The 57,671-nt window shown below is 45.8% G+C and carries 50 protein-coding genes (1 of these 50 running past the window's edge); 29 read left to right on the forward strand and 21 right to left on the reverse strand.

All coding sequences use genetic code 11. From position 1 onward, the window contains the following. Positions 1-661: 661 nt before the first annotated feature. Positions 662-1,663 carry a branched-chain amino acid aminotransferase gene (locus NO989_RS14530; protein WP_371342784.1) on the forward strand — a complete coding sequence of 334 codons (1,002 nt, stop codon included), beginning with the start codon at positions 662-664 and terminating at the stop codon, positions 1,661-1,663. A gap of 121 nt (positions 1,664-1,784) precedes the next feature. On the opposite strand, the gene gpmA is transcribed toward NO989_RS14530, so the two are convergent. Beyond that, positions 1,785-2,531, reverse strand: a complete 747-nt coding sequence (gpmA, locus tag NO989_RS14535) for a 2,3-diphosphoglycerate-dependent phosphoglycerate mutase (RefSeq protein WP_014947970.1) — start codon at positions 2,529-2,531, stop codon at positions 1,785-1,787. Between the two features lie 177 nt (positions 2,532-2,708). Beyond that, entirely contained in the window at positions 2,709-3,170 is a 462-nt protein-coding gene (locus NO989_RS14540; protein WP_061094023.1) for a cupin domain-containing protein, read from the reverse strand. Positions 3,171-3,658: 488 nt separating this feature from the next. On the opposite strand from NO989_RS14540, the gene acnA reads away from it, so the two are divergent. Next, complete coding sequence (acnA, locus tag NO989_RS14545) at positions 3,659-6,376, forward strand: aconitate hydratase AcnA (RefSeq protein ID WP_371342785.1); 2,718 nt, start codon at positions 3,659-3,661, stop codon at positions 6,374-6,376. 61 nt (positions 6,377-6,437) lie between these two features. On the opposite strand, the gene NO989_RS14550 is transcribed toward acnA, so the two are convergent. Together NO989_RS14550 and NO989_RS14555 are read right to left on the reverse strand one after the other, a co-directional pair. Continuing rightward, positions 6,438-6,932 (reverse strand): sel1 repeat family protein, encoded by a 495-nt coding sequence (locus NO989_RS14550; RefSeq protein WP_014947973.1) that lies wholly within the window; start codon positions 6,930-6,932, stop codon positions 6,438-6,440. Positions 6,933-7,041: 109 nt separating this feature from the next. Next, a complete protein-coding gene (locus tag NO989_RS14555; RefSeq protein WP_371342786.1) occupies positions 7,042-9,300 on the reverse strand; it encodes a GspE/PulE family protein in 2,259 nt (752 codons plus the stop codon). Positions 9,301-9,688: 388 nt separating this feature from the next. Between NO989_RS14555 and rpsJ the strand changes: the two genes are divergently transcribed. Genes rpsJ through rpsQ form a run of 11 tightly spaced genes read left to right on the forward strand, consistent with a single transcriptional unit; the run spans position 9,689 to position 14,626 of the window. After that, positions 9,689-10,000: a 30S ribosomal protein S10 gene (gene rpsJ / locus NO989_RS14560; protein WP_010179497.1), complete on the forward strand. Its 312-nt coding sequence runs from the start codon at positions 9,689-9,691 to the stop codon at positions 9,998-10,000. A gap of 18 nt (positions 10,001-10,018) precedes the next feature. Next, positions 10,019-10,657, forward strand: a complete 639-nt coding sequence (rplC, locus tag NO989_RS14565; protein WP_014947975.1) for a 50S ribosomal protein L3 — start codon at positions 10,019-10,021, stop codon at positions 10,655-10,657. A gap of 18 nt (positions 10,658-10,675) precedes the next feature. After that, positions 10,676-11,281 carry a 50S ribosomal protein L4 gene (gene rplD, locus NO989_RS14570; RefSeq protein ID WP_012516958.1) on the forward strand — a complete coding sequence of 202 codons (606 nt, stop codon included), beginning with the start codon at positions 10,676-10,678 and terminating at the stop codon, positions 11,279-11,281. After that, entirely contained in the window at positions 11,278-11,577 is a 300-nt protein-coding gene (gene rplW / locus NO989_RS14575; RefSeq protein WP_012516959.1) for a 50S ribosomal protein L23, read from the forward strand. The genes rplD and rplW overlap by 4 nt, the downstream gene beginning before the upstream one ends. A gap of 14 nt (positions 11,578-11,591) precedes the next feature. Next, a complete protein-coding gene (gene rplB / locus NO989_RS14580) occupies positions 11,592-12,416 on the forward strand; it encodes a 50S ribosomal protein L2 (RefSeq protein ID WP_014947976.1) in 825 nt (274 codons plus the stop codon). Between the two features lie 15 nt (positions 12,417-12,431). Further along, complete coding sequence (gene rpsS, locus NO989_RS14585; protein ID WP_012516961.1) at positions 12,432-12,707, forward strand: 30S ribosomal protein S19; 276 nt, start codon at positions 12,432-12,434, stop codon at positions 12,705-12,707. Positions 12,708-12,718: 11 nt separating this feature from the next. Beyond that, positions 12,719-13,051, forward strand: coding sequence for a 50S ribosomal protein L22 (gene rplV, locus NO989_RS14590; protein WP_014947977.1), 333 nt, complete (start codon positions 12,719-12,721; stop codon positions 13,049-13,051). A gap of 9 nt (positions 13,052-13,060) precedes the next feature. Further along, a complete protein-coding gene (gene rpsC, locus NO989_RS14595; protein WP_014947978.1) occupies positions 13,061-13,765 on the forward strand; it encodes a 30S ribosomal protein S3 in 705 nt (234 codons plus the stop codon). 2 nt (positions 13,766-13,767) lie between these two features. Continuing rightward, the gene (gene rplP, locus NO989_RS14600) at positions 13,768-14,178 is read left to right on the forward strand and encodes a 50S ribosomal protein L16 (RefSeq protein WP_014997065.1); all 411 of its coding nucleotides are present in this window, start codon (positions 13,768-13,770) and stop codon (positions 14,176-14,178) included. Next, a complete protein-coding gene (rpmC, locus tag NO989_RS14605; RefSeq protein WP_014947980.1) occupies positions 14,178-14,369 on the forward strand; it encodes a 50S ribosomal protein L29 in 192 nt (63 codons plus the stop codon). Before rplP ends, rpmC begins: the two co-directional genes overlap by 1 nt. Further along, a complete protein-coding gene (rpsQ, locus tag NO989_RS14610; protein WP_014975444.1) occupies positions 14,369-14,626 on the forward strand; it encodes a 30S ribosomal protein S17 in 258 nt (85 codons plus the stop codon). Before rpmC ends, rpsQ begins: the two co-directional genes overlap by 1 nt. 81 nt (positions 14,627-14,707) lie before the next feature. Here rpsQ and NO989_RS14615 read toward each other — a convergent pair whose 3' ends face one another. Then, positions 14,708-15,298, reverse strand: coding sequence for a glycosyltransferase (locus NO989_RS14615; RefSeq protein WP_371342802.1), 591 nt, complete (start codon positions 15,296-15,298; stop codon positions 14,708-14,710). A gap of 342 nt (positions 15,299-15,640) precedes the next feature. On the opposite strand from NO989_RS14615, the gene NO989_RS14620 reads away from it, so the two are divergent. Further along, positions 15,641-16,951 (forward strand): 3-deoxy-D-manno-octulosonic acid transferase, encoded by a 1,311-nt coding sequence (locus NO989_RS14620; RefSeq protein ID WP_239239519.1) that lies wholly within the window; start codon positions 15,641-15,643, stop codon positions 16,949-16,951. Positions 16,952-17,245: 294 nt separating this feature from the next. Here the strand turns inward: NO989_RS14620 and NO989_RS14625 are convergent, their stop codons facing one another. Continuing rightward, positions 17,246-19,063 (reverse strand): sodium:proton antiporter, encoded by a 1,818-nt coding sequence (locus NO989_RS14625; protein ID WP_283632645.1) that lies wholly within the window; start codon positions 19,061-19,063, stop codon positions 17,246-17,248. A gap of 209 nt (positions 19,064-19,272) precedes the next feature. On the opposite strand from NO989_RS14625, the gene NO989_RS14630 reads away from it, so the two are divergent. Together NO989_RS14630 and NO989_RS14635 are read left to right on the forward strand one after the other, a co-directional pair. Beyond that, positions 19,273-20,124 carry a hypothetical protein gene (locus NO989_RS14630; protein ID WP_075177786.1) on the forward strand — a complete coding sequence of 284 codons (852 nt, stop codon included), beginning with the start codon at positions 19,273-19,275 and terminating at the stop codon, positions 20,122-20,124. Positions 20,125-20,395: 271 nt separating this feature from the next. Beyond that, complete coding sequence (locus NO989_RS14635; protein WP_371342787.1) at positions 20,396-20,983, forward strand: hypothetical protein; 588 nt, start codon at positions 20,396-20,398, stop codon at positions 20,981-20,983. A 68-nt stretch (positions 20,984-21,051) separates the two neighbouring features. Here the strand turns inward: NO989_RS14635 and NO989_RS14640 are convergent, their stop codons facing one another. The 3 genes from NO989_RS14640 to NO989_RS14650 form a co-directional block, all read right to left on the reverse strand. Continuing rightward, positions 21,052-22,962, reverse strand: a complete 1,911-nt coding sequence (locus NO989_RS14640; RefSeq protein ID WP_371342788.1) for a methyl-accepting chemotaxis protein — start codon at positions 22,960-22,962, stop codon at positions 21,052-21,054. A 365-nt stretch (positions 22,963-23,327) separates the two neighbouring features. Further along, positions 23,328-25,517 (reverse strand): M3 family metallopeptidase, encoded by a 2,190-nt coding sequence (locus tag NO989_RS14645; RefSeq protein WP_371342789.1) that lies wholly within the window; start codon positions 25,515-25,517, stop codon positions 23,328-23,330. A 69-nt stretch (positions 25,518-25,586) separates the two neighbouring features. After that, a complete protein-coding gene (locus NO989_RS14650) occupies positions 25,587-25,772 on the reverse strand; it encodes a hypothetical protein (RefSeq protein ID WP_371342790.1) in 186 nt (61 codons plus the stop codon). Here NO989_RS14650 and NO989_RS14655 point away from each other — a divergent pair. Together NO989_RS14655 and NO989_RS14660 are read left to right on the forward strand one after the other, a co-directional pair. Continuing rightward, complete coding sequence (locus NO989_RS14655) at positions 25,771-26,289, forward strand: YgjV family protein (RefSeq protein WP_014947990.1); 519 nt, start codon at positions 25,771-25,773, stop codon at positions 26,287-26,289. The two genes, NO989_RS14650 and NO989_RS14655, sit on opposite strands and share 2 nt — an antisense overlap. Positions 26,290-26,437: 148 nt before the next feature. Then, positions 26,438-26,878, forward strand: a complete 441-nt coding sequence (locus tag NO989_RS14660) for a hypothetical protein (protein ID WP_283616057.1) — start codon at positions 26,438-26,440, stop codon at positions 26,876-26,878. A gap of 111 nt (positions 26,879-26,989) precedes the next feature. Here the strand turns inward: NO989_RS14660 and purU are convergent, their stop codons facing one another. Both purU and thpR read right to left on the reverse strand, forming a co-directional pair. Next, on the reverse strand, positions 26,990-27,844 hold the full coding sequence (gene purU, locus NO989_RS14665; RefSeq protein ID WP_014975454.1) for a formyltetrahydrofolate deformylase: 855 nt from the start codon (positions 27,842-27,844) through the stop codon (positions 26,990-26,992). A 185-nt stretch (positions 27,845-28,029) separates the two neighbouring features. After that, complete coding sequence (thpR, locus tag NO989_RS14670; protein WP_371342791.1) at positions 28,030-28,683, reverse strand: RNA 2',3'-cyclic phosphodiesterase; 654 nt, start codon at positions 28,681-28,683, stop codon at positions 28,030-28,032. Positions 28,684-28,839: 156 nt separating this feature from the next. On the opposite strand from thpR, the gene hrpB reads away from it, so the two are divergent. Both hrpB and NO989_RS14680 read left to right on the forward strand, forming a co-directional pair. Then, positions 28,840-31,536: an ATP-dependent helicase HrpB gene (gene hrpB, locus NO989_RS14675; RefSeq protein WP_371342792.1), complete on the forward strand. Its 2,697-nt coding sequence runs from the start codon at positions 28,840-28,842 to the stop codon at positions 31,534-31,536. A 194-nt stretch (positions 31,537-31,730) separates the two neighbouring features. Next, positions 31,731-32,543: a DUF4198 domain-containing protein gene (locus tag NO989_RS14680; protein ID WP_371342793.1), complete on the forward strand. Its 813-nt coding sequence runs from the start codon at positions 31,731-31,733 to the stop codon at positions 32,541-32,543. 88 nt (positions 32,544-32,631) lie between these two features. Here the strand turns inward: NO989_RS14680 and NO989_RS14685 are convergent, their stop codons facing one another. After that, positions 32,632-33,915, reverse strand: a complete 1,284-nt coding sequence (locus tag NO989_RS14685; RefSeq protein ID WP_371342794.1) for a lytic murein transglycosylase — start codon at positions 33,913-33,915, stop codon at positions 32,632-32,634. Positions 33,916-34,182: 267 nt separating this feature from the next. On the opposite strand from NO989_RS14685, the gene mrcB reads away from it, so the two are divergent. Further along, positions 34,183-36,534, forward strand: a complete 2,352-nt coding sequence (mrcB, locus tag NO989_RS14690; RefSeq protein WP_371342795.1) for a penicillin-binding protein 1B — start codon at positions 34,183-34,185, stop codon at positions 36,532-36,534. 267 nt (positions 36,535-36,801) lie between these two features. Here mrcB and NO989_RS14695 read toward each other — a convergent pair whose 3' ends face one another. From NO989_RS14695 to NO989_RS14705, 3 genes are all read right to left on the reverse strand, one after another. Then, complete coding sequence (locus NO989_RS14695; protein ID WP_014975460.1) at positions 36,802-37,086, reverse strand: hypothetical protein; 285 nt, start codon at positions 37,084-37,086, stop codon at positions 36,802-36,804. A gap of 372 nt (positions 37,087-37,458) precedes the next feature. Further along, entirely contained in the window at positions 37,459-38,382 is a 924-nt protein-coding gene (locus NO989_RS14700; RefSeq protein WP_039225115.1) for a DUF808 domain-containing protein, read from the reverse strand. Between the two features lie 212 nt (positions 38,383-38,594). Then, positions 38,595-40,238: an endonuclease gene (locus NO989_RS14705; RefSeq protein WP_371342796.1), complete on the reverse strand. Its 1,644-nt coding sequence runs from the start codon at positions 40,236-40,238 to the stop codon at positions 38,595-38,597. 228 nt (positions 40,239-40,466) lie between these two features. Here NO989_RS14705 and NO989_RS14710 point away from each other — a divergent pair, with 228 nt between their 5' ends. Further along, positions 40,467-41,186 (forward strand): helix-turn-helix domain-containing protein, encoded by a 720-nt coding sequence (locus NO989_RS14710; RefSeq protein ID WP_371342797.1) that lies wholly within the window; start codon positions 40,467-40,469, stop codon positions 41,184-41,186. A 49-nt stretch (positions 41,187-41,235) separates the two neighbouring features. On the opposite strand, the gene NO989_RS14715 is transcribed toward NO989_RS14710, so the two are convergent. Then, entirely contained in the window at positions 41,236-42,090 is an 855-nt protein-coding gene (locus tag NO989_RS14715; RefSeq protein WP_014975464.1) for a hypothetical protein, read from the reverse strand. Positions 42,091-42,332: 242 nt separating this feature from the next. On the opposite strand from NO989_RS14715, the gene glnK reads away from it, so the two are divergent. From glnK to NO989_RS14735, 4 genes are all read left to right on the forward strand, one after another. Next, positions 42,333-42,671, forward strand: coding sequence for a P-II family nitrogen regulator (gene glnK, locus NO989_RS14720; RefSeq protein WP_012516988.1), 339 nt, complete (start codon positions 42,333-42,335; stop codon positions 42,669-42,671). A gap of 32 nt (positions 42,672-42,703) precedes the next feature. Continuing rightward, the gene (locus NO989_RS14725; RefSeq protein ID WP_014997086.1) at positions 42,704-43,951 is read left to right on the forward strand and encodes an ammonium transporter; all 1,248 of its coding nucleotides are present in this window, start codon (positions 42,704-42,706) and stop codon (positions 43,949-43,951) included. Between the two features lie 221 nt (positions 43,952-44,172). After that, entirely contained in the window at positions 44,173-45,864 is a 1,692-nt protein-coding gene (gene ggt, locus NO989_RS14730; protein WP_371342798.1) for a gamma-glutamyltransferase, read from the forward strand. A gap of 184 nt (positions 45,865-46,048) precedes the next feature. Further along, complete coding sequence (locus NO989_RS14735) at positions 46,049-46,975, forward strand: Dyp-type peroxidase (protein ID WP_371342799.1); 927 nt, start codon at positions 46,049-46,051, stop codon at positions 46,973-46,975. 28 nt (positions 46,976-47,003) lie between these two features. On the opposite strand, the gene NO989_RS14740 is transcribed toward NO989_RS14735, so the two are convergent. The 4 genes from NO989_RS14740 to NO989_RS14755 form a co-directional block, all read right to left on the reverse strand. Next, complete coding sequence (locus NO989_RS14740; RefSeq protein WP_371342800.1) at positions 47,004-48,077, reverse strand: adenylate/guanylate cyclase domain-containing protein; 1,074 nt, start codon at positions 48,075-48,077, stop codon at positions 47,004-47,006. Positions 48,078-48,231: 154 nt separating this feature from the next. Next, on the reverse strand, positions 48,232-49,512 hold the full coding sequence (gene hemL / locus NO989_RS14745) for a glutamate-1-semialdehyde 2,1-aminomutase (protein WP_014948008.1): 1,281 nt from the start codon (positions 49,510-49,512) through the stop codon (positions 48,232-48,234). 4 nt (positions 49,513-49,516) lie between these two features. Then, a complete protein-coding gene (locus NO989_RS14750; RefSeq protein ID WP_014948009.1) occupies positions 49,517-50,530 on the reverse strand; it encodes an aspartate carbamoyltransferase in 1,014 nt (337 codons plus the stop codon). Positions 50,531-50,693: 163 nt separating this feature from the next. Beyond that, a complete protein-coding gene (locus tag NO989_RS14755) occupies positions 50,694-51,341 on the reverse strand; it encodes a TetR/AcrR family transcriptional regulator (RefSeq protein ID WP_014975467.1) in 648 nt (215 codons plus the stop codon). Positions 51,342-51,470: 129 nt separating this feature from the next. Between NO989_RS14755 and NO989_RS14760 the strand changes: the two genes are divergently transcribed. From NO989_RS14760 to NO989_RS14770, 3 genes are all read left to right on the forward strand, one after another. Beyond that, a complete protein-coding gene (locus NO989_RS14760) occupies positions 51,471-52,610 on the forward strand; it encodes an efflux RND transporter periplasmic adaptor subunit (protein WP_014975468.1) in 1,140 nt (379 codons plus the stop codon). Next, positions 52,610-55,756: an efflux RND transporter permease subunit gene (locus tag NO989_RS14765; RefSeq protein ID WP_371342801.1), complete on the forward strand. Its 3,147-nt coding sequence runs from the start codon at positions 52,610-52,612 to the stop codon at positions 55,754-55,756. Before NO989_RS14760 ends, NO989_RS14765 begins: the two co-directional genes overlap by 1 nt. A 165-nt stretch (positions 55,757-55,921) precedes the next feature. Next, the gene (locus NO989_RS14770; RefSeq protein ID WP_075177774.1) at positions 55,922-56,617 is read left to right on the forward strand and encodes a DUF2982 domain-containing protein; all 696 of its coding nucleotides are present in this window, start codon (positions 55,922-55,924) and stop codon (positions 56,615-56,617) included. Between the two features lie 29 nt (positions 56,618-56,646). On the opposite strand, the gene NO989_RS14775 is transcribed toward NO989_RS14770, so the two are convergent. Next, a protein-coding gene (locus tag NO989_RS14775) for a hybrid sensor histidine kinase/response regulator (RefSeq protein ID WP_014975470.1) crosses the window boundary here: on the reverse strand, positions 56,647-57,671 show its final stretch. The gene runs 2,104 nt beyond the window's last position; the window shows 1,025 of its 3,129 coding nt (coding positions 2,105-3,129); its start codon lies off the right edge, out of view; it ends in the stop codon at positions 56,647-56,649.

Genomic DNA, 57,671 nt, shown 5'->3' on the forward strand with positions numbered 1-57,671 from the left:
ACTCAAATGGTACAGCTCCATAGTAGACAGTGCATGGGCCGGAAGCACATGGAATTAAATTCGTGGGGATCCCTCAGGGTCAGAGTACATTAATCCCCATTCCCTCAGCAAAACCCCAATATTAAGATTTCAACGATCTCCGTAGTTCTCTTTCTCAGCTTTTTTAGTGTGACGTTTGAATTCACAGACGGTACAACACATCGATTCAAAATAAAGGGGTCAGAGTACTTTATTACGCTAAATACCGGAGCGTAGTCATACATTTTTCGTCCAGTACTGATAAATCAAAAAAATGTACTCTGACCCCATTTTTCTGGGATATAGAGATCGCTCGTTTCTTTATGCCAGTAGTGTGTGTAATTACGAGTTTGAAGGTGAGCTAAAATTCTATAGTTCGCCAGCTTAGGCAAAGGTATTAAAGATGTAAAACAAGGGCGGTGTAATTAAAGTCTTAACTTCTTATGAGCTTGAAAAGTACTCTGACCCCATTTGTTAGATAAGTAAAAATGTACTCTGACCCCATTATTTTTGTGTTGTCAGTATTTGTAGACATTCTTATTCGATAAAAGCCTTAATAGATCTGACTTACTTTTAGCAAAGTGAGCGTTTTTTGGTAAACTCTGTCGAGTATTTTTCTAGTCGAAGTAAATAGGACAAACTAATGGCCGTATTCGGTACAGTATTCATGCCACAAATGGCACTTGCTACCTTTGTCAACGATAAGTGGACTGACACCGAATTTGTCAGTGCAGATAGTATTCAGCTGCACCCTGGTGCACACGTGCTTCATTACTCAAGTACATGCTTTGAAGGATTGAAAGCATTTAAGCACGAAGATGGCAGCATCAACATTTTCAGAATGGATAAGAATATTGAGCGCTTTGCTCAAAGTAGCCGTCTACTTAACTTGCCTGAAATAGACAAAGCGCAAGTCGAAAAGATGATCATCGATATTGTTGCAAAATACGCCTCCGAGGTTCCAGAGCCTCCAGGTTCTATGTATATCCGCCCTACGCATATCGGCACAGAAGCGTCTATCGGTAAAGCGGCAGCACCATCAGCAAGTTCAATGCTATACGTTCTATTATCGCCGGTTGGCGATTACTTTGCCGGCGGTTTGAAGCCACTTCGCTTGTTGCTTGACGAAACAGGCATGCGCTGTGCACCGCACATGGGAATGGTAAAAAGCGGTGGTAACTACGCCAGTGCGTTGCCTCCTATTCTTAAAGCGCGTGCAGAAGTTCAGGCTGATCAAATTCTGTTTTGCCCTAATGGCGATGTACAAGAAACCGGAGCTGCTAACTTCCTGCTTATCGATGGTGATGAAATCATTACTAAAGGGTTAGATTCTAGCTTCTTACACGGTGTAACCCGAGCAACGATTCTTCAAATTGCCAAAGACCACGGCATGAAGGTGAGCGAGCGTGATATTACTGTAGACGAGCTACTAGAGCGTTCAGCTAAACCGAATACTGAAGCTGCACTGTCTGGTACAGCGGCTGTACTTACGCCGGTAGGTACTTTTATTCACAATGATAAAGAGTATCAGGTGGGTAACGGAGAAGCTGGCCCTGTTACGATGAAACTAAGACAAGCGTTAAATGATATCCAATGGGGTAAAGCCGAAGACACCCACAACTGGTTAGTGAAAGTGCAAAACTAGTTGATACCAGTGCGCTTAGCGCTTTCTGAGTAAGTAATGATCTATGCGGATTGTTATTAAACAGATACCCATTAAAAAAGCCTGCTACTGCAGGCTTTTTCGAATCTAATAAGGCACTCGATTACTTCGCTTTGCCCTGCTTTGCGACTGCATCCATCATTGCTTTGATAGCGTCAGCATCGCCAAGGTACTCTTTAGAGATTGGCTTAAGGTTTTCATCTAACTCGTATACTAGTGGTACACCTGTAGGAATGTTTAGACCCAACACTTCTTCGTCTGACATACCATCAAGGTACTTAACAAGAGCACGAAGACTGTTGCCGTGTGCAGCAATAATTACGCGTTTGCCTGCTTGGATGTCTGGACGAATAACGTCGTGCCAGTATGGTAGTACACGTTCGATAGTTAGTTTTAGACTTTCACCACGTGGCAGGATATCAGCATCTACATTGTTGTAACGCGGATCGTGACCCGGGAAGTGCTCGCTATCATCTTCAACGGCCGGAGGTGGGATGTCGAAGCTACGACGCCAGATTTTAACCTGTTCTTCACCATGCTTAGCGGCAGTCTCTGCTTTATCTAGACCTGTTAACGCACCGTAGTGACGCTCGTTCAGACGCCAGTGACGCTCAACGGGAAGATAGTGCTGACCCATCTCTTCAAGTGCAATATTAAGTGTTTTAATTGCGCGAAGAAGTACAGACGTATAAGCCTGATCAAATGTAAATCCAGCATCTTTAAGAAGCTGACCTGCGGTCTTTGCTTGTGCTACACCAGTGTCGGTCAAGTCAACGTCGTGCCAGCCTGTGAAACGGTTTTCCAAGTTCCACTGACTTTCTCCATGACGAATAAGTACCAATTTATACATAGTTGGGTTACCTGCGGCGTTAGAGTGAAATAGTCTGAGATAATTCCAGAAATTGGACGTTCAGACGTATATTTAAAAATCTGCTGTTATCATCCTTGATTGGCGCTTAAAAATCCAGTTTATGCTGATACAAAATCGCAGGTAAGACGTGTGTTTATCACTATAACTTGGGAATTATTATATAAAACGGGTAAGGTCTGGATGAGCAACTTTTATCCACTCTTGTATTGATGGCTCTTCAATAAAGCTAAAGTCTTCGAAGGCGAAGCCAGGTGCTACTGTACAACCAACAAGTGAGTAATCACCCATAGTTGCGGCTGCCTGAAAATTTCCTGCTTTAACAACTTCTACATAGTCCGTGCTTTGCCCACCAATGCGACGTTCCCACAACTGTTGTTTTTCAAGTTGAAACAGTTGTAGTGGGGCCCCTTCGTAGTGATTCCACACTTCATCATGTAACACGCGATGAAAACGACTAACTTGTCCCTTTAGTAGAAGAAAATAAATATGAGTAAGCGCGGGTCGACTAGCATTGTGCACAAACGATTTAGTTTCGTTTTCAGAACGGAAAACTTGACGATAGAAACCTCCCTCGGGGTGAGGTGCAAGGTTGTACTTCTTAACTAGCGGGTGTGTCATGATAACTTCGTTATTATTGTTATTGCTTACTACTAATGCTTGTATATCTCAAAGCTTTCCTAAGCATGTATTAAGACATTTAATGTTTAACCTTCTTTTAAGCATACCGTTTGGTGCTTTATAAGAAAACAGAAATGTTGCATATTTGTAAACCATCTTAATCAGCAAGTACTCTGTACATACGCGAAGTTTTCTTACCAACTAGCCTCAATATAAAGTGTGCCAAGCTAACTTAACAATAAGTGCTATCTGCTCTAGTCAGCTATTTTTAGCTGTTATATCGCTTCTTCATAATCCATCTGTTTAAACCAATAATGAGAAATAGCTAAAAAAGCGATGCCATTACTAATAGTAGGTGAACTTTTTTTCATGTTTAGGCCGTACAAATTGAAAAATAAGGCGACGAAAAGCACGTCGCTCGTTTCTTGCGTTGGCAAAATTGAAACGTACACAATATTCACGAACAGGCAAAGAAGGATGGTGAGCGTATGACATATAAGTCTTTTTCGCAGCTTGAAGTAAACGGCAAAAACTTCAAGGCGGTTAATTTTGACGGTATAGGCAGTAAATATGCGCTCGACAGGCTTCCGTTTTGTATCAAAATTCTTTTGGAAAACCTGATTCGTCATGAAGACCAAGAGTTTGTTAACAGCAACGATATTGAACAAGTAGCAAAGTGGGACACAGATAATCACGTTGATCACGAGGTGTCTTTTGTTCCCGCACGCGTCATCCTCCAAGATTTTACGGGTGTGCCTGCTATTGTTGATTTAGCAGCCATGCGCGATGCGGTTAATCGTTTAGGTGGCGACGCTCAGGCGATTAATCCACTCAATCCAGTAGAGCTGGTTATTGACCACTCAGTAATGGTAGATCATTTTGCTGAAGACGATGCGCTTGAAAAGAATACCGACATTGAAATCCAGCGAAATAGAGAGCGTTATCAATTTCTAAAATGGGGTCAGTCTAGCTTTGACAATTTCAAAGTGGTTCCCCCTGGTCGCGGTATCGTGCATCAGGTTAACCTAGAGTATCTTGCTCGTTGCGCGTTTACTAAGGGACAGGATGGGGAAACGTTGGTTTACCCAGATACCCTAGTAGGAACAGATTCGCATACCACTATGATTAATGGCCTTGGCGTACTTGGCTGGGGTGTGGGAGGCATTGAAGCAGAAGCGGCGATGCTGGGTCAACCAGTAACAATGTTATTACCAAAAGTGGTTGGCTTCAGGCTTTCAGGTAAGTTACCTGCTGGCGTAACTGCCACCGACATGGTGCTAACTATCACACAACAACTACGTGAACATGGCGTTGTTGGAAAATTTGTAGAATTCTATGGACCGGGTCTTAAGCATCTTACTACGGCAGACCGTGCCACCATCGCAAACATGGCGCCCGAATATGGTGCTACTTGCGGTATTTTCCCTATTGATGATGTTGCGCTAGATTACCTGCGCCTCACCGGCCGAGACGAAGATCAAATTGCCCTTGTGGAGGAATATGCAAAGTTCAGCCACCTATGGCACGACGACCACTCAAAAGATGCCCAGTATCATGAGACCCTGGAACTTAACTTAGATGAAGTGGTTCCTTCACTTGCTGGACCTAAGCGTCCTCAAGATAGAATTGCCCTCGATAATGCAGCAGAGGCATTTAGAGAGTGGCATCGTTCGCAAATTGACGTGAAAGTACTTGATGAAGAAACCGATCTCATCGCAGAAGCGGGGTTAGGTACAACAGACGAGGTGGACGAAGAGCACGACTCATTCGTGGAGTTCAGAGGAAGCAAGTTCAACCTTGAAGATGGCGCTATTGTAATAGCTGCTATCACCAGCTGTACTAATACGTCAAATCCATCAGTGCTCGTTGGCGCAGGCTTACTTGCGAAGAAAGCAGCAGAAAAAGGGCTAACTCGTAAGCCGTGGGTTAAGACTTCATTAGCACCTGGTTCTCAGGTTGTTACTCAGTATCTAGAAGATGCAGGTCTTATGGACCCACTTGAAGCACTAGGCTTTAACTTGGTTGGCTACGGCTGTACAACCTGTATTGGTAACTCTGGACCGCTACCTGATGCCATTACCGACGCCATTAGAAAAGCGAAACTTACGGTTACCTCAGTTTTATCTGGTAACCGCAACTTTGAAGGGCGTATCCACCCTGATGTGGCTGCAAACTACCTTGCATCACCACCACTGGTTGTTGCATACGCGTTGGCTGGAAACATGAATGTAGATATCACTAAAGAGCCGTTAGGTAAGGCGAGTGATGGTTCTCCGGTATATTTAAAAGACATCTGGCCTACCGAAGACGAAATTCAGCAATACATAGCGGAAAACGTCACCGGTGATTTGTTTAAAGAAAAGTATGCAGATGTATTTAAAGGAAGCGGTGAATGGAATGAACTGCAGGTAAGTAAAACATCGGTCTACGACTGGCCAGAATCTACCTACATTAAGCATCCGCCTTTCTTTGAAGTAATGGGTAAGGAGCCAGAGGCTCTAACTGCAATTGAAAATGCACGATGTTTGGTTAAGGTGGGCGATTCGATTACTACCGACCATATTTCTCCAGCCGGCGCCATCGCAGAAGATAGCCCAGCCGGAGAGTACCTGCAGGCCCAAGGGGTTGAGCCTAAAGACTTTAACTCTTATGGATCGCGTCGTGGTAACCACGAAGTTATGATGAGAGGTACGTTTGCTAACGTGCGTCTTCAAAACCAACTGGCACCTGGGACGAGAGGCAGTGCAACCACACACTTCCCAAGTGGCGATAGTATGTCTATTTTCCATGCTGCTATGCGTTACAAAGATGACGGCGTACCAGCCATTGTAATTGGTGGAAAAGAGTACGGTACTGGCTCAAGTCGAGATTGGGCAGCTAAAGGCCCTTCTTTGATGGGGGTGAAAGCAGTATTAGCCGAGAGCTACGAGAGAATTCACCGCTCTAACCTGATTGGAATGGGGATTTTGCCACTTCAATTTAAGTCAGGTGATAGCGCGAGCTCTTTGGAGCTTAAAGGCAATGAGTCTTTTTCTATTAACGCTGTTGAACGTGGGCAGACTGAGGTTGAAGTTAAAGCCGTGTCGGATGAAGGAAAAACAACAACGTTTATGATGGATATCAGAATTGATACATCAAACGAGTTCACTTACTTTGAAAACGGCGGCATTCTGCATTACGTGATAAGAGAATACTTGAAGAAATAGCACGTATAAGGGTAGTGGTTAGCGACTTCTCTGTAGTGAGAAGTCGCTATGCCATGTGATGTTAGTAATAGCGTTTTTCGCAGATTACTTCTTTAATATTTGAGCCGATGGCAGCGCGTGTCTCACATCTCAAATCTTGGGCTTGTGCACCGTAAAGAGAGATATATTCTTCTACATAAGGCTCTAAAGCATTGATGTAGTCTTCAGGTAAAGCATTCTTTATCTGTCGGTAAGAACGGTTCCATTCAGCGGTTTTTTGTTCCATTGCAACATTCAGCCAGAGCCAGCCTTCTTCATAATTAACGGGCGTCCCCCATCCTTGGAAATACATTTGCGCGAGGTAATATTGGCCTTCTTTATTTCCCATTTTTGCAGAAGCAGTCAGCTTCTCCAGTGCTTTTTCATACTTCTCTGCCTTCAGGGCGTGCAAGCCCAATTCTAAAGTAGATAAATATTCGGATTTCCAAATATGATTCTTAGTATGCGACTGAGCCAACGTAGGGGCTGAAAGTACAACTGAAGATAAAACGGCAGCTATTGCTAATAGATTTTTCATGTAGTATCCCTTCTTTTTGATAAATTTATAACGCAATTCACACTCATAGTGAACCGTCTAAAAGTACAGTATTTGTTTTATGTTACTAAAAATTTTAAGAGTAGAGTGATTAATCTCCACCAATAATTTGGACTTGTGCAAGGTCGGTGTCGCCTTTCAAAACTTTGAAAATTGCGTCTTGAACGAGGGTGCGCATGCCATCAGCAGCAGCCTGAGACTTCATATCGGCGACGCTGGCTTCTTTGTACACCATTGACCGAAGCTCTGGCGTCATACCTAGTAGTTCATGTACCCCTGTTCTACCTTTGTAACCCGTGTTTCCACATTCTTCGCAGCCTTTAGCGCGGTAAAGCTCTGGTGGCGTCTGAATATTCAGCTCCGCCATGTGTGCATGACCATACTGGCGCTCAATAAAGGCCATATCGGTTTCAGTGGCGATGTACTTTTCTTTACAGCTACTACATAGCGTTCGAATAAGACGTTGAGCCAGTATACCCACGCAGGCATCTGAGAAGTTCACAGGGTCGAGACCCAAATCAAGTAAACGGGTAATCGTTTCAGGGGCTGAGTTGGTATGCAGTGTAGACAGTACTAAGTGACCGGTTAACGAGGCTTCAATACCTGCATGCGCGGTTTCTTTATCACGCATCTCACCAATAAGAATAATGTCAGGATCAGCACGTAAGAATGCGCGCAGGGCCGCAGCAAAGTTGAAGCCAATCTTGGGGCTTACTTGTACCTGTTGTAGGCCGGGTTGCGTGATTTCCACCGGGTCCTCAGCGGTCCAAATCTTCTTTTCAGGCGTGTTTAAATATCCCAATATAGCGTGAAGCGTGGTGGTTTTACCTGAACCCGTTGGCCCAACAACGAGAAGAATGCCGTGAGGCTTCTTAATCATTTCTTCTAAACGCGCACGGTTGTTCGGTGCCAAGTTCATCTTATCAATAGGCATCGCACCGCCAGATGCCAGAATACGCATAACCACACCTTCACCGGCAACCGTAGGAATGGTGGCAACACGAACTTCAACAAGTTGACCATTCATTCTAAACGCGAGTTTGCCATCCTGAGGTACGCGTTTTTCGGCAATGTTCAAATTCGACATTATCTTTATGCGTGCTATAACCGCACTGTGGTGCGAATTAGGCACTTGGTTCATGTCGCGGCACACACCGTCCACGCGCATACGTACACGAGTGGGCGCGTTTTTCTCTGGGTCTATATGAATATCTGACGCGTTGAGTCTTTTTGCATCGTGCAGAATACGGCTTACTAAGCGCACCACAGCAGGGGCATCGTCCGACAGCTCATCGACTTGGTCGTCGTTATCTTCAGTTGATGTACCAATCTCGTCGAGAATATCACTCATCTCGCCGGGGCCACCGCCACCGCTGTTTTCCCCCAAATATTGAAGAATTAAGCTTGGTAGGCTGACAGCTATCTCGTAGCTATCAATACCCATGGCGCTCTCTATTTCCATAAGTAGCGCCGCATTATTAGGTTCAGCCATCAACACGATGGGCTTGTCATGGGCATCGGCAATGACAGCCACATAGTTTCTTTTTAAATAAGAAACATTCAGACGGCTTTCATTTTCGAACCTGTGATACTTATCAGGTAAATAAGGAATAAAAGGCACCTGATAGTGAATAGAAAGCGAGTTGCCAATTTCTTCTTCAGAGATGCGGTGTTCCGACACAAGACGCTGTATAAGAGCGCGAATGTCTGGAGTAGAACTTTGAATATCGTTTAATGTAGCTTCGTCTAATAAGCTTTTGTGGACTAGTAGATCGAAAGGGTTGTTTGTGCCGCCCAGTTCAAATCTGAACTTGTCGCCAAGAATAAGTGCAAGGGCATTGCCTAGCTTTAAATCTTCTTCAGTAAAACCACCACTGACTTTGTTGATGATTTGGATAACACCCATCAACACGCCCGCATTCATTATAGGTACGCATAAAATGTTCTGGGTTTTAAAGTCATTGTCTTTGTCGAACTTGTCGGCGAAGCGCAGGCGAGGGTGAATGCTTTGAAGTAGTGCAGGATTATACGGGTCGTCAATAACCACAGCCTTTTGTGATAGGGCAACATAACCAGCAATCGACATTGGGCTAATTGGCACTTTTATTTCCAGTGTCTCTTTACCCGTTTTAAATCTCGCGACCAAATCTTGATGCTGACGTCGACGTTGAAAAATACTCATACGCTGGGCATCAAACAAACCGAGGATAATTGGCTCTAATAAGCCATATGCATCCAGTAACGTGGAATGGTTATTTAAAATGCGTTTTATTTGTGCAAAAGTTTGCTGGTTATTCACTACTTCCATATTCTCACTACTAATAATGTTGGCGCCTAGTCCTTTATGCATTTGGCGTTACAAGTGCCTGTTAAGCTAGGGTAACAAGATATACCTATACCACGAAAGCAACAATACTACTTATAGACAGTTACATACACTGGTATAGCGTAAAAATATGTGTATAAAAAGCAAACTGCCTCTTGCATTGCTGCTACCTTTCTGTATAATTCGCGCCCACTGCCCAATTAGGGCACGTAATTTTTAGCCGCGACCTCACTGCTTTTAGGGTGGTTGCCGAAGTAACGGATTCATCATCACTGATTAGCCTGTTGCTGGCGTGCTAGAAAAAAGAACAGGGTTCCGATTGGGAACCATCGGTTTACGCACATCCTTTCTTTCCGGAATAAATGGAAGAGAAAGGGTGAATTTTTTTGTTCTTTCGATTGGAGCTTAATCGATGCCAAATCAAAGAATTCGCATTCGTTTGAAAGCGTTTGATCACAAGTTGATCGATCAGTCTACGGCTGAAATCGTTGAAACTGCGAAACGCACTGGTGCTCAGGTAAGTGGTCCTATTCCTCTACCTACTCGCAAAGAACGCTATACAGTTCTGATTTCTCCGCACGTTAACAAAGACGCGCGTGATCAATATGAAATCCGTACTCACAAGCGTTTGGTAGACATCATCGAGCCAACTGATAAAACAGTTGACGCGTTGATGCGTTTGGACTTGGCTGCTGGCGTTGATGTTCAAATCAGCCTGGGCTAATAAGAGAGGGTTATAACAATGGCGATTGGTCTAGTCGGTCGTAAAGTGGGTATGACTCGCATCTTCACTGAAGATGGTACGTCTATCCCTGTGACTGTTATTGAAGCGACCCCAAACCGCGTTACTCAGCTTCGTACTGAGGAAACTGACGGTTATCGCGCTCTTCAGGTTACTGCTGGAACTAAGAAAGCTAACCGCATCAACAAAGCTGAAGCAGGTCACTTTGCTAAAGCGGGTGTTGAAGCTGGACGCACTCTAGTAGAATTCCGCCTAGAAGAAAACGAAGGTGCCGATATTGAAGTAGGCAGTGAAATCACTGTTGAAATCTTTAACGACACTAAGAAAATTGATGTAACTGGTACATCAAAAGGTAAAGGTTTCCAAGGTGCTATCAAGCGCTGGAACTTCAGTTCTCAGCGTATGACACACGGTAACTCTTTGTCACACCGTGCTCCTGGTTCAATTGGTCAAAACCAATCACCAGGTAAAGTATTCAAAGGCAAGAAAATGGCTGGTCAGCTTGGTAACAAGCAAGTGACTACTCAGTCTTTGGAAGTTGTACGTGTTGACGTAGAGAACGGCCTTATCCTAGTTAAAGGTGCCGTACCTGGCGCAACTGGCAACGATGTAATCGTAAAGCCAGCTGTTAAAGCGTAACGTCTGGGGAGTGAACTGATGGAATTAACATTGAAAGACGCGCAAAGCGCTCTTGAAGTATCCGAAGCGACCTTTGGACGTGAATTCAACGAAGCCCTGGTACACCAGGTAGTTGTAGCTTACGGTGCAGGTGCTCGTCAGGGTACAAAAGCGCAGAAAACTCGCGCTGAAGTTCGTGGTGGCGGTAAGAAGCCATGGCGTCAAAAAGGTACTGGCCGCGCGCGTGCTGGTACAATTCGTAGCCCAATTTGGGTTGGCGGTGGCCGTGCTTTCGCAGCAAAGCCTCGTGACTTTGACCAAAAAGTTAACAAGAAAATGTATCGCGGTGCTATCAAGAGCATCCTGTCTGAACTAATCCGTCAAGACCGTTTGGTTGTTGTAGAGAAGTTCGGTGTTGACGCACCTAAGACTAAAGCTCTTATTTCTGCACTTAACGAATATGAACTAAATGACGTTCTAATCGTTACTCCTGAAGTTGATGAGAACTTGTTCCTAGCGGCGCGCAACTTGTACAAAGTTGACGTACGTGACGTAGCAGGCATCGACCCAGTGAGCTTGATTGCATTTGAAAAAGTGCTAATGACTGCTGATGCGGTTAAACAACTTGAGGAGGCGTTAGCATGAAAGAAGAACGTCTACTGAAGGTGCTAGTAGCACCTCACGTTTCAGAAAAGTCTACAATGGCTGCTGAAGCGAACAACACAGTTGTATTTAAAGTAGCTAAAGACGCGAACAAAGCCGAAATCAAAGCTGCAGTTGAAAAACTGTTTGAAGTTGAAGTTGAAGGTGTTCGTACTGTGAACGTTAAGGGTAAAACCAAGCGTCACGGCATGTCTTTCGGTAAGCGCAGCGACTGGAAAAAGGCCTACGTGGTTCTTAAAGAAGGTCAGGACATCGACTTTGTCGGTGGTGCTGAGTAAGAAGGGGATTAGAAATGCCATTATTGAAAGCTAAGCCAACTTCTGCCGGTCGTCGTCACGTTGTTCAGGTCGTAAATCCTGACCTGCACAAAGGTGCACCGTACGCACCTTTGCTTGAAAAGAACAGCAAATCTGGCGGTCGTAACAACAATGGTCGTATTACCACTCGTCACATTGGTGGTGGTCATAAGCAACACTACCGTGTAATCGACTTTAAACGCAACAAAGACGGCATTCCAGCTAAAGTTGAGCGTTTAGAATACGATCCAAACCGTTCTGCAAACATTGCACTAGTATTGTACGCAGACGGTGAACGTCGTTACATTCTGGCTCCTAAGGGTATGCAAGCAGGTGATGCAATCCAGTCTGGTTCGGACGCTCCGATCAAGTCTGGTAACACTCTACCTATGCGTAACATCCCTGTAGGTACTGTTGTACACGCAATTGAAATGAAGCCTGGCAAAGGTGCGCAAATCGCACGTTCTGCTGGTGCTTATGCTCAGATCCTAGCACGTGACGGAAACTACGTTACCCTACGTCTACGCTCTGGCGAAATGCGTAAAGTTCTATCTGATTGCCGCGCCACTATCGGTGAAGTTGGCAATGCAGAGCACATGCTTCGTTCACTAGGTAAAGCTGGTGCTACACGCTGGCGTGGTGTTCGTCCTACCGTTCGTGGTGTTGCCATGAACCCGGTTGATCACCCACACGGTGGTGGTGAAGGTCGTACATCAGGCGGTCGTCACCCAGTAACTCCTTGGGGTGTTCCTACCAAAGGTAAGAAAACCCGAAGCAACAAGCGTACTGATAAGCTTATCGTACGTCGTCGAAACAAGTAATAGCGAGGATTCACCATGCCACGTTCTCTCAAGAAAGGTCCTTTTATTGACCTTCACTTGCTGAAGAAGGTAGAGGCTGCAGTGGAAAAGAACGAACGTAAACCAATCAAAACTTGGTCTCGTCGTTCTATGATCATCCCAGATATGATTGGGTTGACCATTGCGGTCCATAACGGTCGCCAACATGTACCTGTCATTATTAGTGACGAAATGGTCGGCCACAAGTTGGGCGAATTTGCGCCAACGCGTACTTACCGCGGCCATGTCGCGGATAAGAAAGCTAAACGTTAAGGGGTAGGAAGATGGAAGCATTAGCTAAACACCGTTTTGCCCGCACGTCGGCTCAAAAGGCACGCTTGGTTGCGGATCAAATTCGCGGAATGCACGTTGAGAAAGCTCTAGAGCTTCTTGCGTACAGCCCGAAGAAAAGCGCAGCGCTAGTAAAGAAAGTATTGGAATCTGCGATTGCTAACGCAGAGCACAACGAAGGCGCAGACATCGACGAATTACGCGTGTCTAAAGTTTTCGTTGACGAAGGTCCAACTATGAAACGTATCAAGCCACGTGCTAAAGGCCGTGCTGATCGTATCTTCAAGCGCAGCAGTCACATCACTGTGGTTGTAGCGGATAACTAGGAGTAGATAATGGGACAGAAGGTACATCCTACAGGTATACGCCTGGGTATCAGCAAACCATGGACTTCTACCTGGTACGCTAATACTGCAGACTATGCAGACAACCTGTATAACGATCATCAGGTACGTCAGTATCTGACTAAGCAACTAAAGAACGCTTCACTTTCTAAGATCGTGATCGAGCGTCCTGCTAAGAGCATCCGTGTGACTATTCACACTGCTCGTCCGGGCGTTGTAATCGGTAAGAAAGGTGAAGACGTAGAGAAGTTGCGTAACTACGTATCTAAGCTAGCCGGCGTGCCAGCTCAGATCAACATCGCTGAAGTACGTAAGCCAGAGCTAGATGGCCAGCTAGTAGCTGACAGCATCTCTAGCCAGCTAGAGCGTCGTGTTATGTTCCGTCGTGCTATGAAGCGCGCAGTACAAAACGCAATGCGTCTAGGCGCGAAAGGTATCAAAGTTGAAGTTAGCGGCCGTTTGGGCGGTGCAGAGATTGCACGTTCTGAATGGTACCGTGAAGGTCGCGTTCCTCTGCACACTTTCCGTGCGGATATCGATTACGCAACCTCTGAAGCGTCAACTACTTACGGTATCATCGGCGTTAAAGTATGGATCTTCAAAGGTGAAGTTCTAGGTGGTCTACCTACAACTCAAGAGCAAGCACCAGCTGCTCAACCTAAGAAGAAAGGCCGCAACGCTAAGCGAGAGGGCTAATCATGTTACAACCAAAACGCATGAAGTTCCGTAAGATGCACAAAGGCCGCAACCGCGGCTTAGCAGCGGGTAATACTGTTGCCTTTGGTACTTACGGCCTTAAAGCAGTTGGCCGTGGTCGAATGACTGCGCGTCAAATCGAAGCAGCGCGTCGTGCTATGACTCGTCACGTTAAGCGTCAAGGTAAAATTTGGATTCGAGTTTTCCCTGACAAGCCAATTACTGAGAAGCCTCTAGAAGTGCGTCAAGGTAAAGGTAAAGGTAACGTTGAGTACTGGGTATGCCAAATTCAGCCTGGTCGTGTTCTTTATGAGATGGAAGGTGTTCCTGAAGCTCTAGCACGCGAAGCGTTTGAATTGGCAGCGGCTAAACTGCCATTTAAAACAACCTTTGTAACTCGGACGGTGATGTAATGAAAGCGACTGAACTGAAAGAAAAGAGCGTAGAAGAGCTGAACGCAGAGTTGATTAACCTGCTACGCGAACAGTTCAACCTACGCATGCAGCACACAACAGGTCAGCTTGAAAAAACTGATCAGTTGAGAAAAGTACGTCGTAACATCGCGCGTGTTAAAACCATTCTGACTCAAAAGGCTGATGCGTAATGACTGAGCAAAAAATTCGTACAGTACAAGGTCGTGTGGTTAGCAACAAGATGGATAAATCTATCACTGTTGTAGTTGAACGTTTTGTTAAGCACCCTATCTACGGGAAGTTCATCAAGCGCTCTACTAAGCTTCACGCCCACGACGAAAACAACGTATGCAATAAAGGTGACGTAGTAACAGTACGTGAATGTCGCCCACTATCTAAGAGCAAATCTTGGATGCTAGTTGACGTTGTTGAGAAAGCTGGCGTTTAATCGCTAACTTTTTTCAAAGTCTTAAAAAAGCCGCTCTCGAGCGGCTTTTTTGTATCTGGCGTTTTTCAGTCTTGATTCACACTAAGCACGAGCCTGCCCAGCACTGTCAGACAGCAATGTCTTGTATAAATCAGCGTAGGCATTGGACATCCTTTCTATACCAAATTTACTTGTGACAAGCTTATACAAAGCCTCTCCATATTGTGCTCTTTCATCAGGGGCTTCAATTAGACTAATTAAGCTCTCCCCAATTCCGTCAATATCTCCCGGCGCTACCATAACACCTGTTTCCTTATGCTTGATAACTTCGGGTATTCCCCCCACAGGACTGGATAACACTGCACATTTATTAGCACCTGCCTGAAGTAAAATATCGCCTAAACCCTCTGAATAAGAAGGATGAACCAGAATATCTACATTAGGGAGTATTTTGGCTACCTCCTTTGTAAAGCCGCAAAGCTTTACATGGTCGTCTAACCTGTGACGTTCGATTAGTGATTGGTAGCTCTCTTTTAGATTTCCCTCGCCAAACAATAAACAGGTTACATTTTCATGCTTGTTCAATACATCGTGCATAGCCAAAATGATATCCGCTTGCCCTTTTTGAGATATGTACTGAGCGAAGTTTGCAATGACGATATGGTCTTCAGGAATAGAGAATGTACGTCGCAGCCAACTGCTATCTTTGCGTTGGGAATACTGTGTTAAGTCTACTGCTGTTTAAACATCGCTATACGCATAAAGCGAGTGATCAATATATTATTGCCTTTCTCATATACACTATTTACTTACGTATAGGGTCGCTTTGCCCTAGACGCGGGCTATTTAGCCACTACAATGTTGAAAGAATCTATCGGGAACTGCGGCACTAGATAGCTAGAATTACCTGCTTACCGCTGGGAGTGGGTGTTTCGCAGTGCCCAGCACACTGTATTTGAAAAGCATAATTCAACATCGATAGTCGATCACTTGTAGTCGTGCCGTCGAAGTATCTGTATCAAAAAGGATGTATTTATGGTTGTTGCCAATACACGTGGCTATAAACCTACTCTACTTGAAACGCTCTGCCGGTGGGGATATTCGCTTGTATTGGCGATTGCGATTCCCTTCGCATTTATTCATTTATTGATAAAAGCCACGAAAGCAAGCGATGACTCGCATCGAGGGAGATTTGAGCGTTTTGGTATAGTCCCAAAGCCGCTCAAGCAGAATGGCTATTTGTTTCACTGTGTTTCAGTGGGGGAAGTCGTGGCTGCTTCATGCGTAATAAAGCGAATAATGCAACACGAGCCAGACGCGCAAATAACCGTTACTACAACCACATCTACAGGCTCTGCTCGCGTTCGAGATATATTCAAAGACACCGTTCACCATTTCTATCTGCCTTATGATTTGTCGCTGACTATGTCTTCAATGCTGAAACGCATTAAGCCCAAAGCAGTAATGATTACAGAAGTTGAACTATGGCCAAACCTTATTCACGTGTGCTGGAAGCGCAATATTCCCGTTATGGTAATAAATGCTCGCATGACTGAGCGCTCGGCTAAACGTTATAAAAAAATCGGACAACTATTTAACCCTATGTTGGCTAAGCTATCTCACGTATGTGCTCAAGGGCAGAGAGACTATGATAATTATGCATGGCTTGGTGTTGCACAAGATAAGCTAACCCTCACGAATAATATTAAGTTTGATCAAGCCGCAAATACAGCGAGCTCTTCTGCACATTTTCTTGGGTTAGCTAAGGGTGCAAGGCCAATACTAGTTGCAGGCAGCACGCACGAACCTGAAGAGAGCGTTATCGTTGAATCTGCAAAGGTTTTATGGAACGAGAACCCTCAACTACGGGTGATTATTGTCCCTCGCCATCCAGAACGTTTTGAAGCCGTAGCAAAATTACTTGAAAGGCATAATTTGAACTTCGTCAAAAGTTCAGAGGTGGATAACGTTCCAGACGATGTGAACGTTATCCTGTTGGATGAAATGGGTAAGTTAAATCATGCTTATGCGGTAGCAACATTTGCCTTTGTTGGCGGCTCTATTGCCGATAGAGGCGGCCATAATGCCCTTGAGCCGGCAGCATTCTCGTTGCCAATAATGATGGGGCCACACACCTATAATAACCCTGTTATCTGCGACTATTTAAAAGAATGTGGCGCATTAAGCATTGTAGAAGATGCTTCTCGCGTTTCTTCAACGGTGCAAGAATGGCTTGAATCACCCAGTAAAGCTGAAAAAGCGGGAATGGCCGGTAAAAAGGTACTACAGGATAACAGCGGCGCGTTAGATTCTACTTTAGCGTGTATACATCGCAGTATTCGTTAAATGCCGTCAGTCAAAAACAGCAACTCGTTGTTATTGAACAAAAAAGGAACCCCGCATTTGTGCGTCTGATGCACCAAATTAGGCGCTGTGACAGCTAAAAGATAATGAATAGGGACTTGGTTTTTAGCTATCTATTTGATTATACAAGGATTGTCAAAGTTGGTTCGCTGCTTGCTATAAAGTGTGCGACAGCGTAACAACAGTAAAATCCAAATAAATATGCACCTTTTAAAAAGGGCACTGCGTTGCGCGTTTTCCAGGGAGAGACCTCCTGCCGGTGGGCAGGAGGTTTTCTTACTTTTGCACTTCTACTTTTTCTTCTTTTCGTTCTGGTTCAATCAAGCTAATCACACGCCATCCTGCTTTAGGCTGAATACTGTTACCGTTGATAAAAGTATAGCTCTTACCTTCAGCGTTGATCGCAATGAGAGGTGTAGCGCGCTCACCATACTGTTTTATGTACTGCTCGTAAGTAAACTCTTCAGATAAACGGGTGGTTTTCACCATTGAGTCACGGGCAATGGCCGATGCTAAATACCCATAAGTAACGCCTTCATCGAACAGAGTAAGTTTTTTCGCGTATTGTTCGCTAACTTGGTGACTTGGTCGCGTAGATTGTTCGTTATTTGTCAGCGCCCATACTTTGTCTTTGCCCATCGTGTATTCAAAGTGATAAGCAATAAGTGGGTTAAGCTGTTTATAAGGCGACATAATCAGCACGGTACCGAATGTATTCAGATCAAGATGTCGCGCTGCATGGTCAGACATTGGGTTGCCAAAATATACTGGGATATCCTTCATACGCGCTTCTCTTATTGCGTCCCAGTTAGTATCTGCAATGGTAACGTCTAGCTTTTGATTTATCATTTCCGTCGCTAAGGCGCGGTTGAATTTACTGCCACCGAAAATCAGATAGCCAGTTGGCGCAGGCGCTCTCACCTTAAGTAGCGACGCAACAGTGCGTGAAGTAAGGCTCTGTACTACCACTGTTGCAATAATCACCATAAAGACAATAGGAACGATAATACCCGCGCCTTCATAGCCAATTTCTTCAAGCTTTAAAGAGAAAAGGGCTGATACCGCCGCTGCAACAATACCGCGAGGTGCAATCCAGCTTAGCAAGGCTAATTCGTTTAACTTGAGTCCGGTACCGACGGAGGACGCCAATACGGACAAAGGCCGAGCCACAAACATAATGGCGGCAAGCACTACAATGGAGCCCCAACCTACATCCACTACCGATTGTAAGTTCAAACGCGTGGCAAGCAGAATAAATAAGCCTGAAATAAGTAAAACACTCAGGGTTTCCTTAAACTCAAGAATGTCTTCTACGTCTACGTCCTTCATATTGGCCAGTACCATACCAGATATGGTAACCGCCAAAAGGCCAGACTCGAGCGCAACATAATTAGACGCTGCAAACACACCCAGAATAACGGTTAACACTGCGGTGTTAAGCAAATAGTGCGGTATCCAGTCTTTGCGAATAGACAGACCAAGCAGATAGCCAGAAGCGAGACCAAGTACGGAGCCAATTCCAATGGTTTTGCCAAACGCTATTAGCGTATGGGTAATGGCGGTTTCTTGCGATGCAACGATAAACTCGAAAACCAGTACGGCGAGCAGAGCGCCGATAGGGTCTATGACAATCCCCTCCCAGCGTAAGATATTGGCCAAATTCGTTTTAGGTCGCACGGTTCTGAGCATGGGTACTATAACCGTGGGGCCTGTTACGGTAACAATGGCTCCGAATAGGAAGGATAGCTGCCAAGTAAGATCAAGACTGTAGTGCGCTGCAGTGGCTGCGACAAGCCAGGTTACAACTACGCCCACAGAGCAAAGGTTTCGAACCATGTTACCGTGACCCGCGATGTCGCTGAACTTCAGCGTCAGTGACCCTTCAAAAAGAATAATGGCAACAGAGAGAGAAACGACAGGAAACAGCAAATCACCGAATAAGTCGTCCGCGTTGAGCACACCAAAAACAGGGCCAACCAAAATACCGACAATTAACAACGGTAAAATAGCAGGGAGCCTAACCTTATAGGCTAAGTATTGGCAGGTAATTGACAGCAATCCAACTGCAACGAGTGAAAGAAGCGGGTCTGACAAAGTGAGTCCTTAACGTGTTGATATTATTCCATGGTATATCAGCCTAAACGTTTGTCATACAGAGACTTTAGGCCAACCTATGTTTATAGCGATATACGCTTGGGCTAAAAGTTTAGACCAATAGACCTTATTTAGCGCACTAAAATGCATGTTAGAGAGTGGTAGGTTTGATATTATTCGTCACTTATCGTTCTTTTCGGAGCCTTTCATTGAACACTCACTTTAAATTCGCGGCTTTATCAGCATCGCTTGTACTAGCATCGGCATGCGCAGTTCAATATCCCATCCCTTCTGCACAGTTACAAATAGAAAATATCGTTGAGTTGCCGGAAGAACTTTCAGAAACATCGGGTCTATTTTGCGAAACGGACGGCATGTACTCATTAAATGACTCAGGTAATGCTCCCGTCATTTATCGTATAAATTACCAGGGTGAAATTATTGAACGAACGCGCTTACCGCTCACCAATAAAGACTGGGAAGCAATAACCGCTGACGCTTCATCGTTTTACATTGCGGATGTGGGAAACAATAAAGGCAAAAGAGAGCAGGTCGAAATACATAAAGTAAACCGCTCAAATGTGAATGACATCACCTCTATTACATTGAAATACGAGGGTAATGACGCTTCGAATAACATTCCTTATGCACATGATTTCGACTCAGAGGCGATGGTTAAGCATGGCGATGACCTACTTCTTTTTTCTAAAAGTTGGAAAACTGGTATAACCCATATCTATAAAGTGAACGAAGACGAAGCTGAGCAAACCATTAGTACGTTTGCGTCCATTGATGGACTGCCGGGCGTGGTAACTGGGGTAGACTTCGATCAGCACCAAAATAGGTTTGTTATCACCGGCTACAAATCAGATCCATTTGGAAACTTTGCTACTTTCATGGCTCAAGTATCAAGCGACTTTGCCCTTCTTGATGTATGGCCGCTTGAGCAATATAAACAAGTTGAAGGCATATGCGTGGATAATAGCGGCACATATTGGTTCAGCGAAGAAGCTACGGAAGGGCGCAAAGCATCGTTGTCTAGCGCCAGAGTAATGCCATAACAAGTAGCGCCATAACAAATAGCGCCAAAACAGGTAACGCCAACGAGCAACGCCATTAAAAAGCGAGCTGATTGAAGTCTGGCAGCCAATCCCCTCAAGCTTATTCACGGCAGTGAATAAGCGCTCTTTCATTGTCAGCAGCTGTTCTTTTAAAGTTATCTTTTAGTCGATGTTAGTAAAATGGCTAATACCCAACTGCCTACTTTCCTGTCTATACTGAAATTGTGATCGAATAAGTTGTAGCCAACCACAATTCAAGAGGCAGCGAAAAATGAGACGTTTAAACCAGTCCTTTTTAGCAATGTGCTTTTGTCCATGTTTTTTATTGGCGGGTGCAGCTAATGCCTCTGTGGTCGAAAAGGCACAAGAATGGCTCAACAAATATTCAGACAGTGACGATACGTTTTCCCTAACTCTCACTAAAAATAAAATTAAGTTCAAAGTCTGCAAACAAAAGCAGTATCAACTTGCATTTAGCCAAAAACTGGCGCCAATGTTTAACGTTGAAGCCATTGTCCATTACAACAAAGGGCTGCTTGATTACGGCGTTATGTCTCAGCGTGTTAGAAGCCACGAATTTGAAATAGTAAGCTGGTGGGATCGAGGGGATTATCGCTTGGGGTTGAGTCACAAAGTGCGCCCCCGCCACGAAATGAGTATTCCAGTTGCTGATACAATTCGACTTCCAACCAGCACGTCCGCAGGCCTTTATTTAGAAATTCCATTTAACGAAGACAAGCATCTTCTTACTGTTGGTGCTATGAGAGAGTCGTGGGAAAGTGAAGGGGCATCAATGCAATTGCCCTGGCGCTCTAGCCGTGACAATCAAGTAAAAGTAGAATACGCCATCAATTTCTAAATGATGGCGCGTAAAACGGGTTTGTTTCGAAGCTTCAGACTTCGCAAAGTGTAAGCAAGCTTAGACCGCTACAGTTTAAACCTACTCACTTCTGATGAAAGCTCTTGTGCAAGTTCGTCGAGCTTGTCACTCACGCTAACCAATATCTTAGTTGCATTCAGGGTTTCTTCACTTGATGCACTAATGTCATTAATGTTTCGACTGATATCTTCAACCACCGTAGCTTGCTCCTCTGTGGCAGTGGCCACTTGTGTGTTCACATCGTTGATGTGAGCAATTTCTTCGGCGATATCTTGAAGTAGTTTATCTATTTCATTGGTTGCGGTTACCACATCGGTTGTGCGCGCGCGGCTAGACTCCATTTGCGAAACGGCAGATTTAGAGTCTTGCTGGAACTTGTCTATCTTCACCTGTATTTCATCAGTGGCTTGGGCGGCACGCTGTGCAAGTGTTCGCACCTCATCAGCAACTACCGAGAAGCCTCGGCCGTGATCGCCAGCTCGCGCTGCTTCAATTGCGGCATTTAGCGCAAGCAGGTTGGTCTGCTCTGAAATACCTCGAATTGTATCAAGAATGCCGCCAATCGCCGCTGTGTGTTCATCTAGCGATTGAATAACCCTAGACACATCTTGAATTTGGTCGGAAAGACCGTTTATCGCGTGAACTGCGCGCTGGGTAATCTCTCGACCGTGAGCGGAGTTAGTGGTTGCCAGATTCGCATTTTGCGCAGCATGAGTCGCTGACTGAGCCACCTCATTCACCGTACTGCCCATCTCTGTTAATGCGGCTGCCGCCTGTAAGGTTTGATCGCGCTGACTCTTGGTAGAGTTTTCTGTTTGATGAGACTGCTTCGCAACATCTTGTGCTGACGCCTTTAGCGCGTGACTTGTTTTCGCCACTTGCGAAATAGTGCCGTGAAGGTGATCAATAAAGTTGTTGAACCCTTCCACTAAGCGGGCAATCTCTTTTTGTTCTGGCATAGGAATACGAGAGCGCAAATCGCCTTGTCCTCTACCAAGCTGCTGGAAAACATCGGCTAGCGATTCAAGTGGCTTGGTAAGCGTGCCTGCTAGCCAAATGCCAATAAGCGCGAAAGCGCCAGCAATAACCAAGGCCCAAATAATAATTTGGCGACTGCCTGCATTTAATGATGCGTAAAGCTCGTGCTCGGGTACTTGTGCTACCACATACCAACCGGCTTTTTCCACATAGGTACTGGCAAACAGTTGCGTGTCGCCTGCTGAATCGCTGGTGGCCATAGCGAAGCCCTGACGATTAAGTAGTTGCCCCGCTGCGCTCGAATCGCTTATTGACGCTAACTTAGCCTTGCCCAGTAACTCAGTATTGGGGTGAGCGATAATGGTGCCGTTTCCGTCAACAAGAAAGACAAAGCCGGTTTGGGCAATTTTCACCGCATTGATGATATCTAGCAGCTCATCGACCGATTTAGCGACACCCGACATACCTCTGCCGTTTACTTGCTGGTAATTCGCAAAAAGTCGGTAACCTTGGCCCGGTTCGTTATATAGACTTAATGATATTGGCTCGCCGCTATCTTTATAGGCGAAAAACCATCCATCGAATTCATCGTTTTGAAGCACTCTTAAAAAACCGTCCTGGTTCCAATATTTGTAGGTTGTTCTGTCTACGAACGAGGCAACGGTTAAATCGTTGAATTCAACAATATTACTTAAATAGTTAACAAGACGGCGTTCGCCAGCGCTGTCTGCACCTGCTGAAGACCATGCAAGAATGTCAGGGTTAGAGGCAATGCCATGAGCAACGGTAAGCATCACACTTGCTTCCCTGTCCACTCGGTTGCCAACCTGTCTAAGTAACGAAGGAAGCTGAAGCTCTTCCATGTTCTCTTTAACGAGATCACGGGCAATCCACTGGCTAATGGAACCTACAAGAATAGCAGCAGCGAGTACCGCCACAATAAGAGAAATAATGAGTTTTTGTTTTATACTGAAAGTCATGACTTTCGACCACGTAAGTTAATGCTGAAATTTTGATAAAGGGTGACGTGGCATTGCAGGCACAGCAACGTCTGATACTGAGCCCTAGGCGGGTCAGTACTACTCTCTGATTCTTACGCTAGTGCTATTGTTATTTTTAAAGCGCAGACAAGTTATCGACCTATTCCCTGCAAAGTTTATACTTTTTGCTAAGGAAAGAAGATTGTGAAGCATAATTGACCAATAGGTCAATAGAAAGATGAGGGTTGATACCAACACTTATTACAAAAAGGCCCTCTGACTTTCATAGAAAACGAGAGGGCCAATGTCATGCTGAAGCTACAGATTTAATTAGCAACAGACCTAGGAAAAGTAAGAGCTAAACCTTACTCTTTGTTTTCCTTAGGAATTGGGAAACCACGGTCACGCATCAATGCATCTACCTTGGCATCGCGGCCGCGGAACTTGCGATAAGCTTCGGCTGGATCCATAGCATTACGTACAGCGAATAGGTATTTCACTAAGCGATCGCCTACTTCTTTATCATAGAAACCACCCGGTGCTTCCATAAAGGCTTCTGCTGCGTCGGCAGTAAGTACCTCTGCCCACATGTAGCCATAATAGGCCGCTGCATAACCTTCACCCGAGAATACGTGACCGAAATGAGGTGAACGGTGACGCATAACGATTTCTTCTGGCATACCTAGCTTCTTAAGCTCTTCACGCTCAAAAGTATCAGGGTCAATCTTGCTAGGATCGGTAGTGTGATATTTCAGGTCCATAATGGCAGAAGCCATGTACTCAGTGGTTTTGAAGCCTTCATTGAAGGTAGAGGCCTTCTTAATCTTCTCAACCAGTTCAGCAGGAATTGGCTCGCCTGTTTCATGGTGCACTAAGTAGTTGTTAATAACCTCATCGGTGGTTAACCAACGCTCTAGTAACTGAGACTGGAACTCAGTGTAATCGCGTACGCCAGAATGCGAAGATGGGTATTTTACGTCAGACGCTAAGAAGTGAAGTGCATGACCAAATTCATGGAAGTAGGTTTCAGCATCGTCCCAAGAAATAAGCGTAGCTTCGCCATCAGCGCCTTTCACGAAGTTCGAGTTGTTAGAAGACAATACGGTTTTCTTGCCATCGAACGTGGTGTAAGAGCGATACGTCGTTGCCCAAGCACCAGAGCGTTTACCTTGGCGTGAGAATGGGTCAAGGTACCAAAGACCGATATGCTCACCGCTGTCTTTGTCAGTTACTTCCCATACTTTCACGTCTTCGTGGAAAACGGGTACTTTGCCTTCTTCAACAGGTGTGAAGTTGAAGTTGAACAAGCGACCTGCAACGTAAAACATCGCTTCGCGCAGCTTATCAAGCTGTAAGTACTGCTTTACTTCGTTTGAATCTAGGTCGTACTTCGCTTGGCGCACTTTTTCTGCATAGAAGCGGTAGTCCCATGGCGCAATAGTGATGTCTGCACCTTCTTCATCGGCAATGGCCTGCATGTCGGCCACTTCTTCTTCAACGCGAGCAATAGCGGCAGGCCATACTTTCATCATCAGATCCATGGCGTTTTCTGGGTTCTTCGCCATACGATCTTCTAAACGCCACTGTGCGTAATTTTCGTAACCTAACAGCTCAACGCGCTCATCTCGAAGGGTTAGGATGCGCTTGATAATGTCATTGTTATCAAACTCGTCGGCATTGTCACCGCGGTTGTAGTAAGTACGCCATACTTTTTCGCGAAGCTCACGATTGGTTGAGTAGGTCAAGAACGGGTCCATAGACGAACGCGTATTGGTAATCGCATACTTACCTTCTTCGCCGCGAGACTCTGCTGCCGCTTTAGCTGCCTTTACAAACGAAGCGGGTAGGCCGTCAAGCTGGTCTTCAGTAATATAAGTAACGTAGTTTTCTTCGTCTGCTAGCACGTTGTTAGAAAACTTGGTGTGCAGAGTAGCAAGTTCTTGGTTAATTTCAGCATAGCGCTTTTTCGCTTCGCCATCTAACGTTGCACCGTTGCGCGCGAAGCTGTTGTAAGTCATCCACGTAATACGCTGTTCTTCTGGCGTGAGCGATTTCAGTTCATCAGACTCGTACACCGTTTTCACTCTTTCAAAGAGTTTTTCATTTTGCGTAATTTGAGTGAAGAAAGCTGACAGTTTTGGTGACATCTCGGCCTGAATTTCGCGGAATTCAGGGCTGGACTTGTTTGAGCTCCAAATGCCGTAATACGTGAATACGCGTCCAAGCTCTGCACCTGCGCGCTCCATTTCAACAATGACGTTTTCAAACGTTGGTGGCGCTTCGTTATTTGCGATGGCTTCGATCTCTTTAAGATTCAGTTCCATGGCTTTTTCTAGCGCAGGCTTCAAATCTTCCAAATTCATTTTATCGAAAGCAGGCACCCCACCGTACGGGCCTTTAAACTCTTGAAGCAGCACGTTATCAAACTGTGCTTGTTGAGATGTCGCTGTATTTTGTACATCTGTGCTGGTGGTCTCAGGTGCTTTTTGTTCTGAACATGCACCGAGTGCAACCACAACCGCCATAGCGGTGAGTGATGATTTAAATTTACCCATGAGTTTTCCTGTCTGTTTTTATCTATACGTTTTATGACAAAAACCATCTTAAGATAATGTAAAAATAAGTTAAATGCTCTTTAACGTAATTCCTTGCAGCACAGCGGTTTGAAGAGAAATCGCGCTGATATGCAATTCGTCGAAATTGGTCAAATTTTGATTGGCTTTATGCTGGTTGGAAACTACACTGCGCGCGTTCTGAATAGCTGTCTTCCGCAGCTCGTAAACCACTGACTTTTTTACTGTGATCATCATGTTTGAATTACTTCTTCACGCGTTTCCCGTTGCATTCGCTTTGGCCTCCTTTTGGTCGAACACTGAACGTAAATTACTGCTACTGAATTTAGGGTTATGTATTGCTATTGGCTCACTTTTGGTTTTCGAGCAAGCGTGGGGAGGAGCCGTAGTAATTACGGTGGCAGGGCTGAGTACCAGTTATCGTTTAATAAAACAAAAACTACTGTCTCCTGTGGCAACCTACATTACATTAATCTCTATGATGGTTATTGTGCTGACGGTGAATAACCTAACCGGTAAAACATCGTTAGTCGAAGCTATGCCGGTGTTAACTTTTATGGCATACCGGTTTGGCGAACTTCACTGCAAGGAAGCGGGTTTAAGGGTATGCATGATCATTGGCTCCATCAACTTCACTGCGTACGGAATAATTACGCAAACGTGGGGATTAGCCATTACTGAAGCCCTGTTTGCAGCCTCGAACCTGTGGTATTACATGAAGCTAAGACGTGCCATGCGCACCAGCCCTGTTTGAAGCGTAAAGTAGTTCATGTCAGACCGATAACTGCACTAACCTAATGACAAGAAAGTGGACGTATTGAAACCGTTGCTTGTATTGAAACCATAGCCGCTTTGTGATTTATTGCGTCTTTAAAGGGAATCAAAATTTCACAGGGAAGACGATGCAACGCAAACCCATCGACAAGGCACTATTTCTTGGTGTTCCAGCATTTCTACTGGCTCTTTTTATTTTAAATATCACTGCAGAAGGTGAAGTTAAACTAGCGGCTACCCTAGGTAGTGTTGGGCTATGTATTGGCTTTTTCTCTTATTTAAGAAGCAGGCGCTTCGGCAATAGATATCCCATTGAAAAATTGATAGAAAAAGATGGTGATTTTGTGGTGTTTCACTTTTTACAGGGACTTGATCGCCAGCCCCTCAGGGTGAACGCCAATACTATCTATGCGCTTAATTTTTCTCACCATTACCTTGGAGTCATTTTGGAAAGCGGCAACGGTAAAGGGTTTGACTTTCACTATCCTCATAAGGAAGCCGTAATAAAAGCGAGACTTCAAGAGGTGCTTGGTGATGATGGATTTAACAACGTAAAAAAGAATGTCTAAATAAAGCGAAAAAAGTGTAAAGCAAAAAAAGTGTAGAGCGAAAAACAGTGTAAAGAGAAGCCCGAAAGTAATGTTTACTCGCGGGCTTTTTTAATTTATCACTGTAAAGACTTACGCAAACACCACGGTCTTATTTCTGTGAATAATCACACGGTCTTCTAAGTGGTAGCGCACGCCATGAGCTAATGCCGTTACTTCACAATCTTTACCCTTACGCACCATATCAGCTGCACTGTCGCTGTGACTAATACGCTTAACGCTTTGCTCAATAATAGGGCCTTCATCTAAATCTTTAGTTACGTAGTGACAGGTTGCGCCGATTAACTTTACGCCGCGATCATAGGCTTGCTGGTAAGGCTTAGCACCTGCAAAGCTCGGCAAGAAGCTGTGGTGAATGTTAATGGCTTTACCTTGCAATTCTTGGCAAAGCGTATCAGGTAAAATCTGCATAAAGCGGGCAAGCACGGTCAAATCAATTTTGTATTCTTGAAGTAAAGTCGTGATTTGCGCAAAAGCGGCTTCTTTCCCTAACGCTTTAAAGTCTACCCAATGGAAAGGGACTTTGTACCAGTCTGCAAACTGTTTCATTTGCGGGTGGTTGCCAATAATAACCGGAATATCACAGTGTAGTTCGCCTGTGTGCCAGCGGTGAAGCAGGTCAACTAAACAGTGAGACTCAAGGCTGGCAAGCAGAGCGACGCGCTGTTTTTTGTTGGAGTCGCTCAGCTTCCAGTTCATCTGATATTCGTTAGCAAGCGGGGTGAATTCTTTAACAAAGCTTTGATGATCTAACTTTAGCGAGTCGGTGCTAATTTCATGGCGCATGAAAAAGCGGCCGGTTTGTAAGTCAGTGTGATGGCTTGCTTCAACGATGGTAGCGTTATGGTCGGCCAAAAATTGCGACACGCTGGCAACGAGCCCAATTTGGTCTGGGCAGTCTATTACTAATCTAAATGTTTGTTGCATTTGGGCAGTTTGAATAAAAAAACAGGCTTTCTTTTTACCTGTGCCGCCATGTGTTGTAAAGGCGACGCGCTACTTTAAACCAGCTTAAATTGCTATAACTCATAATCACATGAGGTCTTAAGCTCAAAAGGTGCGAGTCAAATGGACATCAGTTTACCCAAGTCAGCACGGTATTGCGTTTGCCTTTACTCGTCGGTTATCCCTCGGCGCAGCTTTTCTCTTACCGACATATTGTGTTTTAACGGCCAAGACTGGCGGATAGGGTAGACTACCCCTTGCGGTGTAGAGACAGACTCAAAAAGGTGAAATGCCGAAACGTGAACGTCTACATTGGGGCTGTAAAGGGGAAGAGGCAAGCTCGACGTAGCCTTTCTGACAAGCGTAACGTGAGGCTTATATTCTCTGCTTTCTACCTCTATTGCCGCCTTGCGGGCTGCTTTTCGCGACAATTTGGCGAGTTCACCTAGCGCCTTTGGCGCATCTGTCGGCGAAGCGAAGAGTATCTTAGGGCCGTTCCATAATCCCGTTGCATCGAGGGTTAGAGAAAAGGGTTCGCTCACAAGCTGATCGAGTTCATACACCAACGCTTCATGCTGCCGGTGATTTATCTCACCTAAAAAGCTAAGCGTTATGTGGAAGTTCGCCGCCGGCACTGCGTACGGTTGCGCGGGCCCTTGGCTATTGGTGTGATCGTAGCGCGCATTGGTAGACTTTCGAGAACGGGTATACTCGCTTTTTACCCATTGCCGGGGCATAACTTCAGGCAATGCCTGTTGGCGCCAGCTATCTAGAGCAAGTTTTTCTGTGGCGCTAAGCTCTAAACCAATAAAGCTTCGCATAGCTTTCCTCCTTCCAATTTGCCCTTTAGCTTGTACATCACGTTAATGTCCATACAAACCTAAGTTTATCATGGCGCTACCTGCGATTTCCAAAACAAGATGCAAGTATTGAGCTATTTGCCAAATTTAAAAAAATAGCAGTGATGTTCGGGTGCATTGCTCAAATCAGGTACACTATACCCATCAACTTATAACACCTTTATGCCCTTTATGTTACAGCCGTTTTCTCACTTACCCGCTTATGAACTCGTTACGCCGCTTGAAGAAGCTGTAGCCGCTAGCAACGTCATCATAGGCGCTCCTCCGGGCGCGGGAAAGTCCACCGTACTTCCTTTGTCACTGCTGAAATCATCGCTTCAAGGAAAAATATTACTTATGCAGCCACGGCGCGTGGTGGTGAGAAACCTTGCGGACTATTTAGCTAGGCAATTAAATGAAAATGTGGGCGAAACGGTTGGCTATCGCATTAAGGGGGAGTCGAAAACATCGTCTGCCACTCGGCTTGAGATTATAACTGAAGGGGTCCTGACTCGCATGATTCAGCAAGACCCTGAGCTTGCTGGTGTAGCTGCTATTGTCTTCGATGAATTTCATGAACGCAGTATTCACAGTGACTTCGGTTTGGCACTAGCGCTTGAAGTACAGTCTGGGCTTCGCGATGACTTACGATTAGTTGTAATGTCGGCTACCTTGGATGTAGCACCCCTTCAAACGTTGCTCAATGCGCATAGCGTACCGCCAGTAGTGAACTTGAATACGCAAGGGCGCATGTTTGCCGTTGACATCCGCTACACACAAGATGTGCAGGCGCATGAGTTAGTACCCAAAACCTGCAATATCATAAAGCAGGCCGTAGGCGAACACGACGGTGATATTTTGGTTTTCCTTCCTGGGCGAGGAAGCATCAATGCTGTTGCCAAAGAAATAAAAAGGTTAGCTGAGAGTGCGGACATGGCCGTTCACATGCTCTATGGAGCGTTAAGTAAATCTGTGCAACAAGCCGCTATTACGCCAGACCCGCAAGGCAGACGAAAAATCATATTATCTACCAATATTGCTGAAACGAGTCTTACCATTGAAGGCGTGACGGTGGTTATTGATAGCCTATGGGAAAACAGTGCTCAGTATCATCCGTCCAGTGACATAACTGCGCTTACCCAGCAGCGCATTTCGCAAGCATCCGCCATTCAAAGAGCGGGGCGCGCGGGGCGTTTAATGGCCGGAACCTGCTATCGTTTGTGTAGCAAAAGCAGCTTCGAGCGTTTGGCCAAATACAATGCGGCGCAAATTGAAAAGGAAGACTTAAGTAGCTTTTTGCTTGATACCTTAGCCTGGGGCAGTAGCCCAGATACCTTGGCACTATTGACGAAGCCTACACAAGCGCAGCAGCAGGTTGCACAACAAAAGCTTCAGCGGGTTAATGCTATCTCACAATCCAGTATTACTCCCTATGGAAGAGGGTTGGCCCAGTTACCTTGTCAACCTCACTTAGCCCATTTATTACTCACCGTTAAACAAGGGATTGATGGGCTTTGTGCTGATGACAACGACGCGCTTCGCCACGCCGCTCCCTTTGTTGTGGCTCTTAGCGAAAGCAATATCAGTGTGGGTGGCGCAACAAATGTCATGGATGCGCTGCTCCACGCCAATAGCAACACGCGCAGTCAGCTTACACAGCAAGCTACCCGTTATGCGCGCTACGTGCGAAATAATGATGGAAAAGCACAACGCTTTAAGCCTGATATTAACGAACTAGACGAGCAAGCCCTTGGGCTTTGTATCGCTATCGCATTTCCTTTGCAGGTGGGCTATAGGCGCAGTGCGTCAGATAAATCGGCAGAGAGCTCGAATACAACAAATGGTAAGCCTAAGACCGGTATAGTCGAATACAAACTGGCAAGTGGCAAAGGTGCAGAGCTCACTGCTGCTGGTAGTGCGTCCATTTTTAATGAAAGCGAAAATGCCGATGGACCATGGCTGGCAGTGCTCGACGGGCAGCTGATAAAAAGCACGGTGGTAATACGCTTGGCACAGTCAGTGCCTGAAAGCTGGTTGCGTTTAGCCTTTCCTGACGCGTTCAAAGAAAAGCGCAGCGTTATTCTGAACAGCGATACTGGGGTAATGGAAGCCAGAGTGGGTACGGGCTTTTATGAGATAACGTTAAATAGCACACCGGTTTCTGGACAGGAAAAAAGTCGTGAAAAAGCATTCTGGGATGATGCGTTATGCAACGCATGGTTCGCCTATCTTGATGCACTTCCTCTATCAAGCTGGCCGCTTTCTGACGCAGACTGGCAATGGTGGCGAAGAGTGGCAATGGCTGGGAAGCTCAATTTGCCACAAGACAAAGCCTTCGATGAACCCGATCCGTGGCCGTTATCATTGAACGCTCTCGTGCACGAGGCCAAAGATAGTTTAGCGCCCGTCTTAAAAAACTGTAAAAACATCAAAAACCTTAAGCAGTTACCGTGGAAAACAGCCTTAAATAATGGTTTGTCTTGGCCTCAACAAGATGCGTTAGCCACGCTCTTGCCAACTCACGTGACTATCCCAACGGGCAGAGAGGCTAGCCTGGATTATCGCGATAATGGAGATGTGGTGCTGTCGGTCAAAATGCCAGAGTTATATTCTCAAGGCACGCCATTAACGATAGCGGGTGGGCGAATTACCGTTGTATGTGAGCTGCTGTCGCCAGCAGGTAGGCCATTACAAACCACCAGTGATTTAGCCGCCTTTTGGCATGGCAGTTATAAGGAAATACAAAAAGAAATGAAGGGGCGCTATCCAAAGCACTTTTGGCCAGATGACCCCGCAAATGCATCGCCGACCAGCAAAACAAAAAAGCATATGTAGCGCGCTGATGCGGCTACACAAACCATCGTTTTCAGGTGATTTTTATTTATTTTAAACAAGAGTAGCATCTATACGCCATTTTCCTATATGCCAGTTTCGTACACAGTATGTTTTTTACGACAGTGGTCGTGCGCTGAAACTTGCGCTAAGTTGGAGTATGAAACCTCACTCTTATTTACAGGTTAAACTACCTAATGAAACTATCTTGTATTGCTACCGCTGCTTTTTTATTTGCTACTTCAATCAACGTTCAAGCTCACGATTTTTGGCTAGAACCCACAGCATATCGTTCTCAAGAACCGAGTTCGCTGGCATTGCAGTTTAAAGTGGGTCATAAGGAAGATACCTCTCATTGGAACCTTGCATGGGATAGAATAGTCGCGTTGCGCACCTACTCTTTTGACGGTGTAACTGATATGGCTGCCAGTGTTGTACCTAAAACCTCAATGCTGCCGGGCATGGCAAAAACAACCAAGCTCCCATCCGGTACTCACGTCATAGGGTTTGAAAGCTATCACGCCACAAGCACATTAAAAGCGAAGAAGTTTAATCAGTATGCAAAAGAAGAAGGCTTAACTGAGGTATTGGCGCACCGCGAGGCAAGGGGACAAAACGATATCGCCGGCAAAGAGCTGTACTCTAGAAAGGCGAAAACCATTGTGCAAGTTGGCGATGCGGTAACGAACAACGTATTAAAACCCATTGGCCACACATTGGAAATAGTGCCTCTTGAGCATCCTTACAAGCTTGCAGGAAACACGCTATCTGTTCAGGTATTATTTAAAGGTAAGCCTTTGAGTAACGCGCTTATTGATGCGTATTCCTTGGTTGATCACAGCGCTAAAGAGCAAGCGGTTAAAACGGATAGTGAGGGCAAGGCGACATTTAAATTTGACGTCGAAGGTCCTGTAATTCTGAATACAGTTTGGGGAGTCCCACTTACAAATAGCTCGGCTGCAGATTTCGAAACCTATTTTTCAAGCCTAACGTTTGAGTACTTTCAGTAACCAACACAGTGAGTGGTTTACACCTTGTAGGCCACTGAAAATACCAAACAGTGAATGCGCGCCAGAAATGGCGCAGCATATATGAAATTTAAGAAGTCGTCGTTTCAAGGTCGATATTAAGTGCAGCCATCACTTCAAGTCCTGGGAACCCATCCGCAATCATGTTGTTACTAATTTGGTAATTGCGAATGCCTTCGCGGGTGGCGGGGCCAATAATGCCGTCAGGCTTACCCACATCAAAGCCCAAATCATTCAGCTTGCTTTGAAGGGCAATAATATCTTTGCGATTGTACGCAGGTAGATCAGGTAACGTGGCTTTAATGCCAGACGCGCCAGCAATGCGGTCGGCCAATACACCCACCGCAATGGCATAAAACTCTGAGTTGTTCCAGCGCATAATAACGCGGAAGTTTTTGTAGGCGATAAAGGCGGGGCCGTTATGACCAGCAGGCACAATAACATAGGCGGTAGTGTCGCCTTCGCCCAGCTCAGAACCATCAGCTTTTTTCACGCCTTGGGCATTCCATTCACTGAGAGATTTTCTATTTTTATAGCCTGACTCTTGATAGTCAAAGTTTTCAGGCAGTTGCACTTCACGACCCCAGCGGAAGCTGCGCTCCCAACCCAAGTTGGCAAGAAAGTTTGCCGCAGAAGACAACGCATCTTCTTCACTTGCCCACAAGTTTATTTGTCCGTCGCCATCGCCATCAATAGCGTAGTGGGTATAGGCCGAAGGCATAAATTGGGTGTGCCCCATTGCACCGGCCCACGAGCCAATCATGTCTTCTTTTTGCAGCTTCTCTCGCTCCATCAATTTCACAGCAACAAGAAACTCTTGGGTGAAGTAGGTGCTTCGTCGCTTATCACACGCTAAAGTGGCAAGCGAATCGAGTACCGGCATTTTGCCTTTGTAAGAGCCAAAATTTGTTTCTAGCCCCCAAAAAGCAAGCAGATAATGAGGAGGCACGCCGTATTTTTCACTTAGCTTATGCAAAAGCTTGTCGTGCTTTGCATACATCTCTTTACCTTTTTCGGTACGCCAGTCGGTAACGCGCTTGCTGAAGTAGCCCGGAAAGGTTTGTACAAATTCTGGTTGGCTTCGGTCTAGCTCAATCACACGGTCTTGGTGAACAAGACGAGGAAACACATCATCGATAGTCTGCTGGCTAACCCCTTCCTGCTTGGCTTTACCAGCAAGCGCAGCGGTGCAGCTAGCGAATTGTTCATTGGCTAGCGCTGAATTCATTGTCGCACCCGCGAGAAGCAGCGCCATAGACGTGCGAAGTGACGGTCGAAGAAATGAGGCGTAAGACTTGGCCCCTTTAGGCGAACGAGTAGAGAAAAAAGAAGACTTAAATGAAGCTAAGCGCATAGTACGGTTCCTGTGTTACTTGCCAGCATGCTATCGCATTGTGACCGTGAAACGCGAGTAAAATTCATTTTAGTCCTTCAACATATTAGCGCCATGGGACGTTTCAGAAGTATACAAATTCGGAGTGTGCATATTTGGAAACAGTTGTTGAGAGGCGGCCCGAATGGTAATGTTGATACTATTAAAACTAACGTTTTAAAGGCGTTCGTTAAATCCATATCGCAATATGTGCGATGTCATCCTCAATGATCTTCATGGCGTTTTCACGTGGCAAAAAGACAGACAAAAGACAATCCATCTTCAAAAAGTAAAGCATCAAGCAATGGCAAAGGCTCGGCCAAGCGCTCGTGGTTTTTCAAACTGTTTTGGCGAGTCACTCTTATTGGTTTGGTTGTGCTTGGGGCCTATGCCTTCTACCTTGACGCCCAAATTAAGCATGCGTTCTCTGGAAATAAATGGGAAGTTCCCGCGCAGATCTTCGCCCGTCCGTTGGAAATCAGCAAAGGTGAAGAGATAACGCCCCAAGAAGTCATTGATGAGCTCAATTTGCTGGGCTACCGCAAGGTAACCTTTGCCGACAGCAGCGGTGAATATAGCTATCAGAATAAGGTGCTGACTGTACAGCGCCGCGCGTTTCAGTTTCCAGAAGGCGCAGAGCCTCTGCGTCATTTAGTGATAACGTGGGAAGGTGCACGTATTGGGGAAATTTATGACAAGTCGCAAGGCCGCCCGTATGGTTCTGCAAGGCTAGAACCCTGGTTAGTAACGCGCATGACTAGCGGGTCTCAAGAAGACCGTATGCTGGTAACGTTAGACACCATTCCTGAAATGTTGCCAAAAGCGCTAACCCTGGTGGAAGACCGCAATTTTTATAATCACCATGGCGTTGCGCCGCTTTCAATATTGCGGGCTCTAATGGCAAACATTGCAGCCGGACGAACGGTTCAAGGCGGGAGTACGCTAACGCAGCAGCTGGTTAAAAACATGTTTTTAACCCGTGAGCGCTCCATTGTGCGTAAGGCAAAAGAAGCCATTATGGCGGTGATCATTGATGCCCGTTACAGCAAATCAGAAATTATTGAAGCGTACTTAAACGAAGTGTTTTTGGGGCAAAATGGCGATATGGCCGTACATGGTTTTGGACTTGCCAGCTATTTCTATTTTGACCGACCAGCTAACGAGCTAAGTACGCCCGAAATAGCCACGTTGGTTGCTATTATTAAAGGCCCATCTTATTACAACCCACGCAAATATGCTGAGCGCACGAAAGAGCGTCGTGATTTAGTGTTGCGCATGCTGTTTGATGAAAATGAAATTAGTCGTCAAGACTACGAACGTTTTGTGAATATGCCGTTAGGGCTCGCCAGTGGGGCTAGCTTAGCAAGCGGTAAACACCCTGCTTTCATGGAGCAGGTTCGTCGGGAACTCAATGAAATTCTGGCTGAGCCTAGCTTAAGAGATTCGGGCGTAAAAGTGTTTACAACACTTGATATCGTAGCCCAGCGCCGCGCTGAAAGTGCATTGTCGGGTACGCTAGACGGTTTGCAAAAAGACAGGAAAGTGCCATTACAGGGCGCAATGGTAGTCACAGATAGTGCAAGTGGTGAAGTACGCGCTATCGTTGGCGGAAAAGACTTTGCGTTCAAAGGCTTTAACCGAGCACTAGACGCAAAACGCCCTATAGGCTCGTTGATTAAACCTGCGGTTTACTTAACCGCACTAGAAGATCCAACACAGTTTAACTTGGCAACGCCGCTTAAAGACGAACCCATTACCCTTGAAAGTCGAAATGGAAAAACGTGGTCGCCGCAAAACTACGATAAAGAGTTCAGAGGGCAGGTGCCATTACTTCAAGGGCTAGTCGAGTCTTTAAATATACCTACGGTTAATTTAGGCATGCAGATAGGGCTTGATGCGCTAGCCGATACGATAGAGCGATTAGGGGTAACCACCCCCGTAGATAAAGTACCGTCGTTGACCCTTGGCGCTTTTGAATTGACCCCTTTTAGTACCAATCAAATGTATCAAACCCTATCAAATGATGGACGTTATATACCTCTTCATACGGTGACGTCTGTAGTTACGGCTGATAATGCACTGCTTTGGAAAAAGGCTGAATTTTTCGCTCAGCGCACCGATGAAGCGGCAACCTATCTGCTTAACTACGCCTTATACAAGGTAACCACAGAAGGTACTGCAAAGCGCATTGGCTGGAATTTTGGCAATGTGAATATGGCCGGCAAAACGGGCACCACAGATGATTATCGCGACAGCTGGTTTAGTGGCTTTGATAGAAATAACGTTGTTACAGTGTGGGTGGGTAACGACGATAACCAGCCGGTTAATTTAACCGGGGCAGGTGGAGCCTTACCCGTCTTCATAAACTACATGAAATCTCAGTCACCCAAGTCATTATCAAGGCGTTTCCCAAAAGGCTTAGGCATTGCACATTTTGACGCCAAGACCGGCGCGGTTGTGGTTGCAGGATGTGCTGGGAGTTTAAGCGTACCGGCTATTTTGGATGTGCTTCCTCCACCTCAACAAGATTGTTCAGGCCGTCCTGTAGACAAAGACAGCGACAAGGATGATAAAAGCTGGTGGGAACGGATATTCGGATAAAAAAACTCCAGTAAGAAGATAGAAAACACAATCACTTGGCTGGGATACAGTCCGTGCTTTCTATCTCCCTCTGGAGTAAAAGGCCCAGGGAAGGCAAATCTTTTAGCGGTAGTCGGTTAGGTTCCTATTTGTTTTTATTGCGTTTTCAGTGACCTTTCTGAAGGAATAGGCGCGCTGTTGAAAACACCAGCGCACTGACTACAAACGCAATAACCGGTCCGAGTACCACCATAAATAGGGTTGCGGCGGTTAACATGTGCATTCTCCTTATGCGTCGTTATCGTCTGAGCTGATAGGCTCAATCGGCGTAATAGTGATGTCAGCAACCAATGCATTTGCTTCTTCTACTTCTGGCTCAAACGTATGGCTTGCAGTTAACACGTCATAAGTCACGCCTAGGTCCAAGTTCTGCTTTACGTCATGCATGGCGCTTTCAACGATAAAATCTGTATGCGAAACAATGTTGTTCTGAGTGTCGTCAGCGAACGCTGATGCGCCCAATACGCTAGTTGCTAAAGTTAGTGCAGTGAAAGTTTTGCGACCGATAAACATAGTAATCTCCAAAAGTTAAGTTAGACACTGCACTTGAACATACTGCGTGGCAGCTATCATGTTGCTAAAGGTTTCGATAATAAGTCGTTATCAATTAACAATTAGTTTATAGCGAGGGATGTGCCAACTCGTAAAAATAAGGTAAGTATATGAATTTAATGAATTTTAACTTTTAGTAAAAAATAAAGGTGGAATTGAGGAATTAAAGAAATACTAAAATTTAGCGAATTTAATGTAGAGGTGGTCAAAATGACTAACGCAAATTTTTTAACACTTGCGCAGCGACACTGGTGACCATGAGAAAGGTCAGAAATAGGGGCGCTAGTCTATAAAGAAGAGCAGCGCCGCCAATGTATAAAAGAGTGAATAGGTCTAGGACGCTTTACTTCTAAATTGTGAAACCATTGTCATTACTAGCGCAATGATCACACCAGCAGCAATACCAACAACACCATCAGCAAGTATAGACATAACCAGCGATGCGTCTGGAATAAGTGCGGTAAACCAGTCGGTAATAACGTGCAAAAAGCCAATGCTGTGGGTGAGGATGCCACCACCGACTAAAAACATAGCAACAGTGCCTACAACCGCAAGGGTTTTCATTAATGCGGGGGCGGCAACTAATAACGCTCTGCCAATAAATCGTTGAAGGGTGTTCATTGAACCTGTTAACGACTTGCGAAGCATGTAAAGCCCAACATCGTCCATTTTAACTAGTGCCGCTACCAGCCCATAAACGCCAAGGGTAATCGCTAAGCTTAGTGCTACTAGCACACCAATTTGCGTAGTAAGTGTTGCATCGGTCACTGTGCCTAATGCAATTACAATAATTTCAGCAGACAGTATAAAGTCTGTGCGTATAGCGCCTTTAATTTTATCTTTCTCAAACGCTACCATATCCACATCTTCGTGGGTAAGCGCTTCTATTCTGGCTTCTCGTGTTTTTTCTTCATCTTCGTGGGGAAGATATTTGTGCAGTAGTTTTTCTGCACCTTCAAAACATAAATATAACCCGCCCAGTACCAAAAGGACGGTTATAAGTGAGGGCACAAAAGCACTGATGGCTAATGCCGCAGGAACCAATATTGCTTTATTAATAAGTGAGCCTTTTGCTACTGCCCATACAACAGGTAGCTCTCGGTCTGCTTTAACGCCTTGGACTTGGTCGGCGTTTACCGCTAAATCGTCGCCCAAAACGCCCGCTGTTTTTTGCGCAGCGACTTTCGACATGGTTGCGATGTCGTCCATTAACGTTGCTATATCATCAAGTAGGGCAAGTAAGTTAGCTGCGGCCACGTCGAATATCCTTTGTTATGTATTACAGTTAGAGTAATCCCCAGTAAATAGCAGCTTAGCGTACTTAAAACATGGGTGATATACAATTAGGAATAATGCCGATAAATCACAGTTCTTTTTAGACAGTTTTCAGGGCTATCACCAACAGAAAAGGCGAAATCAGAGGAAGTGTGAGTTGAGAAGAGCACGCTCGTGCTCTTCTCATGTTGAAGTTAATTACCCCAAATGTTGTTTACCAGTTCTGGATGATCAACGAAAGGGTTTCGATTGTTCTGGAAATTGAAGGCAGCGTCATTCCTATCGATTTCCTTTTGGCTTACAGGGTCTTGAGAATGCCAGCTTAAAAGCAGAGTTAAGAACCAGCTTTCGAATACTTGATCACTCGTACCATTCAACACTGCGTCGCCATAGGTGCTATTCGTTTCCCAATTTGCAATGACGTTTTCATAACGTGTCGCCATGTAGAAATACGCTCTAGCGAAGTCACCTTTGAACTCGTCGATGGGCTCAAAAACGGTGCCTGTATAACCAGAAGCAGAAGAGCCCGCGCCCAGTTTGGAACCATTCGATGACGTATAAGTAGCACTTGCGACATCACCGTACGGATAGCTACTTCGGCGACCGTTAACGTAGCCGTCGGTTGCAAAAACGTGATGAACATCAGTATTCATCGGCGAGACTGCACCGCCAAACCAGCTGCGCGGGAAGGCGTGTTCGCGGTTATAGCAACTGCCTTCTCCACTATAGCTGCCACACTGGTCAGAACCAGCCGTGTAGCTGTAAGCGTCACTACCATTTGGGTTTTCTGAATACATGTCCAAAATGGAGCCGTCATTTTCATAGTAGCTGTCGCTTGTGTATGAAATATAGAATGTCCAAAGGTCGCCATAGCTTTGTGTATTATGATTTTTGATAATGTTGTAAAGCTCGGTTTTTAACGCATAGCCTGACAGACCGTTGGCACTTGCATAGTAACCAGTGAGTTCTGATGAACCACCACCACTGCCGCCGCCACTCGTTGTACCAACGCTAAAGCTGGTGCTTTCACTCGCGCCGAAAGAGCCGCCATTAGCAACAGACACGCCCTCTATTAGCAAGTTATAGCTGCCAGAGCCATAGGAGCAGCAAATTCCATCGCCATAGGCATCACTAATGGTAAAGGTATATTCTCCATCAGTAAGGCAAACCGCTTCAGTATAACTTTGGTTGCTAGCGTAGCTGCTGCCAGAGGCTTCAACTTGGTTGTTTGCGTTAGTTATTTGCCAACTGGTTTCGCTGCCGTAATTGTCGGTAGTTAAGTTCAAAACGCCTGAATGGCTAGCACACGTGCTTCCACCGCCGTTATTGCCACCTGACCCAAGCGTAGTCGGCTCGAATGCGTCTACATAGACGGTTTCTGACCCATCAAAGCCCGTCTGATCATAAAAGCGTAACCCCACCTCAATCTCTTTTGACGCTGTAGCGGAATAAGAGAAAGTAAGCTGTTGCCAGTTTCCAGTTAATGAGTTGTCAGAATAACCTTGATAACCGTCTACATATAGGCGTGCTTTTACAGCACCTTCAGTGTGATATAGCCTCACTGAAAATTCATAATTTTGACCGGCGGTTACATTGATTGTCTGACGGAAGTCAGTTGAACCTTGCGTTGTCGTATTGACGGTAACTGCAGCAGACTTGCTTCCCGAGAATGAGTAGACCGAGTTTTCAGCTACACTAATGCCGGAGTCGATAGTTGACCATGAATTAGGTGCGCCAGACGTCCATGTTTCAAAGTCTCCATTGGAGACCTGACCCATGGCGATAGCGGGTAACAACGCACCTGCCAAGCCGACTATTTGACGTAAGTTTATATTCATTTATTTTCCGTTATTGTCTTTATTTTAAATGTATATTTATTCCTTAAACGTAGTGTTCGACGCCTTCCTAGGCGTATCAAATATTGCACGTATTTGTGACAAAATGAATAAAAGTGCTTAATCTAACGGCAGAGAGTACTGAGTTAACGGCAAGGAAATAGATGCAAATAAACGGTGAGTTAGGCAAAAGATCAGTACTACCTATTATGGACTGTTGGGCGCAATAAAATGACTGACAGCCCAATTCCATCGCTATCCGTACGCTCATATACGAAGCAAACGTGCCGCCATAAACACAACTACTTTCAGTTAGTGCTGCCCATCAACGGACATATCTTGATAGAAATCGATAATTTTAGCGGGCGGGTAGGCGTAGGCGAAGGCGTATGCATAGCGCCGAATGAGGTCCATTATTTTAGCGCTAACGAACTGTCAAAATTTATTGTGGCGGACTTGGAGTATGTGCCAGTTAATTTAAATGACAGGTTGCACCCGATATTTCAGGTAACGTCCGCATTACAGGCGTTTTTATCGTTTGTAGAGATTCAAATTAGCCAGTTTGCTGACCAAGGCCATGAAGAAATACTGGCGCTATTTTTAACCTTGCTAGAAACATCCTTGAAAGGATGCAGCATGGATAAGCGAATGACTCCTGTATTAAGCCATATTCATCGCGACCTTGCCCGAGGCTTTACACAGGTGGAGTTAGCACGGATAGCCTGCATGGGAACAACGCAATTCAAAACACGCATTAAAGAAGCCACCGGGCATAGTTTACGAGATTACCTTGTAAAAGTGAGGATGGAAAAGGCCAAAGCACTACTTAGAAATACCGATACACCAATGTTGGGTATAGCTCAGCTAACAGGGTATGAAGATGTTGCAGCATTCAGTCGCCGGTTCAAAGCGTATTTCGGGCGACCCCCTAAGTTTTTCAAAAGAAAGTGACTGTGATAAGGGCTTACCTCACATGACGGTAAATCGTTGATAGAGAGGGCTAGTTAATCTCTTCGTCTTTAGGAAGTTTATTGACTCTGGCTTCTATAAAACGTTTGTGGTCGTCCATTTTGGTGCATTCTAAGGTTCCACCAGCAATCCCACTCAATATCGCCAAAGTTTTATTGGTCGTACTGCTACAGTTTACGCGTTTTGAAGGGCGTCGATTTTCATTAGCTTGTATTTGCTGTGTGCTTGGCCCGCTAAGAACAGGACTATTTTTACGCTCTTGAAATGCTTTTGCTGCTTGTTCTGCGTCTTCAGCGACTTTGTCACTGTGATACTTTTCAAAATAGAGGGCGGCGCCATCTTTTACCGACAGATTCAACGAGCCTGCGCGCCGATTTGCGTCTTTTGATAAAGTGGGCGACGGCAGTGTACTAGTCGGCTTACTTTCAATGGGTACCTGCTGTGTATCGGGCTCAGCATTTTTCTGCTGCTTGGGCGCAGGGCTTTCTACAATTTCATTCTTACTATCAAGTGCTTCAGTCGCTTTGGTTGCGTCAGGCTTCAACTCAATTTCTTGCCTTTTAGGGGAAACATCGATTGGTTTAGTTTCTTGTGGTTTAGCTTGGGCAGAAGGGCGTGGAACGGGGGGATAGTACAGTCTGGCGCTTATCTCCGGCGTTCGCTCCAAAACATTTACTCGTGCTTTTTGGTTGTTGATGCCCATTTGAGAAAGTATGACCACTACGATGACCCCAAACACATGTGCACAGCCCGAAATTAATAGTGGGCGCCACGCCGTTTTCTTTGCAACGGAATGGTGTTCAATGCTGCGCTCAGGCGCAAAGAAAGAAGGGGTGATAGTCGTCATAGTAAACAACAGACCATGGGCCCTATCGAATAGTTCCATCCTAATTTCATCGCACTTTTTAGTCCTCTCACCTTACCGCAACCTCATACCGCTTCAAAATTGGGCAAATTTTTAACAGTGCACCATTAGTGTGCATTATTTTTGTGCGTTCATGAAGCGTTTGCTTGTATGTATTTGATTTATTTGGCTAATCATTTGTGGCATGGCTCTTGGTTTATCTTCCCATAGTTGGAAACACGACCATAAATCACAGAATAACCAAAACAAACTGGGAGCAACTCATGAAACTAGTCACAGCGATCATCAAGCCGTTCAAGCTAGATGATGTTCGTGAAGCCATTTCAGAAATCGGTATCGACGGTTTGACCGTGACCGAAGTGAAGGGCTTTGGACGTCAAAAAGGACACACTGAACTTTACCGCGGAGCGGAATATCAGGTGGATTTTCTACCTAAAGTCAAACTGGAAATTGCTGTTCAGGATGATCAAGTAGAGCGCCTGGTAGAAGCCATCGTTGGCGCTGCCAAAACAGGCAAAATTGGAGACGGCAAGGTGTTTGTTTACGACCTTGAACACGCCGTTCGTATTCGAACTGGTGAGTCGGATAGCGACGCGCTGTAAGCCACAACGATATATTTGCGGAGAAAACCATAATGGAAATCACTTTTGAACTTGGGTATGCGCTAGATACCTTTTATTTTCTAATCTGCGGTGCACTGGTTATGTGGATGGCTGCAGGTTTTGCGATGCTTGAAGCAGGTCTTGTTCGAGCGAAAAACACCACAGAAATTCTAACTAAAAACGTGGCGCTATTCGCTATCGCTTGCACTATGTACATGATTTGCGGTTACGGCATTATGTACGGTGGCGGCGACTGGGGTCCATTCCTAAGCGGTATCATGGCTGATGGCGCAACAGGTGTCGCTGAAGAGCCAGCAACATATGCACCTTCTGCTGACTTCTTCTTCCAAGTAGTATTTGTTGCAACAGCAATGTCTATCGTATCTGGTGCGGTAGCTGAGCGTATGAAGCTTTGGGCATTCCTAGCGTTCGCAGTTGTTATGACGGGCTTCATCTACCCAATGGAAGGTGCTTGGACATGGGGCGGCGAAGCAGTATTCGGTATGTATACGCTTGGCGACCTTGGTTTCTCTGACTTTGCAGGTTCAGGTATTGTTCACATGGCTGGTGCAGCTGCTGCTCTTGCTGGTGTTCTTGTGCTTGGTGCTCGTAAGGGTAAATACACCGCTGACGGTAAAGTAAACGCGATTCCAGGTGCAAACTTACCGCTTGCAACTTTAGGTACATTTATCCTGTGGATGGGTTGGTTTGGCTTCAACGGCGGTTCAGTACTGGCTACTGCAACTGTTGAAAGTGCAAACTCAGTAGCGATTGTATTTATGAACACAAATGCTGCAGCTGCTGGTGGTGCAATTGCTGCACTTATCGTAGCACGCATTCTATTCGGTAAGGCTGACCTAACCATGGTACTTAACGGTGCGCTAGCCGGTCTTGTAGCTATTACAGCAGAGCCTTCAACACCTACACCACTACAAGCTACGCTGTTCGGCGGCCTTGGTGGTATTTTAGTAGTGCTTAGCATCGTTGCGCTTGATAAAGTAAAAATTGACGACCCAGTGGGCGCAATTTCAGTTCACGGTGTGGTAGGTCTTCTAGGTCTTATCCTTGTACCTTTCACTAACGATGGTTCAAGCATCTCTGGTCAGCTAATTGGTGCAGCGACTATCTTTGTATGGGTATTCGTAGTGAGCCTAGTGGTATGGCTAGTGATTAAAGCGGTTATGGGTGTACGTGTGAGCGAAGAAGAAGAATTCGACGGCGTAGACATGAGCGAATGTGGTCTGGAAGCATACCCAGACTTCACAAGCAGCCGTTCGTAAGAGAGTCTCGATTAGGCAACGAAACAACAATAACAATAATGCCTTATTACTTCGTTTAAGCCCCGCTAATGCGGGGCTTTTTTCGTTTCATGCAATGTGTTTTAAGCTCATTACTGGGCTTAGGAAAAGAGCCTAGGCGTAATGTGACAATAACGCTACACTATGAATCGATAAACTAACGCTAGATTTATTATCGGCAACGTTTTAGTAAAAGGACGGTTATGATTGCAAGTGTGCGACTTCTACCTTTGATACTGGCTTTCTTTAGTATCAGCTGTTTGGGCTATGACAGAATAACGGGGCAACCCTTTGCAAGTCGCTCAGAAGTTATTGCAAAGAACGGCATGGCAGCAACAAGCCAACCATTAGCTACGCAAGTGGCGTTGGATATTTTAAAACAAGGCGGCAGTGCAGTTGATGCAGCTATTGCAGCCAATGCCATGTTAGGTTTAGTTGAGCCTACAGGCAGCGGTATTGGCGGCGACCTATTTGCCATTGTGTGGGATGCAAAAGAAGAGAAGCTAGTCGGCTTAAACGCTTCTGGCCGTTCACCCAGACAGTTAACCAAAGCGGTGTTTGCCGAGCGTGGCTTGCATCAAATTCCAAAATTTGGTCCGCTACCCGTTTCTGTCCCTGGCGCTGTAGATGGCTGGTTTGCACTACACGAAAAATTTGGCAAGCTGCCCATGTCTGCGCTGCTTACCCCATCTATCAAATATGCCCGTGAGGGGTTTCCTGTTTCAGAAGTCATTGCCTATTACTGGCAGATGAATCAAGAGCGAATAGGTCACTATGACGGCTTCGCAGAGACTTTTCTTATCGACGGGAAAGTTCCGCAAAAAGGCGATGTTTTTAAAAATCCTGGCTTAGCCGTGACCTATGAAAAGATTGCAACAGGCGGGCGAGATGCTTTTTATAAGGGCGATATCGCACGCACTATCGATGCTTACATGAAGTCTCAAGGCGGCTTTTTGTCATACCAGGATTTGTCATCGCATACCTCGGAGTGGGTAGAGCCCGTTTCTACTAATTATCGCGGTTATGATTTGTGGGAACTTCCGCCCAATGGACAAGGCATAGCGGCCCTACAGATTCTTAATGTGCTTGAGCACTATGATATCGAAGGAATGGGGTTTAACTCAGCAGACTACATCCATACCTTTGTTGAAGCCAAGAAGCTCGCCTTTGAAGATCGCGCTAAGTTCTATGCAGATCCAGACTTCAATGATATTCCTGTCGACTGGCTAATTTCGAAAGAGTATGCCGCTAAGCGCCAGAAGCTCATAGATAATGAACGCGCAGCGAATCGCGTTGATGCGGGTATTTATGAAGGAGATACCATTTATCTGACCGTTGCTGATAAAGAGGGCAATATGGTGTCCTTAATTCAAAGTAACTACCGCGGAATGGGCTCAGGCATGACACCTCCAGGGCTAGGTTTTATTCTTCAAAATAGAGGTGAGATGTTTACCCTTGAAGAAGGGCACTTTAATGAATATCGCCCGGGAAAACGTCCATTTCACACCATTATCCCGGCTTTTGTAACCAGAAACGGTAAGCCAGTGATGAGCTTTGGCGTGATGGGCGGTGGGACTCAGCCTCAAATGCATGCACAAATTATTGTAAACATTCTCGACTTTGGAATGAATTTGCAGGAAGCGGGGGATGCTCCACGCATACTGCACAGTGGGTCGAGTAGCCCAACGGGCGCGTTGATGACTGATGGTGGTTATGTGAGCTTAGAATCAGGGTTCAGTGAAACCGTTCAGCGAGAGCTCATGGAGCGGGGGCATAAGCTTCAACGCGTGGTAGGCGCGTTCGGTGGCTATCAGGCCATCGCTTGGGACGAGCAGAAAGGTGTCTATTTTGGCGCTTCAGAAACGCGAAAAGATGGACAAGCCGCGGGCTATTAAGCACACTAGTGTAAATAATAGGCGGCGGAGTTAATTTGTTCCCCCGTTTGCTGCTTCGCTTTAAAGGGTTTCAAAGTTTGAAGCAGCCGCTACACTTTACAATAAGGTTCGCACAACAAAGCGCGGCGAATGATCGCCAGCAGCGAAACGTCAGAACAAGGCGTTAATAACAACAAGAGCGGCAATGACACAACCACAAAAAGGCCTCTGCGCTGAGCCAAATTTACATGCACAGTATTTATTACTGAACGTCATTGATGACGATAGCCAAGCCGTACGCGCCAAACTATCTCGCGTGCTGGATATATTCGAGCATTTTGAGAATGAGCACTACGAAGCCATGGTAACCGGCGTTGTCGCTATTGGCACCGGTTACTGGACTGAGGTATACCCCGGTTTGATACCTGTTGAGCTTGCCCCTTTTCCTGATATGCAGTGTGATGATAGAAGTGCCCCCACCATGCCTTGCGATCTCTTCATTCAAATTCGCGCTGATAGGCTGGATATTTGCCATGCGGTTGGCATTGAAGTGATGGATTTGTTGCGTATTCATGTAGAACTGGTAGAGCAAATAAGAGGGTTTAGGTACTTAGATGGCCGTGATCTCAATGGTTTTCTCTATGGCGCAGATAATCCGCGTGGCATGAAGCGTAGACAAGTCGGCATTATTGGCGAAGATGACCCTGATTTTAGCGGTGGCAGCTATGTTCACATACAACGCTATCGCCATGATTTAAGGCGCTGGAATAGTCTTTCAAGCCGTCAGCAAGAACAAGTGATGGGCACCACGCAAGAACACAATTTGGTAAGTAGCGAACAGTCTGAATCTTCGCATTGTGTTAGGGCAAGCACTGTTGCGCCCGATGGCGACGAACCAAGGCTAATTAAGCAAGGCATGCCATACGGTGATATGGCCTCTCAAGGCTTATTCTTTGTAAGCTGTAGTGCCAGTGCGCGGCCATTTAAACAGATGCTCCACAGCCAAATATACGGCAACGGTGAAGGCGATTATGACAGATGGCTGGATTTTACCAGCGCTGAAACAGGTGCTGCGTTTTTCGCGCCATCCATCAATTTCATTCGCCAGCAGGCTAAGTTATCTGAGTCCTAAATTTAACCGTCGCTTATGGCCATTGGGATTAGTAGACTAGCGCACCATCCCAATCCTCCTTAAAATCGACGCTTCTGTAAATGCGACAAACATCTATGTGATGATGCGCTAGTGAGTCGTTTGGGCTCATAGCGACAGCGGTCTCAAAAAAAGAAATAGCCTCATCCCATTGCTGATTTATACGGCATGCAATACCTGCGGCAATCTTGGTCTGAACCGCCAACTTCTTTTCCTGCTCACCCTCTGAAAGGTGGCTTAACACCTCGTATATTTCAATTGGCGCTTTTCGTCCTTTCACTCTTACCCAGTCAAGCAAGCGGGTTTTAATTGGGAAGCCAGACCCTATGGTCTGAAGAACTTGGGCACTGACGATAATATCCGCCTCGTATTTGGGGGTTAAAGCTTCTAAGCGAGAAGCAATGTTTACGCTATCGCCAATGACGGTGGTGTCCATTCTATCTTCTGAACCCACCGTACCCATAATAACAGGCCCAAAGTGGATACCTATTCCCATATTAATTGGTTCGTAGTTACTGTTCTTTCTATGGCCGTTATATATTGTCAGCGCTTTGCGTAAGTCGAGCGCAGCATTAACCGCATCCATAGCTTTTTGTTGTGAAGATCCTTCGCGATGATCGAACAGCGCCATAATGGCGTCGCCCATGAACTTATCAATAAAACCGTGGTTTTGATGAATAGGATCGTTCATTCTGGTGAAATAAGAATTAAGAAAGTTCATCAACTCTTGTGGCGTAATACGTTCAGAAAAACCGGTAAAGCCTCTGATATCGCAAAACATAATCGCAACGTCGTTTTCAGCCGCATAGCCAAGACCCAGCGCGTCTACTTCAGAATTCGACATGTGCTCCACAAACTGCTTTGGAATGAATTTTTGAAAGGTTTGTGTAAGCCTTTGGGCCTCATCGGCAGCAGTGTGAAAGTGCGTTTCGTCGTCGTTTTTTGCGACAGTGGTGGAGACATGACGCCGACGTTTAAATTGCCTAGCTCCGTATGCAAACCGACGGCTGCGCCTTACGTGCAAAGTTGTGATAGCGACACTGTAGAGAAAAAGTGCGCAAATAGCGCCAAACTGCCAATCCATTGATAACACCACACCTATAAACTGCTTTTAAATGAAGGCTAATAATCTAGCCCGCGAGGAATTCAAGCGTTACGTATGAGAGAAGCAATGAAGAAGAGGCACTAACACGCCACGATGGGCGTATTAGTGCAAAAATTACCAGAAAGGAATTAACTTAAAGCGTTGAGAACACTTTATCTGCTGCAGCAAGGGTTTGCTCAATGACTGCAGCGTCATGCGCTTTAGAAACAAAGCCCGCTTCATAAGATGCAGGTGCCAAGTAAACGCCTTGCTCTAGCATACCGTGATAGAACTTGTTGAATTGCTCGGTATTACAGTTAATTGCTTGCTTGTAGTTCGTGACTTTCTCTACGTCAGTAAAGAATATCCCAAACATACTGCCGGCAATATTAGTAGTTAGGCTAATATTGTGTTTGTCAGCGAGGGCTTGGAAACCATCCACTAGCGTTTGCGTATTTTCAAAAATTGAATCGTAAAGTCCAGGCTGCTTTATTTGCGTTAAAGCAGCAAGACCTGCAGCCATTGCTACTGGGTTACCAGAAAGCGTACCCGCTTGGTAAATTGGCCCTGTCGGTGCTATGTGAGTAATAATGTCACGACGGCCACCAAAACAGCCCACTGGCATGCCGCCGCCAATGACTTTACCCAAGCAAGTCAGGTCTGGTTTGATGTTGTAACGCTCTTGCGCCCCGCCGCGAGATACGCGGAAGCCTGTCATTACTTCATCAAAAATCAATACGCTGCCATATTGGTCACAAATAGCGCGAAGTCCTTCAAGGAAGCCTTCCACAGGAGGGATACAGTTCATGTTTCCTGCGACAGGTTCAACGATAATGCACGCAATATCATCGCCATGGGCTTCGAAGATTTCTTTTACGCTGTCTAGGTTGTTGTATTCAACGGTAAGCGTATGCTCAGCAACATTTGCTGGAACACCCGGTGAACTTGGTACACCTAAGGTTAGGGCACCTGAGCCCGCTTTCACTAGCAGTGAGTCGGCGTGCCCGTGATAGCAGCCCTCAAACTTAACAATTTTGTTTCTGCTGGTGTAGCCGCGAGCCAGGCGAATAGCTGACATAGTGGCCTCTGTACCAGAGTTCACCATGCGTACCATTTCCATAGATGGAACCAGTTCGCTAACCAACTCAGCCATGATCACTTCAGCTTCGGTAGGTGCACCGAAAGACAGGCCGTTATACGACGCTTCAATAACCGCTTCGCGAATTTGAGCGTTATTGTGACCAAGAACCATAGGGCCCCAAGACTGAATATAGTCAATATATTGCTTACCATCCGCATCCCACATGTAAGCGCCATCAGCTTTCGTGATGAAACGAGGTGTACCGCCTACCGCTTTAAAAGCGCGAACGGGTGAATTTACGCCACCAGGAATGGTTTTTTGGGCGCGGGTAAATAGGGCTTCAGATTTTTGCATGTAATTACTTACTCTTATTGCTGTACCAAACAACGTCACGCTCGTACTTAGTGAGAAGGTTTTCTACACCCAGAGTAAGCGCAAACAATGCCATTCTGACAAGTACACCATTGTCGGTTTGTCTAAAAATGGCGAGGTTTGGATTAAGGTTTAGATCGTTATCTAATTCGTTGGCTTCCATACGTGAATCTCGTGGAAGTGGATGCATGATAACGGTCTTCGACTGAAAGTGTTTCGTGTAAATCGACTGATTAAGGCGGAACTTACCTCGGTATTTGTTGGCTTCTTCTTGAGAAGGAAAGCGCTCTTCCTGAATGCGTGTTTGATAGCATATGTCCGCATCCATATTTCCTTCAAGGGTATCGGTAATCGTAAGCTGGTGCCCCGCATTTTCGATGGCGTCTATGATGGGCTGAGGCATGGCCAGCTCTTTTGGCGAAATGAGCGTAAAGCGAATGTTTTTAAACAAACATAACAAGCGAGATAAAGAGTGTACTGTTCGGCCGTAGCGCAAATCACCAATCATGGCGATGTGTAAGCCGTCAATGCCGTGGCCATTGTATTCCAGTTCACGTTTAATCGTGAACAAGTCCAACAGTGCTTGGGTTGGGTGTTCGTTTGCACCATCACCACCGTTGATAACCGGTACACGACTACCTTCGGCAAATTCTGCCACTGAACCCGCCGCAGGATGTCGCATTGCAATAATGTCGGAATAGCCGCTCAGCACACGGGCTGTGTCGTACAATGACTCACCTTTAGCCAGCGCAGAGCTCGACATGCCGGTGGTTTCTCTAACTTCGCCACCTAAAAGGTTGAATGCGGTACCAAAGCTAACTCGCGTACGGGTACTTGGCTCAAAGAAAAGGTTACCGAGAATGGCGCCATCTAGCACGGTTGTGCGCTTTTGTCGTTTGGCATAGGGTTGCATGGAATTGGCAACTGAGAACACTTTCTCAATGGCCTCGCGATCGAATTGATTAACCGAAAGAATGTGGTTACCGGTAAAGTCAGACATGCGCTTCTCAATCATCAACGAAAACGGCGCTAGTTTATAATACCGCTGGGGTTAAGTCATTAGCGCAACGTTAATCTTGCCTTACGTTTTTCTCAGTTTGGCGTTTTATTGAAAAGGGCTTTCCACAAATCAAAATGCAAGTGTGCATGTGCACAGATGTCGGCTAATTGTGTTGCTGAGTATAGTGGGTAAAGAGTAAAAGGATCTTTTCAGCCGCGCTATTTACGTGGGCTGTGATCGCTTCGTCTTGAAGCGGAGACTGTATGCCGCACAGCATCATGGTGTGATATTCCCCCTTAAGCAGGGCGCAATAGTCAACTGCCAGCTGTTGGGCGATATCACGGCTTAAGCTACCTTCTCCGAACTTCTCTATGACATCACTCAATGTAGATAGGGAAGCTTCGGGGCCAGCCTGATAAAAAAGTGTTGCCACATGAGGGCTATTTACCGCTTCAGCTATAATTACTCGAAAGATAGCAATGGCTTCAGGATCTTGTAATAGTCGCACAAACTGACAGCCAACTTTTCGTAAACATTCTAATAGTGAGAGTGAACCTGAAGTGGCGTCGATAAGTTGCTGGGTGTCGAGTTGGTATGATCTGCATTTCGATGAGATTGCCGCTTTAAAAAGAGCATCTTTTCCTTCGAAATGAGAATAGACCGTTTGTTTAGACACACCTGAGGCTTTAGCCACAGTGTCCATAGATGTGTTGGCAAAACCCTCTTTTAAAAACAGGCAAGACGCTGCATGCAATATAAGATGGTATTTCTCTTCGCTTTTAGGTCGGCCTTGCTTTCGAGTGGTAGCCACGTTCGTTCTCACTTTATTGACGAATATTTAAATATCAAACTGGACGGTCTAGTATTTATATACTAGCATAGCACAATAAGTATGCAAATATAGCCCAGAGCAAACGCTAAACTGGTTAAAGGAAATGTTATGACTGCTGCAACGACGCCTTCTAAAAGTGGCAAACTCTCACTTATTATCGCTATTGCCGTTTTTACTGCAGCGTTGGTCATTCTTTTGATGACGGCAGGTCTTGGTAATGCGACACAAACGCCAGAGGCAAGAGTTCCCGTTGCAGTGTCCACTGGAACAGTCAAAATTCAATCGGGCTTTGAAACTCCAATCAATGTTTTTGGGCTTATCGAATCCCCACGGGCCACTTCGCTTTCATTCGATATGGCAGGGCAAGTCAATACATTACTTGTTGAAGAGGGCGATGTAGTAAGCAAGGGAGATGTTCTAGCCCGTCAAGATATTCAGCGTCTCAATGCCAGAAAACGTGAGCTTCAAGCCTCACTTGAGCGTGCGAACGCCGACCTTGAACTTGCTAGAGTAAACAGCGAAAGAACCACGTCGTTGGTTGAGAAAAAGCTAGAATCAGCGCAGCGACTAGACGAAACCAAGGCAAGTCTCAATGTCGCTAAGGCCCAAGTTAGTGAAATGCAGGCTGCTCTTGAATCACTGAATGTGGAAATAGAAAAAACGACCCTTATTTCTCCCTTCGATGGCGTAGTCAATCGACGCTTTTTTGATGAAGGCAGTGTAGTTAGCGCTGGAACCCCCGTGTTTGGAATAACGGGCATAGAGAATTATCAGGCACGTTTCGCGGTACCTGCCGATGTTGTAGATCAATTTGACCTTAATGAGCCGGTGCTGGTTAGCGTTGGGGATATTGATGTGGCGGGTACTGTTACGCAGCGCTTACCTGTTCGCAACGTGCAAACGCGAACCATTGATATTTTAGTGACATTAAATAGTAATGAGCGGGTACGCCCCGGTGACATGGCCATTTTGTCTGGATTTCGTTCTCACTCTGAGACAGGAAGTTGGCTGCCGGTTAACGCGCTAAGCAACGGCTTGCGCGGTTTGTGGCGCGTATTTGTTTTATCAAACGAGCAAAACGCCACACTTGAAGCCCGTGTAGTGGAGGTTGTATATACCGACGGAAACAACGCGTTTGTGCGCGGAGCGCTTAAAGATGGAGAGGTTTACGTAAGCGAAGGTACACACAAACTCGCACCTGGCCAAATGGTATCAATCCCCAGTCAACATCAAGCTGGGGCACGCTAATGAAGTCATTTAACTTCGGCTCAGATAAATCTTATCCATGGTATACCCTATTTTACCGACGAGGGCATTTACTCATACTGAGTCTTCTGGTGCTAGTCACAGCAGGGTTGTCAGCATTAGGCTCTCTGCCGCGTATTGAGGACCCGCGAATAGATACGCGAAACGCACTGATCATCACTCAATACCCAGGCGCGTCGGCGGAACGGGTAGAGGCTTTGGTTAGTGATGTGCTTGAAGACAGGCTTAGAGAAATATTTGAAATAAAGGAAGTGAAGTCCACGTCGCGTGCTGGTATCTCCATCATTCTCATAGAGACGCAAGACTGGATAAATAATGCAAGTAACGAACAACTATTCAGTGAAATTCGCGATGCCATTGGCGCTGCCGCTGAGTCATTCCCTGAAGGTGCCATGGCGCCAGTTTTCGATGAAAAGCGCGGCGCGACAGCGTTCACTTTATTGCTATCTGTGCGAGCAGACCACTTTGAAAATACCCCTATTACACTCACCGCGCGTTTGGCTCAAGAACTTACAGACAGGCTGCGAAACGTTAACGGCACTGAGCTAGTGCGTGTTTACGGCGCACCGCAGGAAGAGATTAGCGTCAATATCGACCCTATTAAGCTTGCCGCAACGGGTCTTACCTTACAGCAAGTAAGCAATTTGATAAGCCGCGCCGACCCCAAATTACCTGCGGGTATGCTTAACTCCCAGCAAAGTAATTTGCGCTTTACAGTGGGAGAGGGCTTAAATGGCGTGAACATGATTGCTTCAATTCCCTTAGTTAACGAGCAAGGCCGCTACTTACGGGTAGAAGACGTTGCTACAGTGGAGCGCAGTTTCACTACCCCTCGCAACGAAGTGGCATTTCTAAATGGTGAAGAGTCTATCTTTGTGGCAGCGCGTATGCAGCCCTCACTGCGTTCTGATGTATGGACAGAAAATGCATTAGCAGTAGTGGAACAGTTCAATAAAGACTTCAGCGGAACCTTAACCGCGACCGTTGCATTTGAGCAAAACGAATATACCGCTACTCGCCTTGCTGACTTATCGATGAACCTGCTTATGGGGTGCGCCGTGGTCATGATGGTTATTCTACTTTTCATGGGGTTTCGTGCTGCGTGGATTGTGGGCCTGGCACTTCCCTTATGCGCCGCTTTTGCCTTGTTCTCTTTAAGTTTTTACGACGAGCAAATTCACCAAATGTCTATCTTTGGCATGATCATCGCCATTGGTTTACTTATCGATAATGCCATTGTTATTACCGATGAAATTCGCATTAATTTACAAGATCCCAATTTAACGCGAGTAGGTGCTATGGCCAAAAGCGTTTCACATCTATTTGTACCGCTTTTGGCTTCAACGCTGACGACCATTTTAGGCTTTATGCCCATCTTTCTTTTAGACGGAAACATCGGTGACTTTGTTGGCCCGATTGCCATTAGCGTGGTGATGGCGCTTATTGGCTCGCTGTTTATTTCTCTTACTATCATTGCAGCCCTCGCTGCCCGATTTTTGCCAAAGCACGACAATAGTTCGCAACATGAAATAGCATCGAAGGCGTGGTGGAAAGTGGGATTACAAGCGCCAGAGCTCAGTCTCGCTTTTAAAAAGCAATTGGGTAGATGGGTTAAACAGCCAATTTTGGTGTTACCGGTTATTGCTATCCTTTGTTTATCGGGTTTTGTATTGTCGGGCACCTTGGCGAATGTGTTTTTCCCAAGTGCAGATAGAGACCAGTTCGAAGTGTACCTGTGGACCAAAGAAGGGAGCAGTATCGACAACACAACGAGCTATGTTAAAAAAATAGATAGTGCTATTCGCAGTGAGCAAGGCGTGAAACAAGTTAGTTGGTTAGTCGGGGGCTCTGCGCCGTCGGTGTACTACAACCAGATGATGACGCGTGACAACATGCCTTATTTCGCAAATGCTGTGGTGTCGACAGATACAGTGGATGACGCCGTTGCGCTAGTGGGCAAACTACAACAAGAGCTTGATAGCGCGTATCCAGAAGTACAAATTGTAGTGCGAGCCTTTGGGCAGGGTCCGCCTATTGCGGCGCCTGTTGAGGTAGAGATTTTCGGCCCTGATCTGAATGTGTTGAACGACCTAGGCGACAAAGTACGCATGTTAATGTCTGAAGTCGACGGCATTTCACAGTCTATAACCAGCGTTTCAATGGGAGAACCCGAGCTTAAAATAAACGCGGACAGCGATAACCTGTCTTACTTGGGGCTTACGCTTTCCGAGCTTGCCAATCAAATGCAGATAAACTTTTCAGGTATTACCGGTGGTTCTGTTTTGGAAAGCACAGAAGAAATTCCTGTACGCGTAAGGCTAGACGAGGCGTATAGACAAAATGTAACGGGCGTAGACGCCATGCCAATTCCGGTTGCAGGAGACAATGCTATTTCTTGGTCGCCACTTGCTGCCGTAACAAACTTAACGCTTCAGCCTGCAACCAGCAGTATTACGCGCCTTGATGGCGAAAGGCTAAATCGTATTCAGGCGTTTTTGCTTCCTGGTGTCCCGGCCATTGATGCAAGTAATCATTTGCGAGATCTGCTCGAAAGTCGATTAATTCTTCCCGAAGGATATCGTATTCATTTAGCTGGAGACGCTGATGAACAGCAGCAAGCATTAGGTAAATTAGCGACCTATGCGCCGGTGCTGTTGGTTCTTATGGTAACTACGCTCATTCTGACTTTTACCAGCTTGCGCATGGCGGGTGTAATCGGATTAGTGGCGATACTTTCTGTAGGGCTGGGTATGTTCAGTCTTTGGATATCTGGATTGCCGGTTGGGTTTAATCCGCTGCTAGGTTGTGCAGGCCTTATTGGCGTAGCAATCAACGGATCGATAGTGGTCATTGCCGCTATCAACGCGAACCCCAAAGCAAAGCAGGGAGACACGAAAGCCATTGTTGAAGAAACCATGAGCTGCAGCCGCCATATTTTATCGACTACTTTCACAACGGTAGGTGGATTGATTCCTTTGCTATTGTTCAGTGAAGGTAGCTTTTGGCCGCCGTTGGCCGTGGTGCTGGCTGGTGGAGTAGGGTTCTCGGTAATCTTGTCGTTAGTCTTTACGCCAACTATAGTGGCTGCTTTTCAACGATACCGTTATAGAAATCACACATTGGCATAATTTTACGGTTAAACTATCCCTTTTTAACCCACGTATAAATTTGGCTTACTTAGCGTATGCGAAAATCAAATCCTCTTTTGCGTTGGTGGCAAACCGACTGCGTTAAGTGTAAACGCATGAGACTTTATATCGTTTGGGCCGTAATCATGTTGGTGGTGTATTTTTATGTCTGGTACTAGTGTCGAACCAATCTATATCCGAGCTGCCTCGAAAAGTAACGGTATTACTAGCCTGGTGCTGGGCTGTATCGGTTTGTGTATTGCGGCACTGTGGTTAGCCTTTCTTCCCGATTGGCTGTTCTTAGCGGGGATTTTTATCACCAGTGCCGCGTTAGTGTGCTTGCTCGTAGGGTACTTCAAAATTCGTGAGCCCGACTATAGTTTGGAAATAGCCAAAGACTATATTACTTATCGCCACCGTCTGGGCAGTTGGCGTATTCACTGGGACAACCTGCTGCGCGCAGATTGCCCCCGTGTTCGTCATGGGCTGGAGCATATTCCCCTTGAAACCATCGGTTTCAAAATCAAAAGTTACACGGATTTCCTCAATACGATTTCACCACGGCTTGCAACGCACTTGTTAATGGAGCAGCGGCCATTGCTAATGCAGAACACAGATGAGAATTGCGCCTCTGGAAGCTGTTATGAGCAATCTATGTTTGACGATAAGCAGTACGTTATGGAAGACGGGACCATCATTAAAGGCATTAAAGCTATGCTGGCACATCGTATGGTAGAGCTAAGAAAGCGCCTTGGGTATGATATTTTTATCGCGAGCTCAGAGCTAGATAGGGATGCCAGCGAGTTTGCAGGACTTATTGCTCAGTGCCAGAAAGCTAGGCAGTCTTCTGAAGCCAGCTAAGCTCATCGTAGCAATTAGACTTTATTTGCCTAGCTGCGGCTGTCCTTCAATTTACTCTCGTTAAGCACTTTCTTGGCTTCGGCAATAAGGGCTGGTAAGTTTTCCTCGACTAGCTTGTGCTGACCAAGTTTAAGTGAGCTCTCTGTTTCGTTGGCTAAATGCTGCATGCGCGGCAGACCTGTATAGCAACACGCACCGTGTAGTTTGTGAACTTCGGTCTTAAGCCCATTGTAATCTTGATCGTCCCAAAGCGCCGAAAGTGTCTCGATAGTTTCGGGCAGTAACGCAATAAAACTGTCTAACATTTCTTTTGCTGTATCTTGATTTTGATTCGCTCGTTTAAGTGCTAGCTGCCAGTCGATAGAGGGAAAGACGATTTCACCGGGCTCAACATTGTGGCACCACGAATTGATAAGCGTAATAAGTAGCTCAACCTCAATAGGCTTAGGTAAGTAATCGTCCATGCCAGAGGCAAGCAATCTTTCTTGCTCTTCTTTAAATGCGTGGGCTGTCACTGCCACTATTGGGGTACCCATATTCAACGGTGATTTACGAATTTCTCGGGTGGCCTGCAGTCCGTCCATGCCTGGCATCTGCACGTCCATGAGAATTAAGTCAAACTCTTGAGTCTGGCACTGATTGACGGCGTCTTGTCCACTAATCGTTGTGGTGAGCTCGACAGGAGAATGATCGAGCCACGTATGCAGCAGTTTAAGATTCATTTCCATGTCATCAACGGCAAGAATTTTAGCTTTTGGTAGCGTGCCTATTTTCTCTTGCATCGCATTTTTAGCTGGCGTTGTATGGTGGTGCACCAGGCTATCTAACTTGGTAAGCGTCATCGGCATACGCGCTTGTGAATGGAAATGTTGCGACAGGCTTGGGTATTGGGCAAAAGGTTCAGGGCCGGAATACCAAAGTATGCGCTTTTGCGCAGGGAATTGTACAAAACGACTTAAATAGGTATCCCGCAATCCCATCTTACTTACCGGCACAGTTGCCATGAAAAAGTCGTACTGGCCTTTAAGTGACATCAAATAATCTAGTGATTCAA

The sequence above is a fragment of the Alteromonas sp. DY56-G5 genome, assembly GCF_041414725.1.
GTDB classification, from domain to species: Bacteria; Pseudomonadota; Gammaproteobacteria; order Enterobacterales; family Alteromonadaceae; genus Alteromonas; species Alteromonas macleodii.

Excerpts from the sequence above, each read along its gene's own strand:
- NO989_RS14770 (WP_075177774.1), top strand. The coding sequence starts at position 55,922 with ATGTCTGGTACTAGTGTCGAACCAATCTATATCCGAGCTGCCTCGAAA.
- NO989_RS14550 (WP_014947973.1), bottom strand. The coding sequence starts at position 6,932 with ATGAAAAATCTATTAGCAATAGCTGCCGTTTTATCTTCAGTTGTACTT.
- NO989_RS14685 (WP_371342794.1), bottom strand. The coding sequence starts at position 33,915 with ATGCGCTTAGCTTCATTTAAGTCTTCTTTTTTCTCTACTCGTTCGCCT.
- rpsQ (WP_014975444.1), top strand. The coding sequence starts at position 14,369 with ATGACTGAGCAAAAAATTCGTACAGTACAAGGTCGTGTGGTTAGCAAC.
- NO989_RS14555 (WP_371342786.1), bottom strand. The coding sequence starts at position 9,300 with ATGCATAAAGGACTAGGCGCCAACATTATTAGTAGTGAGAATATGGAA.
- gpmA (WP_014947970.1), bottom strand. The coding sequence starts at position 2,531 with ATGTATAAATTGGTACTTATTCGTCATGGAGAAAGTCAGTGGAACTTG.
- NO989_RS14650 (WP_371342790.1), bottom strand. The coding sequence starts at position 25,772 with ATGATGATCACAGTAAAAAAGTCAGTGGTTTACGAGCTGCGGAAGACA.
- rplC (WP_014947975.1), top strand. The coding sequence starts at position 10,019 with ATGGCGATTGGTCTAGTCGGTCGTAAAGTGGGTATGACTCGCATCTTC.
- NO989_RS14715 (WP_014975464.1), bottom strand. The coding sequence starts at position 42,090 with ATGGAACTATTCGATAGGGCCCATGGTCTGTTGTTTACTATGACGACT.
- thpR (WP_371342791.1), bottom strand. The coding sequence starts at position 28,683 with ATGCGAAGCTTTATTGGTTTAGAGCTTAGCGCCACAGAAAAACTTGCT.
- NO989_RS14695 (WP_014975460.1), bottom strand. The coding sequence starts at position 37,086 with ATGTTTATCGGTCGCAAAACTTTCACTGCACTAACTTTAGCAACTAGC.
- glnK (WP_012516988.1), top strand. The coding sequence starts at position 42,333 with ATGAAACTAGTCACAGCGATCATCAAGCCGTTCAAGCTAGATGATGTT.
- NO989_RS14735 (WP_371342799.1), top strand. The coding sequence starts at position 46,049 with ATGACACAACCACAAAAAGGCCTCTGCGCTGAGCCAAATTTACATGCA.
- ggt (WP_371342798.1), top strand. The coding sequence starts at position 44,173 with ATGATTGCAAGTGTGCGACTTCTACCTTTGATACTGGCTTTCTTTAGT.
- NO989_RS14620 (WP_239239519.1), top strand. The coding sequence starts at position 15,641 with ATGGTTGTTGCCAATACACGTGGCTATAAACCTACTCTACTTGAAACG.
- NO989_RS14540 (WP_061094023.1), bottom strand. The coding sequence starts at position 3,170 with ATGACACACCCGCTAGTTAAGAAGTACAACCTTGCACCTCACCCCGAG.
- NO989_RS14635 (WP_371342787.1), top strand. The coding sequence starts at position 20,396 with ATGAGACGTTTAAACCAGTCCTTTTTAGCAATGTGCTTTTGTCCATGT.
- NO989_RS14725 (WP_014997086.1), top strand. The coding sequence starts at position 42,704 with ATGGAAATCACTTTTGAACTTGGGTATGCGCTAGATACCTTTTATTTT.
- NO989_RS14750 (WP_014948009.1), bottom strand. The coding sequence starts at position 50,530 with ATGTCTGACTTTACCGGTAACCACATTCTTTCGGTTAATCAATTCGAT.
- rplD (WP_012516958.1), top strand. The coding sequence starts at position 10,676 with ATGGAATTAACATTGAAAGACGCGCAAAGCGCTCTTGAAGTATCCGAA.
- rpsC (WP_014947978.1), top strand. The coding sequence starts at position 13,061 with ATGGGACAGAAGGTACATCCTACAGGTATACGCCTGGGTATCAGCAAA.
- purU (WP_014975454.1), bottom strand. The coding sequence starts at position 27,844 with ATGCAACAAACATTTAGATTAGTAATAGACTGCCCAGACCAAATTGGG.
- NO989_RS14710 (WP_371342797.1), top strand. The coding sequence starts at position 40,467 with ATGACTGACAGCCCAATTCCATCGCTATCCGTACGCTCATATACGAAG.
- NO989_RS14660 (WP_283616057.1), top strand. The coding sequence starts at position 26,438 with ATGCAACGCAAACCCATCGACAAGGCACTATTTCTTGGTGTTCCAGCA.
- acnA (WP_371342785.1), top strand. The coding sequence starts at position 3,659 with ATGACATATAAGTCTTTTTCGCAGCTTGAAGTAAACGGCAAAAACTTC.
- rpmC (WP_014947980.1), top strand. The coding sequence starts at position 14,178 with ATGAAAGCGACTGAACTGAAAGAAAAGAGCGTAGAAGAGCTGAACGCA.
- NO989_RS14740 (WP_371342800.1), bottom strand. The coding sequence starts at position 48,077 with ATGGATTGGCAGTTTGGCGCTATTTGCGCACTTTTTCTCTACAGTGTC.
- rplW (WP_012516959.1), top strand. The coding sequence starts at position 11,278 with ATGAAAGAAGAACGTCTACTGAAGGTGCTAGTAGCACCTCACGTTTCA.
- NO989_RS14705 (WP_371342796.1), bottom strand. The coding sequence starts at position 40,238 with ATGAATATAAACTTACGTCAAATAGTCGGCTTGGCAGGTGCGTTGTTA.
- NO989_RS14765 (WP_371342801.1), top strand. The coding sequence starts at position 52,610 with ATGAAGTCATTTAACTTCGGCTCAGATAAATCTTATCCATGGTATACC.
- rpsS (WP_012516961.1), top strand. The coding sequence starts at position 12,432 with ATGCCACGTTCTCTCAAGAAAGGTCCTTTTATTGACCTTCACTTGCTG.
- rplB (WP_014947976.1), top strand. The coding sequence starts at position 11,592 with ATGCCATTATTGAAAGCTAAGCCAACTTCTGCCGGTCGTCGTCACGTT.
- NO989_RS14530 (WP_371342784.1), top strand. The coding sequence starts at position 662 with ATGGCCGTATTCGGTACAGTATTCATGCCACAAATGGCACTTGCTACC.
- rpsJ (WP_010179497.1), top strand. The coding sequence starts at position 9,689 with ATGCCAAATCAAAGAATTCGCATTCGTTTGAAAGCGTTTGATCACAAG.
- hemL (WP_014948008.1), bottom strand. The coding sequence starts at position 49,512 with ATGCAAAAATCTGAAGCCCTATTTACCCGCGCCCAAAAAACCATTCCT.
- NO989_RS14640 (WP_371342788.1), bottom strand. The coding sequence starts at position 22,962 with ATGACTTTCAGTATAAAACAAAAACTCATTATTTCTCTTATTGTGGCG.
- NO989_RS14760 (WP_014975468.1), top strand. The coding sequence starts at position 51,471 with ATGACTGCTGCAACGACGCCTTCTAAAAGTGGCAAACTCTCACTTATT.
- NO989_RS14655 (WP_014947990.1), top strand. The coding sequence starts at position 25,771 with ATGTTTGAATTACTTCTTCACGCGTTTCCCGTTGCATTCGCTTTGGCC.
- rplV (WP_014947977.1), top strand. The coding sequence starts at position 12,719 with ATGGAAGCATTAGCTAAACACCGTTTTGCCCGCACGTCGGCTCAAAAG.
- NO989_RS14645 (WP_371342789.1), bottom strand. The coding sequence starts at position 25,517 with ATGGGTAAATTTAAATCATCACTCACCGCTATGGCGGTTGTGGTTGCA.
- NO989_RS14680 (WP_371342793.1), top strand. The coding sequence starts at position 31,731 with ATGAAACTATCTTGTATTGCTACCGCTGCTTTTTTATTTGCTACTTCA.
- rplP (WP_014997065.1), top strand. The coding sequence starts at position 13,768 with ATGTTACAACCAAAACGCATGAAGTTCCGTAAGATGCACAAAGGCCGC.